The organism is Micromonospora sp. CNZ303 (assembly GCF_004345505.1).
The window spans coordinates 57,672-115,342 of record NZ_SLVT01000017.1; the positions used below are offsets into that span (position 1 = coordinate 57,672).

The following is a 57,671-nucleotide window of genomic DNA, read 5'->3' on the forward strand; positions in this document are numbered from 1 at the left end:
GAGGTGCTCGACCGGATGCGCGCCGCAGAGCCCGAACTCGACCGGCTCAGCGAGGCCGTCGAGGCCGCCGAGGAGGTCACCAGGTTCTCGCCGCTGCGCTGGCGCCGCCGGCGGGCGCTGCGGGCGTACCGGCACGGCGTGGAGCACATGGAACGGGCCTTCCGCAACAGCCGCACCCTCGTGCGCCGCATCGGCACCGCCCTGCGCGACGACGAGCCGGTGCCGCCCGGCCTGCCCGCCGCCGTCGAGCGCTACGGCGAGGCCGTCCGGATGTTGCACCGCGAGTTCCTGGCCGCCCGGGAACCCGTCGGTGCGCGCGAGCGGGTGCTGGCGGCGGTGCGGGAGGCCGGCGAGGCGTGCCGTCAGGACATGGGGTTCTCGGGCACGATCGTCGTGTCCCAGCTGCGGACCATCGCCAACGACCTGCTGCGCGCCACGGGCGTCCCCCGCGACGAGGCGCGCCGGCTGGTGCGCCGGGCCGCCGCCGGACATCCGTGACGCTCAGCCCTGCTGTCGCAGGTAGGGGCCCAGCAGCTCCCGGGTGAGGGCGAGCACGGCGGCTTCCGAGGTGCCGTTCTCGATCATCTGTGAGGACGCGTAGACCACCGCCTGGATCAGCTCCGCCGCGGCGGCCGGGTCGCTCGCGCCGTGCTCGGCCAGGGCCGCCACCAGCGGCGTACGCAACTGGTCGTGCAGGACGCGGCTCTCCTCGGCGAGGACGGCGCCCGGCACGCTGGCGGCGAGCCCACGCATGACCGCGTGCTCCCCCTGGGCGACGAGGCGCAGGTTGGCCTCGACGTAGGCCATCACCCGCCCGCCGGGGTCGGTGGCCCGGTCCATCTGCTGCGTGACGTATGCCGACCACTCCGGGAACATGTCGGCGATGACGGCGTTGAGCAGGTCCTCCCGCGACTTGAAGTACTGGTAGACGCTGGGGCGCGCCAGGCCTGTCCGCTTGCCCACCTCGGCCAGGCTCGGCGCCTGCGCCCCGCTCTCCGCGAGGATCTCCCGGGCCGCCGCCAGGATCGCCCGCCGCTGCCGGGCCCGGTGCTCGGCCACCGTCGGCGCCTGGATCTTCGGCACGGGAACCCCCATCGTCACGGCACGGGCATCAGTCGCCCGTCGATCATCTCGTACACCGTCGTGCAGTGGCGCAGCACGTCGTGGTCGTGAGTGACCATGACGGTGGCGACGTCGTTCTCCTTGGTCTCGCGGGCGAGCAGCTCCACCACCTCGTGACTGCGGGCACGGTCGAGGGCGGCGGTCGGCTCGTCCACCAAGAGTAGTCGCGGCCGGTTGACCAGGGCACGGGCGATGCCGACACGTTGCCGTTCGCCACCCGAGAGCTGGTGCGGTCGGCGGTTCGCCCTGTGGGCCATCCCGACCTCGTCGAGCAGGGCCGTCGCCTCGCGCGCCCGGGAGCCGTGACCGCCGAAGCGGGCCGGCAACCGCAGCTGGTCCACGGCGGTCAACGCGGGAATGAGGTTGCCGGACTGGAACACGAAGCCGACGAACTCCCGGCGCAGTGCGGCCCGCGCCCGTGCGCTCGGCACGGTCATGTCCCGCCCGCCGAGGGTGACCGAACCCGACGTCGGGACGGTCAGCCCGCCGGCCACCGCGAGCAGGCTGGACTTGCCGGCGCCCGAGGGGCCGACGACCGCGACGAACTGCCCGGGGGCGACGGTCAGGTCGACGCCGTCCAAGGCCGGTACGGTGTCGTCGCCATCGCCGAAGCGCAGGCTCACACCGCGCATGACCAGGCCGGTGTCGGTCATCGGTTCGCTCCCAGTGCGGTCAGCGGATCCACTGCGGCGATCCGGACGATGGCCACGGCCGCTCCGAGCAGGCCGAGGACGAGCAGGAGGAGGGCGGCCACCGCGATCGCCGGCGCGCTGAGCGCGAACGGGATGCCGCTGCCGACCAGGCTGCCGGCCGCCGTGCCGACCGCGACGCCCGCGCCGACGGCGAGCAGCAACAACACGAGGGCCTGGGCCAGCCCGTCGCGCAGCAGGTACGCCGTCGGAGCGCCCATGGCCCGCAGCACGGCGATCTCCGCACGGCGCTGGATGGTCGACACCGTGAAGAAGGCGCCGACCACCAGTGCCGAGATGGCGTAGAGGAACCACTCGATCAGCCGCAGGGTCGACGTCTCGGCGGTGTAGCCGGGCGAGGCGCCGTACGACTCGGTGCGGGACAGGCTCTCGGTGCCGGCGGCCCGGTCACCGGCCGCCAGGTCGACTTCGGCACCGTCGGCGGCCCGCACCGCCACGGCGGTGATCTCCTCGTAGGTGCCGCCCGGCACGGGTTCGCCGGGGCGGACGCCGGCCTTGATCTCCTGCCAGATCCGCAGCGGCAGGTAGGCCACGTCGACGTGACCGAACGTGTGCTGCTCGGCCATGGCACCCACCACCGTGAGCCGGGTGCCGATCCGGTCGACGGTGACCGTGTTGCCGACGCGCAGCCCGGCCTCGATCGCGGTCCGGCTCACCACGATGCCGTTCGCGGCGTCCAGCCGGGCGCCCTCGGCTACGGGCGGGGCGAGGAACGAGTCGGTGGGCACGCCGAACAACGCGAGGTCGATCTCCACGCCCGAGTCGCTGCGGGCGTTGATCAGCGCGTTGCCGAAGGGCGCCGCGTCGGCGACCCGGGGCTGCGCCCGCCACGAGTCGACCGCGGAGACGTCGACGACGCTGCGGGAGAACGCCGAATCGTGCTGCACCCCGTCGGCGAAGGCGAAGGAGGTCGCCGGGATGCGCTGGAGCCCCGACACGCCGTCATTCACCAGGCCCGTGGAGAGCCCGGACAGCAGCACCACCAGCACCGCGATGAGCGCGACGACCGCCCCCATCAGGCCGAACCGGGCCTTGGCGAACCGCAGTTCGCGTACCGCTAGGAACATGCCCACCACCGGGAGCGCAGATTTACCGACTGCATGTTGGCATCGTACCAACACGCTGTCGGTATCCTTCCCGGCGCCGTCGGCCGGCGGGGGCGGCGTCTGGCTACGCCGATCCGACGAACTGGCTGACGTGGTAGGCGGTGCTGCGGTTGTCGGGCGTCCTGGTCCACTTCGAGACCATCAGGTGCAGGTCGTTGGCCCGCCGGCTGGACCACGGGTGGATGAAGCCGCCGTAGAGGCCCGGTTCCTGCCAGGAGGTGACCTGGATCCGTTCGGCCGTCCAGACCCGGTCCGGCCCGTCCGCCGTGCGCGTGACGATGCACCCGGTGGCGCAGTTCAGGTACGACATCACCCAGGTGCCGTCGGCCAGCCGCCGCACCGAGGGCTCGCCGAAGCGGCCGGTGAGGATGGGCGTGCACGGGCGGCCCCAGCCCCAGTTGCTGCCGTTCCAACCCCAGCCCTCGTACGACTCGGGGGAGAACAGCCGGTCCCAGCGGACCCGGCGCAGCATCATCGGCCCGTGCTGGCGCCCGGCGCGCACCGAGAAGACGTACACCCAGTCCCCGTCGCGCTGCATCGTCCACATCTGGAACGGGTCGGTGTTGGTGCCGTTGTTCCACCACTTGAGCGGCGTACGGATGAAGTCGTTGCCGTTGTCGCTGTAGGCCAGCCCGGCGTAGCGCGAGCGCCAGTGCGGCCCGGCCGGGCCGGCGGAGTTCCAGTTCTCGATGCTCATGTACGACACGAGCTGCCGGCCGGTCTCCGGGAAGGCGATGCCGTCGTTCGGAATGACGGTCACCTCCCACAGCCCGTCGATGCCGATGCCGTGGTGGCCGTTGTGCATCAGCTCCGGGGCCCGGCCGTTGCCCGCCACCCGGGCGGCGCTGTCGAAGACGATCCCGCCGGCGGCGCCCGGGTGCACGGCGGAGCGCAGCAGCACCGGCGAGCGCCAGTCGTTCGGCACCGGCGGGCCCTCGGGCCACGGGGTGTCGAACGTGTCGCCGAACAGGTAGCCGATCGAGCCGTTCTCCAGCACGTACGGTATGCCCAGGTCCGTGCCCGCGACGCGCCACCGGTGGTTGGTGTCCAGGTCGGCGCCGGTCAGGCGCTTCTTCCAGGCGGCGGCCCGGGCCGTGCCGGGGGCGAGGACCGGCGCGACGGCCGTGGCCAGGCCAGCCGCGGCGACCGTGCCGAGCAGCGAGCGGCGGGTGATCGTCATGACCGTCCTTGTCGTGTTGGGGGTTGCGGACGTGGGGAACGGACCGGGCGCGCCGGCCGCATCGAACTATCGGTGTCGATGTAGGGCTGGAACCTACGGCCAACCGGCCGGCGTGGTCAAGGATCGTCGGTGCGGGCCCGGAGGCCATCCCGCTGGCCAGCGGCGGGCCCCGGTACCGGACCCGTCGGCGGCGCAGCGGCACGTGGCGGATTGGACGGGTGGGCGCGGGCATGACAGGGTGCTGCTGGTGGGCACGGGTGAGGGTGGGCGTCGGTGACCGCTCCGCATGCACGCTGGTCCTCCGGTGACCCGCAGGCGGTGCTCGACGGGTTCGAGCAGCTGCCCGGATTCGTGTGGATCTTCGAGGGGCCCGAGCTGCGGGTGGTGGCCGCGAACCCGGCGGTGCGCGCCGCCGTCGGCAACCGCAGCGGCCTGATCGGGGAGCCCTTCCGTCGGGCGGTGCCGGAACTCGCCGGCCAGCACATCTTCGAACTGCTCGACCAGGCCCTGCACGGCATCCGCTCGCACGGCTACGAGCAGCGCGTCCTGACCGACCGCAACGGCGACGGCACACTGACGGAGGCCTTCTACACGTTCGACATGACGCCGTGGCGCAACCCGGACGGCTCGGTGCGCGGGGTGATCGTGCAGGCCGTCGACGCCACCCCCGTGGTGACCGCCCGGCAGGCCGCCGAGACCGCCGCCGCCACCGCCGAACGGCGCTACCGGCAGGCCGCCGGTCTGGTTCTGGAACTGCAACGCAGCCTCCTGCCCGACGTGCTGCCCGTCCTGCCGCACGTGCAGGTCGCCGCCCACTACCTGGTCGCGAGCAGCGACCTCGTCGCCGGCGGGGACTGGTTCGACGTGGTTCCCCTGCCCGACGGGCGGCTCGCGCTGACCGTCGGCGACGTCGTCGGGCACGGCGCCACGGCCGCGGCGGCCATGGGTCAGCTCCGCACGGTCGCCCGGCAGGCGTTGCAGTTGGGCGGCGGCCTGCCACAGGTGCTGGCGGTCCTGGACGACTTCGCGGCCCGCGCCCTCGCGACCCGGGCGGCCACCACCTGCCTCGCGGTGCTCGACCCCCGCGACGGGGCCCTCGAAGCGGCCAGCCACGGGCACCCGGCGCCGCTGGTGGTCGGCGTCACCGGCGACAGCCGGTACCTGCCGCTGACGCCGGCGGGACCACTGGGCACCGGAGCGGGCCCCGCCCCGGTGCACACCTGCCGGCTGCGGGCCGACGACGTCCTGCTGCTCTACACCGACGGCCTGATCGAGCGACCCCGGCAGAGCCTGCACGACGGCGCCCGCGCCCTGGCTGACGCCGCCGAGGCAGCCCGGCGGGCGATACTGGACGCGACCACGACCGTCCCGCAGCGGCTGCCCGACCGGATCTGCACCCTGGTCACGGAACGTCTCGCCCTGGCCGGCGGTGGCTTCGGCGACGACACCACGCTCCTCGCCGCCCACCTCCTGCCGGAGCCAGTCGCGCCCCTGCACCTGACGCTGACCGCCGACACGACGGCGCTGCGGCCGATGCGTCAGGTCATGGGCGACTGGCTCACCCGGATCGGGGCCAGCGGCCCGGACGCGAGCGACCTCGTCCACGCCGCGGGGGAGGCCGCCACCAACGCCATCGACCACGCCTACCCGGACGGCACGTCGGGGACGTTCACCGTGCACGGCACCCTGGACGACCAGGGCGTCGTGCACGTCACCTGCACCGACCAGGGACGGTGGCGGCCACCCGCGCGCGACCCGGGCGGTCGCGGCCGTGGGCTGACGATGATCCGCGGCCTCGTCGACCGGGCGGAGGTCAGCCACACCGACGCCGGCACCACCGTCAGCATGCACCACCACATCGGCCAGGCCGCCACCGTCACCACCACCGCCGCCGCCCAGGCGGCCGGCCCCCACAAGCAGGCCACCGTCGCCGAGGAGTTCGCGGCCGCCGTCATCGAGGCGCCGGCGGGCCGGGTACTGCGGGTGCGGGGGCCGGTCGATCTGGTCACCGGCCCCCGGCTGCGCGCCGCGATCATGCAGGCCAGCCGCGGCGGCAGTCTCCCGCTGACCATCGACCTCACCCCGGTCACCCACCTGAGCAGCACCGGCGTACGGGTGCTGCACGAGGTCGCCCGCATCGTCGCGCACCTGCGGGTCACCGCCACCCCGCAGAGCCCCGCCCACGCCGTGCTGGAACTGACCGGGCTGGGTCACCTCCTGCCGGAGGCCCCCGCGAACGGCAGCGACGACGGGTTGCACCGGTAGCCGGAGCCGAATCGGGAAAGAATCTTCGGGCGGGCTGTCCAAACGGCCGTCCCCCGTCCGTAGTGATGTCGTACGGCGTCGCCCGGTACGGCAGCGGCGACGCGACACTGAGGGGAGTCGGATCATGAAGTACATGCTGCTCATCAACGCGGGTGCGGTCGGCGAGGACGGCGGGGCCGCCGGCTGCGACGTCAGCGACTGGATGGCGTACGACAAGCAGGTGCGCGAGGCGGGGATCCTGGTCTCCGGCGAGTCGCTGGCGGACCTGGTCACGGCCACCACCGTGCGGGTCGGCGAGGACGGCAGGCGGACCGTCACGGACGGGCCGTTCGCCGAGACCCGCGAGATCCTCGGCGGCTTCTACGTGATCGACGTGCCGGACCTGGACGTCGCGCTCGACTGGGCGGCGCGCTGCCCCGGCGCGCGCGGGAACGGCGCCGTCGTCGTTCGGCCGGTCGCCGAGTTCGGGGGCTGAGCGCGGTGGGCGGAGCGCCCGCCGACACCGGGGGGACGGACGAGGCGCCGACGGCGGTCGTGGAGGCCGTGTTCCGTGAGGAACGCGGCCGGCTGCTGGCGGCCCTCGTCCGCCGCTTCGGCGACCTGGACCTGGCCGAGGAGGTCACCTCCGAGGCCGTCGAGGTGGCGCTGACCCGGTGGCCGGTCGACGGCGTTCCGCCCAGGCCCGGCGCCTGGCTGATGACCACCGCGCGCCGCCGGGCGGTCGACCGGCTGCGCCGGGACCAGGCCCTCGCCGCGCGGCTGGCCATCCTCCAGGCGGAGGCGGACCGGGCGGAGCCCGCCCCCGCTCCAATGCCGGGCGGTGAGCTGCCGGACGAGCGGTTGCAGCTCTTCTTCACCTGCGCGCACCCGGCGCTCGCGGCCGAGGACCATGGGGCGCTGACCCTGCGCTACCTGGCGGGCCTGACCACGCCCGAGGTGGCCCGCGCCTTCCTGGTGCCGACGGCGACGATGGCCAAGCGGATCACCCGGGCGAAGAAGAAGATCCACGAGGCCCGGATCCCGTTCCGCGTGCCCGGGGCGCAGGAGTTGCCGCAGCGGCTGCCGGGCGTGCTCCAGGCGGTGTATTCGATCTTCACGGAGGGGTACGCGGCCAGCGGGGGCCCGCACCTGCAGCGGCTCGACCTCGCGGAGGAGGCCATCCGGCTGGCCCGGATCCTGCGCCGGCTGCTGCCCGCCGGCCGGGAGGTCACCGGCCTGCTCGCGCTCATGCTGCTGATCCACGCCCGCCGCCACGCCCGCACCGGCCCAAACGACGAGCTGGTGCTGCTCGACGAGCAGGACCGTGGTCGCTGGGACCGACGCATGATCGCCGAGGGCCTCGACCTGGTGCCCGTCGCGCTGGCCGGCGGCCCGCCCGGCCCGTACGGCGTGCAGGCCGCGATCGCCGCCCTGCACGTCGAGGCGGCGGACCTCGCCACCACCGACTGGCCGCAGATCGTCGCGCTCTACGACGTGCTGCTCGCCCTCGCGCCGTCCCCGGTCGTCGCGCTGAACCGGGCCGCGGCGGTGGCGATGCGCGACGGCCCGGAGGCGGGCCTGGCGCTGCTGGACGAGCTGGCCGACGAGCCGCTGCTGCGGGGCCACCACCCCTACCCGGCTGCGCGGGCCGACCTGCTGCACCGCCTCGGCCGGCACGACGCCGCCGCCGGGGCGTACCGGGAGGCGCTCGGCCTGGCCGGCACCGAACCCGAACGGGCCCTGCTGCGCCGCAGGCTGGACGCGGTCGAGCGGCTCCGCGCGCCGGGCCCGTGACGGCGTGACCGTCGACCGCGGCCGGGCGGTCCCGTAGGACCGGCTCCGCTGTGGTCGGCGCGCCACCGGAGGGCGGACAGGCGGGTGGTCACCGGGCGGAGACCGCCAGCACGCCCCGGTCCAGGACGACCCGTCCGGTCCCGTCGGTGGCGCGGAAGACCACGCCGTACGGGCGGCGCCAGGCGTGCACCGCCAGGGTGTCGCCCGGGTGCAGCGGGGCGTCGAAGCGGACGCGGACGTGCCGGACGCGGGTCGGGTCGTCGCCGACGAGGGGCAGCAGGAGCCGGCCGGCGAAGCCGAAGGTGCACAGGCCGTGCAGGATCGGGCGGGGCAGCCCGGCCCGGCCGGCGACGGCCGGATCGGAGTGCAGCGGGTTGCGGTCCCCGCTGAGCCGGTAGAGCAGCGCCTGGTCCGGGCGGACGGTGGCGACGATCCGGTGCTCGGGCGGGTCGGCGGGCGGCTGCCAGCGGGCGGGCCGGGCGCGACGCCCGCCGAATCCGCCGGCGCCGATGACGAACATGGCCCGGCGTACGGTGCCCACGAGCCTGCCCGCCGCGTCGTGGAGCCGGGAAACGTGCTCGACCAGGGCGCCGCTGCCCTGGTCGTGCAGGGCGGTGACGGCGGCGGTGGTGTGCACCTGCCCGCCCGGTGACAGCGGGCGGAACAGGGTCAGCGCCTCCTCCGCGTGCCGGATCGCGGTGAGTTCGCCCAGGGGCGGTGGGTCGGCGGCGAGCACGCTGGCGAAGGTCGGCAGCACCCGCTGCGGGTGTCCGGTGGTGTTCTCGGTGGTGAAGCGGAGCTCCGCCGCCGGGTCGCGTTGCCCCGCGCCGACCCCGAGGGCGTAGAGGATCGTCTCGGTCGGGGTCCACGTCCGCTCCAGCGAGGTGCGCAGTCCGACGAGCGCCGGCGCGACGCCCCGACCGCCGCCAGCGGATCCGTGACTACGCAGAGTGGCCGAATCGGTCGCTTCGGCGGTGGGCGGCTGCTGTGTCCGGGCGGCATGGGCCCGTTTGTCCTGCGTGTTCATCGGGCTCCCGGTTTGTGGTCGCGGATTCGACCCGTCAGCTGGCGATGATCGACGGCTACTGTCTGTTGCAGGAAGGTGAGGCCGAATCTCTTGACTGCGCCCACCGTCCGGCAGTAGCGTCCCATATTAAGCAACGGTAACCATAATATGAGCCGCTAGGTATCTGGGGTAGCCATGAGAATGCGAGCATTGCGAGCTGCGGTAGCAGCCCTGCTGGTGACCGCCGCCGTTGCGGCATGCGCGGAGAACCAGACCCCGACCGAGTCCGGCGGCGGCGAGGCGGCCCCGTCGGCGGCGGTCAACTTCGGCGTCGGCGTCGACCCGGCGTACTCGCCGATCTACCTCGCCGACCAGGAGAAGCTGTTCCAGGCCAACGGCCTGAACGTCACCGTCACCCAGTTCCAGGAGGGCACCGGTGGCCTCGACGCGATCCTGGCCAAGCAGGGCCAGTTCACGGCGAGCACCGAGTCGAGCCTGCTGAACCGGGCCACCCGGGGCGACATCAAGGGCCTGGCCGTCTTCTCGCAGTCGCCCAGCTTCATCAAGCTCGTGGCGCGCTCCGGCGTCAGCGACGTGTCGGGCATCAAGAAGTACGGCGTCGTCCCCGGCACCGTCAACGAGTACGCCACCAACAAGGTCCTCGCGGCGCGCGGCATCAGCCGGGAGTCCGTCGAGTTCGTCAACGCCTCTCCCGCCGAGATGCCGGCCCTGCTGCAACGCGGCGACGTGGACGGCTACATCATGTGGGAGCCGTGGCCGTCGCGCGGCGTCGCCAACGGCGGCAAGGTCCTGCTGACCAGCGGCGACATCGGCTACGTCTACAACCTGGTGATCGGCGTCGACGGCGCCTGGTACGAGGCCAACAAGGAGACCGCCAAGAAGGTCGTCCAGACCATCGGCCAGGCGTGCGAGCAGCTCACGAAGGACCCGGCCAAGGCCGGCACGGTCACCGAGAAGGCCATCAAGGTGCCGGCGAAGGAGGCCCAGACGCTGCTGGAGGGCGTCCAGTGCCAGGTCCGCGACTTCACCGACGACGACCTCAAGCGCTACGGCGAGATCGCCCAGTTCCAGCAGGACAGCAAGATCGTCACCAAGAAGGCGGACCCGGCGACCGTCATGGTCAAGGGGGTGGCGTGACAGTCGACGGCACCGCACCCGCCACGACCGTCGCCGGCCGACCCGCCAGCCGCGCCGGCTCCCCGATCCGCATCAGCGACGTCGACATCCGCTTCGGCGAGTTCGTCGCCGTCAGCGGCGCGAGCCTCGACATCGCCGCCGGTGAACTCGTCTGCCTGCTCGGCCCGAGTGGCTGCGGCAAGTCCACCCTGCTCAACGCGGTCGCCGGCTTCGTCCGGCCGGCGGCCGGCGAGGTGACCTGCGGCGGCGAGCCGGTGACCGGTCCCGACGTGTCGCGCGGCGTGGTCTTCCAGAGCGCCGAGGCGCTGTTCCCCTGGCTGACCGTACGCCAGAACGTCGCCTTCGGGCCGCAGATGCGCGGCGTGCCGAAGGCCCAGCGTGAGGAGGTCGTCGAGCGGTACCTGGCGATGGTCGGCCTCGCGCACAGCGCCGAGCGGTTCCCCGAGCAGCTCTCCGGCGGCATGCGCCAGCGGGCCCAGCTCGCCCGGGTCCTGGCCAACGACCCCTCGGTCGTGCTGATGGACGAGCCGTTCGGGGCGCTGGACGCCCAGACCCGGCTCGTGATGCAGGTCGAACTCGACCGGATCTGGCGCGAGACCGGCGCCACCATCATCTTCGTCACCCACGACATCGGCGAGGCGATCCTGCTCGGCGACCGGATCGTCACGATGACCGCGGGACCGTCGGCGGCCATCAAGAAGGACTACCGCTGCGACCTGCCCCGCCCCCGCGACCTGACCGACCCGGCCTGCGCGGCGCTCTTCCGGGAGCTGCGTGAGGACATCGGCGCCGAGGTGGCCCGGACGCTGCGCGCCCAGGGGCTCGACGACGGCCACGACGGGCGGCCCGGCGCGGGCGACGACCGGACGGAGGGGCGATGACAGTCGAGGCACCCACCGTCCCCGACCGCACCAGGGCGGCGGCGACGACCGGCCCCCGCCGCAACCGCTGGCCCCGGCTGACCCGCATCGGGCTGTCGGTCCTGTCGGTGCTGCTCGGCGTGCTGATCTGGGACCTGGTCAGCCGCAACTACACGGCCTTCTTCCTGCCCTCGCCACGGCTCACCCTCGACGGCGCGGTCGAACTCGTCCGCGACGGGACCCTGTGGGACTCGGTCAGCGCGTCCTCGACCCGCATCCTCACCGGCTGGCTGCTCGGCGTGCTCGTCGGCGTGCCGATGGGTCTGCTGATGGGCTGCATCCCCTGGCTGCGGCTGATGCTCGACCCGTACATCCAGTTCTTCCGCTTCGTGCCGCCGATCGCCTTCGTCACCCTGGCCATCATCTGGCTCGGGCCGGGGGAGGCGTCGAAGGTGGCGCTGATCTTCTACACCACCGTCTTCATCGTCGCCCTCAACACCCTGGCCGGGGTGCTGTCGGTCAACGAGATCCGGATGCGGGCGGCCCGCGCGCTCGGCGCCGGCCCCGTACGCAGCCTCGTCTCGGTAGTGCTGCCGTCGACGGTGCCGCACGTGGTCACCGGGGCCCGGCTGGCGATGGGCAACTCGTTCCTGACGATCGTCTCCGCCGAGATCGTCGCCGCCCAGAGCGGCCTGGGATCGCTGATCTGGACGGCGCGGAACTACGCCAAGACGGAGTGGGTCTTCGTGGGCATCATCGCCCTGGGCCTGCTCGGCTACCTCTTCGACTGGATCCTGCGTCTGGTCACGGGACGGACCCTGCGCCGCTACGGCGTCAACTTCTAGCGGCCCGACCCGTCGCCGACGCCATCCACCCCCTATCCGAAAGGCTCGCCATGCTCTGCATCGGCGTCGACATCGGTGGCACCTTCACCGACGTCATCGTCTACGAGCCGGCCACCGCCCGGCTCGCCGAGGCCAAGACCCTCTCCACCCCGCACGATCCGGCGGCGGCGATCTTCGAGGGCCTCGCCAAGCTCGGTGTCAGCCTGGACACGGTCGACCGCTTCGTGCACGGCACCACCCGGGTGACCAACGCGCTGCTCGAAGGCTCCGGTGAGCCGGTGTCGGTGCTCGCCACCGAGGGCTTCCGGGACGTGCTGGAGATGGGCCTCGGGCACCGGCCCCGCCTCTACAGCGTCAAGGAGAGCGGCCGGCCGCCGCTCGTGGCGCGCCGGCACCGGCACGTGCTGCGCGAACGCATCGGTGCCGACGGCAGCGTGGTCCGGCCGCTGGACACCGACGAACTGGACGAGGCCCTCGACCGGGTGGCCGCCGCCGGTCCCCGGGCGGTGGCGGTCTGCCTGCTGCACTCGTACCGCAATCCCGCCCACGAGCGGGCCGCGGCGCGGCGGCTGGCGGAGCGGTACCCCGACCTGGTCTGCACCGTCTCCTCCGACGTGGTGCCGGAGCAGGGCGAGTACGAGCGGTTCGCCACCACCGTGCTCAACGCCAGCGTGCGGGCGACCGTCGCCGACTACCTGCGCGGACTCGGCGGCGCCCTCGCCGACGGCGGCTACGCCCACCCGCTGTCGATCATGACGAGCAGCGGCGGTGTCGTCTCCACCGAGGAGGCCGGGCGGCTGCCGATCAACCTCGCCCTCTCGGGGCCCGCCGGCGGCATCGCGGCCACCGTGCACCTCGCCTCGCTCGCCGGCTATCCCAACGTCATCACCTGCGACATCGGCGGCACCAGCACGGACGTCTGCCTGATCAAGAACGGCGCGCCGTTGATGACCAACGACGGGAAGATCGCCGGCTACCCGAACCGCACCTTCCAGGTCGAGATCAACACGATCGGCGCCGGCGGCGGCTCGATCGCCTGGCGCGACCGGGGCGGGGAACTGCGCGTCGGGCCGCGCAGCGCCGGCTCGACCCCCGGCCCGGCCGCGTACGGCCGGGGCGGCACCGAGCCGACCACCACCGACGCGCACCTGCTCGTCGGCCACCTCGACCCGCAGGAGAGCCTGGGCGGGGAGGTGCCGCTCGACCCCGACGCGGCCCGCACCGCCCTGGCCGGGCTGGCCGGCACGTTCGGCCTCGACGAGCTGGACCTGGCGCACGGCATCCTCACCCTCGCCACGGTCAAGATGACCAGCGCGATCAAGGAGATCTCGGTCGCCTGCGGGCACGACCCGCGCGACTTCGTGCTGATGCCCTTCGGCGGCGCCGGCCCGATGCACGCCACCGACCTCGCCGACGAACTCGGCATCCGTCGGGTCCTGGTTCCGCCGGTGCCGGGCAACTTCTCCGCGCTCGGCTTCGTCACCGCCCAGGCCCGCCACGACTACGTCCGTACCGTGCTGGTGCCGGCCGACGACGACGGCCTGGCGGCCGTCCGGGCGGCCTTGGCCGACCTGCGCGACGCCGCCCTGGCCCAGCTCAAGGCCGAGGACGACGTGGAGCCCGACCAGGTCAGCTTCGGCCTGTCGGTCGGCATGCGGTTCCGGGGCCAGAGCTTCGACCTCGCCGTCGCCCTGCCCGAGCTGCCGGGCACCGCCGACGAGCTGGTGGCGGCCTTCCACGCCGCCTACGCCGAGCGGTACGCCTACACCCGCTCCGACCACCCCGCCGAGATCGTCAACTGCCGGCTCACCGCGTTCGGGCCCCGACCGGCCGTCCGCTTCGCCGCCCCGACCGGCGGCCCGGCGCAGCCCGGCAGGACCCGTCTCTACCGCCCGGGCGGCTGGGTCGACGCGACCGTGTGGCGGCGCGCCGACCTGGGGCCGGGCTGTGCCGTCGTCGGTCCCGCCGTCGTACGCGAGAACGGCAGCACCACCGTCGTCGGCGGCGGATGGGCCGCCACGGTCGACGACCACGGAAACCTGCTGCTGACCAAGGAGTGATCCGTGATCCCGCCAGCCCTCGACCTCACCGTGCTGGAGCGCGCCGCGCGGCAGCCGGACCGCCCCCTGTACGTCTTCGACGATCCGGCCCGGCCGGTGACCACGGGGGAGTTCGCCGACCTCGCCGGCCGGGCCGCCGCCGTCCTGGCGGCCCAGGGCGTCGGCCGCGGCGACCGGATCGCGGTCTGGGCCGAGAACGGGCTGGCCTGGCTGGTGCTGCTGGCCGCCGCGGCCTGGCGGGGCGCCGCCCTGACCACCCTGCACCCCGGCCTCACCGGGCCCGAGCTGACCTCGGCGCTGGCCCGCAGCCGCCCCCGGCGCCTCTACGCCGCCGAGCGGGTCCGTGACCGGCACGGCCCGTCCACCGTCACGCGGGTCCTGGCGGCGCTGCCGCCCGGCGAGCGCCCGGACGGCTGGCACGTCCTCGACGCGGACCTGGGATCCGGGGCCCTGTCGGGGCTGCCCGGCTGGGACGGCCCGGTTCCCGCACCCGTGGGTGATCCCGACGCCGCCTGCAACATCCAGTTCACCTCGGGCTCCACCGGCCCGGCCAAGATGGTGTCGCTGAGCGCCGGCAACCTGCTGGCCAACGCGGCCTGGACGGCCGAGGCGGCCGGGCTGCGCGCCGACGACCGGATCGCCTCGCCGCTGCCCCTGGCCCACGCGGCGGGGCTCGGCAGCGGGGCGATGCTGGCGCTCGTGACCGGCGCGCTGTGGGTCTCCACCCGCCGGTTCCGCACCGAGCCGGTCCTCGACCAGATCCAGCACCACGCGTGCACGGTGGTGCAGGCCGTGCCCACCATGGCGTCGATGCTCACCGACCGCGTCGAGCGGGAAACCGGCCGCTGGGACCTGTCGTCGCTGCGGGTCGGCTTCCTCGGCGGCGCCACGTGCACCCCGGCGCTGCTCAGCCGCACCCGACGGGTGCTCGGCCTGGACCGGGTGGCGGTCGTCTACGGCCAGACCGAGGCCGGCCCGACGATCAGCCTGGACCCCGGCGACGGGACCTGCGGTGCGCCCGGTGACACCGTCGGCCGCGTCCTGCCGGCCCTTCAGGCCACCGTGGTCGACCCCGCCACCCGCGCCCCGCTGCCCGCCGGACAGGTCGGGGAGCTGCTGGTACGCGGCAGCTCGGTCACCCGCGGCTACGCCGACGACCCGTTCACCACCGCCGCCACGATCACCAGCGACGGCTGGCTGCGCACCGGCGACCTGGGCGCGCTGACCGACGAACGGGTCCTCACCCTGGCCGGACGGATCAAGGAACTGATCATCCGCGGCGGCGAGAACGTCCACCCCGCCGAGGTCGAGGCGGTGCTCGCCGACGACCCGGCCGTGGCCCGGGTGTGCGTCCTCGGCGTGCCGTCAGCCCGCTGGGGGGAGGAGATCGCGGCCCTGGTCGTGACCGTCCCCGGCGGGCACTGCGACGTCGACCGGCTCACCCGCACCGCCACCGAACGGCTGGCCCGGCACAAGGTGCCGACCCTGATCCGTACCGTCGCCGACCTGCCGCTGCTGCCGTCCGGCAAGGTCGACCGGCGGGCCGCCCGGGAACTGCTCGTCGCGGAGGGGGAACGCTGATGCAGCTCGGATCGTGCTTCCTGGACTCGCTGACCGTCACCAGCTTCTTCGGCAACGCCGAGATGCGCGGGGTCTTCAACGACCGGCAGCTCATGCAGTCCTGGCTCGACGTGGAGGCCGCCCTCGCCCGGGGCCAGGCGAAGCTGGGCATCATCCCGTCCTCCGCCGCGCAGGCGATCACCGAGGCGGCCCGCGTCGAGCGGCTCGACACGGCGGTGCTCGCCGCCGACGCCGCCGACACCGTGCACCCCCTGGTGCCGCTGGTGCGGGCGCTCACCGCCGCCTGCCCCGGCGACGCCGGTCGCTACGTCCACCTCGGTGCCACCACCCAGGACGTGATGGACACCGGCTTCGTCCTGCGGGCCCGCGACGGCCTGGACATCGTGCAGCGGCAGGTCGACGAGCTGGTCCGCGCGCTGCGGCGGCTCGCGCTGCGCCACCGCGCCACCCCGATGGCCGCCCGCACCCACGGGCAGCAGGCGCTGCCGACGACGTTCGGCCTGCGCTGCGCGGTGTGGCAGGACGAGCTGCAACGCCACCGCGTCCGGCTTCGGCAACTGCGCCAGCGGCTGCTGGTGACCAGCATGGGCGGCGCGGCCGGCACGATGGCCGGCTACGGCGCGCAGGCGTTCGCGCTGGAGCAGGCGGTCGCCGCCGACCTGGGGCTCGGCGTCGCCGACACCCCCTGGCACGCCACCCAGGACCGCTTCGCCGAGTGTCTGATGGTCTTCGGCCTCGTCGCCGCCAGCGCCGAGAAGCTGGCCCGGGAGGTCTACTTCCTCGGCCGCACCGAGGTCGGCGAGGCGTACGAGTCGCAGCGCTCCACCCAGGTCGGCAGCAGCACGATGCCCCACAAGCGCAACCCGATCCGCTGCGAGGCGGTGATCGCCGCCGCCGGCACCCTGCGGGCCCAGGTGTCCCTGGCGTTGCAGACCATGGTCGCCCAGGACGACCGGGACATGGGCGTCGGGATGACGCTGTGGAAGCTGCTGCCGGAGTGCTTCATCCTGCTGGGCGGCGCGATGCAGCGGCTGGTCGACGTCTTCGGTGACCTCGGCGTCAACCCCGACCGGATGCGCGCCAACCTCGACCTCACCGGCGGGCTCGTGCTCTCCGAGGCGGTGATGCTGCGCCTGGCCGGCCCGCTCGGCCGGGAGCAGGCCCACCACCTGGTCATGCGGATCGTCCGCGACAGCCTCGATGCGGGCCGCCCGTTCGCGGAGACGCTGCGCGCCGACCCACAGGTGACCGCCGCCCTGCCCGCAGCGGAACTCGCCGGCCTGCTGGACCCGCTGTCGTACGTCGGCCACGCCGCCGCGCTTGTCGACCGCGCCCTACTGAACTCGGAGTCGCCATGACCGCCGCACACCATGCCGAGGAATCCGTGCTGCTGCACCGCGACGGCCGGCTGGCCCGGGTGACGCTGAACCGGCCCGCCCGGCGCAACAGCTTCGACCTGGCGATGCTCGCCCGCTTCGAGGACGTGCTGCACGAGTTGTCCCGCGACGAGGAGACCGAGGTCGTCGTGCTCACCGGCGCCGGCACCGCCTTCTGCGCCGGCACCGACCTGCACGAGCTGGCCACCCTCGACGCCCGCGCCACGATGTCGGTGCAGCGCCGCACCGCCGAGCTGGTCGAACGGTGGTACCGGCTGGAACAGAGCACCGTCGCGGCGTTCAACGGCCCGGCCATCGGCTCCGGCGCGGTGCTCGGCCTCGCCAGCGACCTGCGGGTAGCCGCCGACACCTGCTTCGCGACCTTCCCGGAGGTGGGCTTCGGCATCCCGCTGACCTGGAGCGGCATGGCGATCCTCGCCGACCTCGTCGGCGCCGACCTGGCCAAGCGCTGGCTGCTGCTCGGCGACCGGATCCCCGCCGACGAGCTGCGCGACCTGCGCCTGGTGACCGAGGTGGTGCAGCCGGAGCGGCTCGCCGACGCCGCGACCGGGATCGCCGAGCGGCTGCTCGCCACCTCCGCGGTCGGCCGGTCGATGACCAAGCGGGCCGCCCGCCTGGCCGGACCCCGCTTCGAGGCGGCCGCCAACGACTCCTACCTCGGCGCGCTGAGCGTGGCGCTGCGCCCCGCCGGCGACTACCTCGCCCGGGACCCCCGGTGAGGGCCGGCGAGGCGATCGCCGACGCCATCGTGGCGCACGGGGTCGACACGATCTTCGGGCTGCTCGGCGACGCCAACATGTTCCTGGTCGCGGACCTGGTGCAGCGCCACGGCGTCCGGTTCGTGGCCGCCCGCAACGAGAACGCCGCGGTGATGATGGCCGACGGCTGGGCCCGCGCCACCGGCCGGTGCGGGGTCGTCACCGTGACCCAGGGCCCCGGCCTGGCGGTCGCCGGCGCCGCGCTGACCATCGCCCGGCAGGCCGGCACGCCGCTGGTCCTGATTGCCGGCGACACCCCGCCCGGCGACCCGCTGCACGTGCAGAGCTTCCCGCAGCAGCCGTTCGCGCTGGCCACCGCCGGGGCGTTCGTGCCCGTGACGGCGCCGGCCACCGCCGCCCGCGACGTCGGCCTGGCGTTCCGGGCCGCCGCCGAACGGCCCGGCCCCGTCGTCCTCGACGTTCCCATCGACCTCCAGGACGAGCCGGTGCCGGCCGGCGCCGCGCCCGCGCCGGCGCGCGCGGTGACGCACCGGCCCGCCGCGCCGGCACCGACCGACGAGGCCGTCGCCGACCTGGTCGGCCTGCTGGCCGCCGCCCACCGCCCGGTGCTGCTGGCCGGGCGGGGCGCCGAGGCGGCGGCCGACGACGTACGCCGGCTCGCCGACCGCTGCGGCGCGGTGCTCGCCACCACCGTGCTGGCTGCCGGGCTCTTCGCCGGCCACCCGTACCACCTGGGGGTGGCCGGGGGACTGGCCCGCCCGCTGACCCGGCGGGTGCTGGCCGACGCGGACCTGGTGGTCACCTTCGGCGCCGGACTCAACCGGTGGACGGCCGACCACGGGGCGCTCTTCCCCGCGGCGCGGGTGGTCGCCGTCGACGCCGACGCGCGGGCGCTGGGAGCGCGCTGGCCCGTCGACCTGGGGATCGTCGGGGAGGCGGCGGCCACCGCGCGGGCCGTGACGGCGCGGCTCGACCCGCGCGAGCGCCCGGGCTGGCGCAGCCCCGCCCTGGCCGCGCAGATCGCCGCGGCCGACCCGTTCGACGGCATCGAGTTCGTCGAGGGGGCGGCGGGCATCGACCCCCGCGCGTTCATCCGGATCTGCGCCCGCCGACTCCCGGCCCGGCGCACCACGGTGGTCGGGGTGGGGCAGTTCGGCGGCTGGCCCAACCTGCTGCTCGACTCGTCCGCCGTGGACCGCGCGTTCATCGCGCCCTGGGAGTTCGGCAGCATCGGCGTCGGCCTGCCGTACGCCGTCGGGGCCGGGGTGGGCCGCCCGGACCGGCCGGTGGTCGCCTTCGAGGGCGACGGCAGCCTGCTCACCGGCCTCGGCGAGCTGGACACCCTGGCCCGGGTCGGTGCGCCCGTGCTGCTGGTGGTCCTCGACGACGGCGGCTACGGCGCGGAGGTGCGCAAGTTCGGCCCGCGCGGGGTCGACCCGGCGCTGGCCCGGTTCCCGGCCCGGGACCTGGCCGCCGTGGCGCGGTCCCTGGGCGTACCGGCCTGGACGGTCACCGACCAGGCCGGCGCGGAGGCGGCGTTCGACGAGGTGCTGCCGGTGACCGGGCCGGGGGTGCTGCACGTGCGGGTCCTGCCCGAGGTCACCCAGGAGCGTTTCTGACGGTGCGGTCAGTCGCCCCACCGGTCGCCGAAGCCGTGGCCGAGCTGCCGGGACAGCTCGGCGGCGGTGCGGCAGGCGGCGTCGGCCAACTCCCGGGTGCGGGTGTCGTCCAGGCGGAAGATCGGCCCGGAGATGCTGATCGCGGCGGTGACCCGGTCGTGCCGGTCGCGTACGGGGGCGGCCACCACCCGCAGCCCGTGCTCGCTCTCCTGGTCGTTGAGGGCCCAGCCCTGCTGCCGCACGGTGGCCATGTGCGCCACGAAGGTGTCCAGGTCGGTGATGGTGTTGCTGGTCAGCGCCCTGAGCGGCACGGTGGCGAGCAGGGCGCGCAGGGCGTCGTCGTCGTGGTCGACGAGCAGCGCCTTGCCGGCCGCGCTGCACCACAGCGGGATGCGCCGGCCGAGGCGGGAGACGAGCTGCACGTTGCGGGTGCCCTGCACGACGTAGAGGGAGATGGCGTCGGAGCCCTCCAGGACGGCGAGGTTGACGCTCTCGCCCTCGTGCTCGGCGAGCTGGTGCAGCAGGGGCCGGGCCAGCGCGTGCAGGTCGATGCCGGCGAGGAAGCGGGCGCCCAGCTCGAAGACGGCGACGCCGAGGCGGTAGGTGCCGTTCTCCTCGTTGCGTTGCAGGAAGCCGGCGTCGGCCAGCGCGCGGAACAGCCGGCTGGCCGTGGACTTGTGCAGGCCCAGTTCGCGGCTGACGTCGCTGACCTTGCGCTCGACGGCGTCACCCCGGAAGGCCAGCAGGACGCCCAGGGCGCGGTCCAGCGCCTGGGTGCCCGACTCGCGGGGGGCGACGCCCTCGTCGGGCGTCGGGTCAGTGGCGTACGACATCTTGCTTCCCTGCCTTTCCGGCTGCTAGGTTTCATAATATAACTCTAGGACCACATGATGGTCCACTCTACGGTGGTTCAACCCACGGTGGTCCACTCGCCCTGACCAGTCCAGGTCCACGCCGGCGGCAGATACGGACCGACACCGGAATCAGTGAGGCATCCGCATGACTGTGAATCCGATCGACCTGGAAGTCGTCACCGAAAGTCTCATCTCGATCGTCCGCGAGATGCGACAGACGATCTTCCGTACCGCGCACTCGCCGGTGATCGCCGACGCCCAGGACTTCTCCTGCGCGCTCTTCGACCCCTCGGGGCAGATGGTCGCCCAGGGCCGGGACATGCCGGGACACGTCATCGCCATGCCCGCCTCGGTGGCCGAGATCTTCGCCGACTTCGCCACCGAGATGCGCCCCGGGGACCTCTACATCGTCAACGACCCGTACCGCGGCGGCAGCCACCTCAACGACGTCACGCTGATCAGCCCGGTCTTCGTCGACGGGGAGCTGTTCCTCTTCCCCTGCGTCCGGATGCACTGGGCCGACATCGGCGGCATGACCCCCGGCAGCGTCTCCGGCCAGGCCACCGAGATCCTCCAGGAGGGGCTGCGGATCCCGCCGATCAAACTGATCGAGGCGGGCCGTCCCAACCGGGCCGCCTTCGACATCCTCTTCGCCAACGTCCGGATGGCCGAGGAACGCCGCGGCGACCTCGAATCCAGCATCGCCGCCTGCCACACCGCGCAACGACGGCTGACGGAACTCGTCGACCGCTGGGGCACCGGGCTGATCCTCGACTGCGTCGCGGCCAACATGGACCGCACCGAGCAGCGGCTGCGCGACATGATCCGGTCGCTGCCCGACGGCACCTACCTGTACGAGGACTACCTCGACCTCTATACCGACGGCGACTACGACGCCGCGATCGTGCGCTGCCGGCTGACCGTCGATGGCGATGAGATCGAAGCCGACTTCCGGGGCTCCTCCACCCAGGTCGCCGCCGTGGTCAACTCGTCGCGGGCGATGACCGTCGCCGGGGTGTTCATCGCCGTCAAGTCCGCCCTCGACCCCGGCGGGCTGGTCAACCACGGCGCGTTCCGGCCCCTGCGGGTGCGCACCGAGCCCGGCACCGTGGTGCACGTCAGCTACCCCGCCCCGGCCAACGCCCACAGCGAGGTCCGCAAGCGGGTCATCTCCGCCGTGATGGCCGCGTTGAGCCAGGTGGCACCCGACCTCATCGCCGCCGACCAGTTCGGCACCACCTTCCAGAACCTCATCGGCGGCGTGGACGAGCACACCGGCCAGCCCTACCTCTACTACGACTACCCGGCCGGCGGCAACGGCGGATTCCTCGAATCCGACGGCCCCAGCGCGATGAACCCGGTCGACCTCGGCGACATCTCCACCATCCAGTCCGTCGAGCGGCTGGAGACCGAGATCCCGATCCGGGTCGAGGCCTGCGAGCTGCGCGCCGGCTCCTGCGGAGACGGTACGCACCGGGGCGGCCTGGGCAGCCGGCGGGAGACCCGGCTGCTCGCCAGCGGCGGGTCGTACTCGGTGCAGACCGACCGCACCACCGTCCCCCCGTACGGGCTGCGCCACGGCGGCCCGGGCGCCCCGACGGTCACCCACCTGCGCCGCGCCGACGGCCGACGGGTCGACTTCGACACCCCCGGCAAGATCGCGGGCTTCCCCATGCGGGCCGGGGACGTGCTGGTCATGGAGTCCGCCGGCGGCGGCGGCTGGGGCGACCCGCTGGACCGCGAGCCCGACGCCGTCGCCGAGGACGTCCGGCAGGACTACCTGACCGGCGAGGAGGCCCGCCAGCGCTACGGCGTCGTCCTCGACGGCGACGGCGAGGCCGACCGCGCCGCCACCGCCGAGGAGCGGCAGCGGCTGCGCGCCGAGCGGAGCTGGCTGCGCCTCACCACCACCGACCGGCCCGCCTACACCGGCCGGCGCGGCCAGCGCCGGCTGGCCTACGTCGCGCCCGGCAGCGGCCTGGCCGAGGAGAGCCTCGTCGAGCTGCATGGCGTGCACCCGGCGCCACTGCGGGCCTGGCTGCGGCACGACGCCGCGCTGGCCGCCGACGAGATAGCCCTCGACGACGACGGGATGCAGATCCTCGGCGGCACCGCCGAGCACCGCGCGTACGTGCGCGTCCTCACCGGGGAGGGGCGGTCATGAGCAGGGTCTTCCGGGTGCCGGTGGCGACCACCAGGCCCCGCACCGGCGGCGGCGCCGGCAACGCCCCGGCCCCGCAGGCCGCGCCGGCCCGCGCCGGCATCGTCGCCGGCTGCCTCAGCCCACATCCGCCCCACCTGATCTACGCGGAGAACCCGCCGCAGAACGAGCCCCGCTCCACCGGCGGCTGGGAGACGCTGCGCTGGGCGTACGAGCGGCTGCGCAAGCGCATCCAGGAGGTGCACCGGCCCGACGTGCTGATCGTGCACGCCCCGCACTGGATCACGATGGTCGGCCACCACGTCAACTGTGCGCCCAACCCGCGCGGCATCTCCGTCGAGCCGATCTTCCCGCACCTCTTCCGCTACCGGTACGACTTCCGCACCGACGTGGAACTCGGCGAGGCCATCGTCGAGGAGGCCAGCGGCCTCGGCCTGGTCACCCGCGCGATGCGTGACCCCCGGGTACGCGTCGACTACGCCACCATCGGCGCCCTGCACCTGGCCAACCCCGCCTGGGACATCCCCGTGGTCTCCCTGTCGGCGAACAACAACCCGTACTTCTACTCCGACGCGGCGCTGGAGGAGATGGAGGTGCTCGGTGAAGCCACCCGCCGCGCCGTCGAGGCCACCGGCCGTCGCGCCGTGCTGCTCGCCTCCAACTCCCTGTCGCACCTGCACTGGCACGAGGAGCCGGCACTGCCGGAGGACATGGAACGCGAACACCCGTACAACAACCACCAGTACCGGTGGGACATGAAGCTGCTCGAAGCGATCCGCCGGGGACCGACCGCCCCGCTGCGGGAACTCATCACCGAACACATCGAGGCGACCGCGTCGGAGACGAAGGCCGGCAGCCTCACCTGGCTGCTCGCCGCGATGGGCTGGCCCAAGGTCGCCGGTGACGTGCTCGGCTACGGCACGATCATCGGCACCGGAAACGCCGTCGTCGAGTGGCTGCCCGAGGGGAGCCCCCATGGCTGACCGGACCGGAATCGTCGCCGGAGCGCTCCTGCCCGGCATGCCCCACCTGCTCGCGAAGGAACCCGCACCGAGCTGGGCGGCACTGGCCTCGGCCGCCCGCGACGTGGGCGAGCGCCTGCGCCGGCTCGAGCCCGACGTCGTCCTGCTGCTGTCCACCCAGTGGTTCACCGTCCTCGGCCACCAGTTCCAGTGCGACCCCAACCCGCGCGGCGAGCACGTCGACGAGAACTGGTACGCCTACGACTACGGCCTGCTCCGCTACGACCTGCGCTTCGACGTGGAGTTCAGCGAGCGGTGGGCCGACCGGGTGCAGGCCGACGGCAAGCAGGCGCGCCGCACCCGCTACGAGGGCTTCCCCATCGACACCGGCACCATCGTCACCTCCGCGCTGCTCGACCCGGAGCGCAAGCTGCGCTGGGCGCAGGTCTCCTGCAACCTGTACGCCGACGCCGACACCCTCGCCGACGTCGGCCGGGCCGGTGCCGCCGCCGCCCGCGACGCCGGCGTACGCGCCGCCGTCGTGGTGGTGAGTGGCCTGTCCTCCGGACTCATCCAGCAGTGGATCGAACCGGGCCAGGACCACATCGGCGCACCCGCGCACGAGCAGTGGAACACCCGCGTACTCGACCTGCTCACCGCCGGCAAGGTCGACGAGGCGCTCGCGATCCGCGAGGACTACGCCCGGCAGGCCCAGGCGGACAGCCAGTTCCGGGCCCTCGCGTTCGCCGCCGGCACCGGCGCCGCCAGCGGCCCGGCACAGCTGCACTCGTACGGCCCGATCTGGGGCACCGGCGCCGCCGTCCTGTCCTGGAACCTGCCCGAGCGTCCCTGACCGAAGCCGACCCGCAACCAGAGCAAGGAGCAGACATGCGAAACGTGGCCGTGGGCTTCGTCGAAGCCGAGGGTTTCACCCCCATCTTCGACGCCGTCGACGCGATGGTGAAGGCCACCGAGGTCGAGGTGACGAAGGTCGTACGCCTCGGCGGCGGCATCGTCGCGGTCGCCGTGCGCGGCGACCTCGCCACCGTCGAGGAGGCGGTGGACATCGGCGAGGAGACCGCCCGGGCGCGCAGCCGCTCGGTGCGCTCGATCGTCTTCGCCAGCCCCTGCGACGCGGTGAGCGCGTTGGCCGCCGAGCCTGACCTCGTCGGCAACTGACAACCGGGTAAGGAGAATCAGCCATGTCCTCCGACATCGCGATCGGAATCGTCGAGACACGCGGCCTGGTGGCCCTCTCGGCGGGAATCGAAGCCATGATCAAGACCGCCGACGTCCGGTGCGTGGCCGTGGAACGGGTCACCAGCGGCTACCTCGCGGTCGCCGTCCGGGGCACCCTCGCCGCCGTACGCCAGGCAGTCTCCGCCGGCGAGGCCGCCATCCGCGCCCACGGCGAGCTGCGCAGCTCCCAGGTCTACCCGAAGCCCCACCCGACCACGGCGGCCCTGCTGGACGCGCCCGAACCGGCCCGCATCCGCGAGGTCATCGCCGGCCTGCGGGGAGAAACCGATGGTGCTCGGTGACGTCGTCGGCAAGGTGTGGGCCGACCGCATCCTGCCGGCGTTGCAGGGCAGGCGGCTCGTCCTGGTCCGCCCGCACGGCGACGGACCCGACCTGGTCGCCGTCGACCCCCTGAACGTCGGCGTCGGCACCACCGTCCTGGTCGTCACCGACGAGGCAGCCGCGGCCGTGACCGGCCAACCCACCGTGGACGCCGCCGTGGTCGCGCTCGTCGCCGACCTCGGCAGCGAGCGGACCGAACCCCGCACCTGAACCGGAAGGGACACCTGACGATGGCCGAGTCATCCTGGCCGGTGAGTCTGCGCGACGGCCACCCGGGCGCCGACCCGCCGACCCTGCGCAACTTCGTGGGCGGTGAGTTCGTCGAGGGTGGGCGGCGGTTCGTCAAGCGCAGTCCGGTCACGGGTGAGCCGGTGTTCGAGGTGGTGGAGGCCGACCAGGGGTGTGTGGACGACGCGGTCGCCGCCGCGCGGGCGGCGTTGCGGGGGCCGTGGGGTCGGATGGGGGAGCGCGAACGCGCCGAGGTGTTGCGTCGGGTCGCCGACGAGCTGGAGCGTCGTTTCGACGACCTGGTGACCGCTGAGGTGGCGGATACGGGTAAGTCGATTTCGCAGGCGCGGACGTTGGACATTCCGCGTGGTGCGGCGAACTTCCGTGCGTTCGCGGAGATCGTGGCGACGGCGCCGACGGAGTCCTTCACGACGGTGACGCCGTCGGGTGGGCGGGCACTGAATTATGCGGTGCGTAAGCCGGTGGGTGTGGTGGCGGTGATCGTGCCGTGGAACCTGCCGCTGTTGCTGCTCACGTGGAAGGTCGCTCCCGCGCTGGCGTGCGGTAATGCCGTGATCGTGAAGCCCAGTGAGGAGACGCCCGCCTCGGCGACGCTGCTCGCCGAGGTGATGGCCGCCGCCGGGGTGCCCGACGGCGTGTTCAACCTGGTGCATGGGTTCGGTCCGGATTCGGCCGGCGAGTTCCTGACCCGGCATCCGGACGTCGACGCGATCACGTTCACCGGCGAGTCGTCGACCGGCAGCGCCATCATGCGGGCGGCTGCCGATGGGGTGCGGCCGGTGTCGTTCGAGTTGGGTGGGAAGAACGCGGGGCTGGTGTTCGCGGACGCGGATCTGGACGCGGCGGTGGCGGGTTCGGTGCGGTCGAGTTTCACCAATGGTGGTCAGGTGTGTCTGTGCACGGAGCGGATCTATGTGCAGCGGCCGGTGTTCGAGGAGTTCACTGCGCGGCTCGCGCAGCGGGCTGGTGAGCTGTCGTTCGGATGGCCTGCCGACGAGGCGACGGTGAACATGCCGCTGATCTCGCATCAGCATCGGGAGAAGGTGCTGGGCTATTACGACCTGGCTCGTGGCGAGGGTGCGCAGGTGCTGACCGGGGGCGGGGTGCCGGCTTTCGGTGATGCGCGTGATGGTGGTGCGTATGTGCAGCCGACGGTGTTGACGGGGTTGGGTGCGGATGCGCGGACCAATACCGAGGAGATTTTCGGCCCGGTGGTGCACGTCGCCCCCTTCGATGACGAGGACGAGGCGTTCGCGTTGGCCAATGGCACGGAGTACGGGTTGGCGGCGGCGGTGTGGACGCGGGATGTGGGTCGGGCGCACCGGGCCGGTATGGGGTTGGACGCGGGGATCGTGTGGGTGAACACGTGGTTCCTGCGGGATCTGCGGACGCCGTTCGGTGGGGTGAAGGCGTCGGGGATCGGGCGCGAGGGTGGCGTGCACTCCCTGGATTTCTATTCCGAGTTGACCAACGTCTGCGTGGACCTGACATGAGCGCGATGGAGTCGGCGGCCGACGAACTGTTCCAGGCGCGGGACAGCGGTAGACCGTGTGCGCCGCTGCGGGGGCGGTTGCTGCCGGAGGGCGACGTCGACACGGCGTACCAGGTGCAGCAGCTCCAGGTCCGGCAGTGGCTGGACGCCGGGCACCGGCGGGTGGGTGCGAAGGTCGGGTTGACGTCGCGGGCGGTGCAGGAGTCCTTCGGTGTGTTCCAGCCGGACTTTGGGGTGCTGCTCGATGACATGGCGGTGCCCGATGGGGCCGAGGTGCCGATGGGCCGGCTGTTGCAGCCGCGGGTGGAGGCGGAGGTCGCGTTCGTGCTGGGCGCGGATCTGTCGGACGAGCGGATCACGAGCGCGGACGTGATCCGGGCGGTGGACCATCTGTTGCCGGCGATTGAGATCGTGGATTCGCGGGTGGCGGGTTGGGACATCTCGATCGTGGACACGGTGGCGGACAACGCCTCCAGCGGCCTGTTCGTGCTCGGCACCATGCCGCGGCGGCTTGCCGATGTGGACCTGCGGTTGTGCGGGATGGTCCTCGAACAGGCCGGTGAGCCGGTGTCTGTCGGAGCGGGCGCGGCGTGCCTGGGTAATCCGCTGCACGCGGTGCAGTGGTTGGCGCAGACCCTCGCACGTTCAGGTGACCCGCTGCGCGCGGGTGACGTGGTGTTGTCCGGCGCGCTCGGTCCGATGGTGCCGGTGACGGCGGGCGCGGCGTACGAGGCGCGGATCTCCGGCCTGGGTTCCGTGCGTACCTGCTTCTCGGAGGTGGCGACGTGAGTGCGCAGGTTGCTCTGGCGACCGTCGCGGTTCCGGGCGAGGGGGAGGAGTCGTGATCGTGCGGGTTGAGTTGGCGACTGGTGCGGCCTTCGGTGACAGGGGTGCGTTATGAGCGTCGGGGTGGCGGTGATCGGGTCGGGCAACATCGGCACCGATCTGATGATCAAGGTGTTGCGGTTGTCGGAGTCGCTGCGGATGGTGGCGATGGTCGGCATCGACCCCGACTCCGACGGCCTGGCGCGGGCGCGGCGGTTGGGTGTGGCGACGACCGCTGAGGGTGTCGACGGTTTGGTGGCGATGCCGGAGTTCGCGGATGTGGGGTTGGTGTTCGATGCGACGTCGGCGGGCGCGCACCGTTACAACGACGCGGTGTTGGCGGCGCATGGTCGGTTGGTGGTGGATCTGACGCCGGCGGCGGTGGGTCCGTATGTGGTGCCGCCGGTGAACCTGGACGAGCACCTGGGCGAGCGCAACGTGAACATGGTGACCTGTGGTGGGCAGGCCACGGTCCCGATCGTCGCGGCCGTCGGTCGGGTGACTCCCGTCGTCTATGGGGAGATCGTGGCGTCGATCGCGTCGAGGTCGGCGGGGCCGGGGACGCGGGCGAACATCGACGAGTTCACGGAGACGACGGCGCGGGCGATCGAGGTGGTCGGTGGCGCGCAGCGTGGTAAGGCGATCATCGTGTTGAATCCGGCGGATCCGCCGTTGTTGATGCGTGACACGGTCTACTGCCTGTGTGAGGACGCTGACGCGGATCGGGCGGCGATCGCCGGGTCGGTGGAGCGGATGGTGGCGGCGGTGCAGGAGTACGTGCCGGGGTACCGGTTGAAGCAGGACGTGCAGTTCGACCGGGTGGATGCGTACGTGCCGTCGTTGGGTCGGCGTCTGCGCGGGTTGCAGGTGTCGGTGTTCCTGGAGGTCTCGGGCGCGGGGCATTATCTGCCGGCGTACGCGGGGAACCTGGACATCATGACGTCGGCGGCGCTGCGTACGGCGGAGCGGCTGGTCGGGCTGCGATCGGCAGCGACTGGCCACGACGGTGCGGGCCGTGACGGCGTTGATGGCGACAGCGCGGGCCATGGCGGCGCTGGTGGCGATGGCGTGGGTCGGGACGTCGTGGAGGTGACCCGGTGACTGATCTGTACATCCAGGACGTGACGTTGCGCGACGGCATGCACGCCGTCGCCCACCGCTACACGGTCGAGCAGGTCCGCACCATCGCCGCCGCGCTCGACGCCGCCGGGGTGGCCGCCATCGAGGTGGCGCACGGTGACGGGCTGGCGGGGTCGAGTGTGAACTACGGCCATGGTGCGGCCAGTGACGCCGACTGGATTTCGGCGGCGGCGGAGGTGATGACGAACGCGAAGCTCACCACGTTGCTGTTGCCGGGGATCGGCACGATCGCGGATTTGAAGGCGGCGAAGGCGCTCGGGGTGACGAGTGTGCGGATCGCGACGCACTGCACGGAGGCGGACATCTCGGCGCAGCACATCGCGTGGGCGCGGGAGAACGGCATGGACGTGTCCGGGTTCCTGATGATGTCGCACATGAACGACCCGGCGGGTCTGGCAGGGCAGGCGAAGTTGATGGAGTCGTACGGGGCGCACTGCGTCTACGTCACCGACTCCGGCGGCCGACTCCTCATGTCCGACGTCGCGCAGCGGGTGGACGCCTACCGGCAGGTGCTGGCACCGGAAACCCAGATTGGTATCCACGCCCACCACAACCTGTCCCTCGGTGTCGCCAACAGCGTCGTCGCCGTGGAGCACGGCCGCATCCTCGGCGACGCCGCCGCAAGCGCTCAGGCGAGCCATGGGCGCACGGTCCGGGTCGACGCGTCCCTGGCCGGGCAGGGCGCCGGGGCCGGCAACGCACCGTTGGAGGTGTTCGTGGCGGTCGCTGAGTTGCATGGGTGGGAGCACGGGTGTGACGTGTTCGCGCTGATGGACGCCGCTGACGACATCGTGCGTCCGTTGCAGGACCGGCCGGTGCAGGTCGACCGGGAGACCCTGTCGCTGGGCTATGCGGGGGTGTATTCGAGTTTCCTGCGGCATGCGGAGCGGGCGTCGGACAAGTATGGCGTCGACGTGCGCTCGATCCTGGTCGAGTTGGGCCGCCGCCGCATGGTGGGCGGGCAGGAAGACATGATCGTGGACGTGGCACTGGACCTCGCCGGCAAGGAGACATCATGATCGGGCCGGACACCGCGGGTATCGCCGAGCGGCTCGGCGTGGCGGCCGACACCGCCACCGCCATCCCGCAGCTTGCTGCGGAGACGGGTCTGGACGTGGATGGCGCGTACGGGGTGCAGACCGCGGTGATCCAGCGTCGTCTCGACCGGGGTGAGCGGCTGATCGGGTTGAAGATGGGCCTGACCAGCAAGGCGAAGATGGCGCAGGTCGGTGTGGACGAGGTCATCTGGGGTCGGCTCACCGACGCCATGCGCGTCCCCGACGGCGGCACCCTCGACCCGACCAGGTTCATCCACCCGCGTGTCGAGCCGGAGGTGGCGTTCCTGCTCGACCGGCTGCCCGAGCCGGGCGAGCCGGTCGGGGACTTCACCGATGCCGTGCGCGCGGTCGCCCCGGCGATCGAGGTCATCGACTCGCGGTACGCCAACTTCACGTTTTCCCTGCCGGATGTGGTCGCCGACAACACCTCCGCCGCCGCCTTCGTCATCGGCGCCTGGTCTCCGGTCCCCGACGGGCTGGACAACCTCGGGGTGCTGCTGGAGATCGACGGACGCGTGGCGCAGGTCGGCTCCACCGCCGCGATCCTCGGCGATCCCCGCCGCGCCCTGGATGAGGGCATCCGCCTCGCCGGCCGCCACGGCGTACGGCTACGCGAGGGCTGGGTGTTCCTCGCCGGCGCCGCCACCGCCGCCGTGCCCCTGAAACCCGGCGCCCACGTGCGCGCCGTCGTCGAACAGCTCGGCACCACCTCCCTGCGAGCAGCAGCATGAGCACGCAGGCGCACGTCATGGCCGGCAAGGCCGTACCCCGCGGCGCGTTTCCGCACGTGAAGGTCGCCGGCGGGTTCGTGTTCGTCTCCGGCACCTCCAGCCGCCGCCCCGACAACACCTTCGCCGGCGTGCAGGTCGACGAGCTGGGCACCACCAACCTCGACATCCGCGCCCAGACCAGGGCCGTCATCGACAACATCGCCGACCTGCTCAAGACAGTCGGCGCCGACCTGAGCGACCTCGTGCAGGTCACCACCTACCTCGTCAACATGAACGACTTCGGCGGCTACAACCAGGTCTGGGCCGAATACTTCGACGCCACCGGCCCCACCCGCACCACCGTCGCCGTGCACCAACTACCCCACCCGCACCTGCTCATCGAGATCCAGGCCGTGGCCGCACTACCCTGATCTGCCGGTGAGCAGGGACTCTGGCGGAACTGCGGGCACATCCTCGTCAAGTCGGGCGAGCAGAGCGCTGACCTCGGTGTGCAGGCGGCGCAGCTCAGCGGCCGTCGGCGCCAGCTCGTAGCAGTGGTGGTGGGCGGCGGACGACAGGGTCGCCCAGGCGAACGCGACGCGGCGGGCGACGACGACGCCGGGACCGAGCCGCCCGCGCAGCATCAGCTGCTTCGCCCGGCCCTGCCGGCACGCAGCCACCGCCGGCCGGGTCCGCCGCCAGTAGGCATCGATGCCACCCTCGAGGGCGAGCCGGATCAGGCAGGCGCACGCCCGGGGCCACCAGCCGCCGGCGACGGCAGCCCCGCCGAACGCCCCGGCACCGCGCAGCAACTCCTCGGCCGCCGCCAGGCAGCGCTGTGGCGTCGGCGCGGCCACCGCAGCAACTCCATCCGTGCGGCGCTGCGGCCTCGGCGCGGTCACCGCAGCGCCTCCGTCAGCAGACGGGCGTCCGAGACCAGGCCCGGCAGGTCCGCCAGGTACGACCCGTGCACGCCCTCCCGGCACGCCTTGTACGCGGCCACCGCCCGCGACCCGTACCGGCGACTGAGGCAGCCGAGCACGTCACCACCCCGGTCGGCGTCGTCGAACAGGGCCAACGCGAGCGTGGTGGTCAGCCGTCGCGAGGCGTCCACGATGGCCGCCTCGATGTCGTCGTGCCGAACCCCGCGCGCCACCCGCTGCCGCCACACCATGCGGTGGCAGGCCGCCTCCATTGCCGAGCGGCACAGCTCCGCCACCACCGGTCCGCGTACCTCGGCGGCGATCTCCTCGTTGCGCGCGAGCGCGTACGCATCGTCGAGGTAGCGCGTCACCGGATCGGAGGCGGGCCGCAACGTGACCACGGATCGCTCCGCGCGGGTCACCTCGACGATCCGGGCTCTGCCCAGGTCGAGCCGGCGCACCGCGTCCGGCAGCCGGGTGTCGTGGGTGAAGACCACCACCTGTCGCTGCTCGGCCAGCGCGGCGAGCACCCGGGCCAGGCCGTCCACCTTGGCCGGGTCCATGCTCTGCACCGGATCGTCGACGACGATGAACCGGAACGGGCTCTCCGGCGCGCACCCGCGCGGCAGGAACGTCGCCAACCCGAGGGCGTGCATCTCACCCTGGCTCATCACGCCGAGCGCGGTGCCGTTGTCGGCGCCGTCCACACTGACCGGGAACGCCACCCGCCGCCGCGTGTTCGTCCCCTCCAGGGTCATCGCGCCCAGCTCGACGTTGCTCTCCTGCCGCAGCTGCGCCCAGATCCGCTGCGAGTGCTCCGCGAACGGCGCCACCCGCTCGTTGCGCAGCCGCGCGGCGGTGGACTTCAGCCAGGCCCGTGCCGCCTTTACCCGGGCCAACGTCGCCTCCCGCTCGGGCAGCCGGGTCGCGGCGTCGACCCAGCCGCGCAGCTCGGCCGCCGCCCGCCGCCAACCGGTGTCACGCTGCCGCAGGACCCCTTCGGCGTACGCGCGGGCCGCCTCCGCCGCGGCCACGACGGCCGGATACCGCGCGTCCAGGTGCGCCGCCAGTTCCGCCGGCTCCGCGGGTACGCGCCGCAGCGCCGCCACCGCCTCGCGCAGTCCGTCCAACGGCACCTCCACCGCGTCATGCGGCTCGTCCAGCGGCACCTGCGTCGCACCGCGCGGCTCATCCCGTGGCGCCTTCGTCGCGTCATGTTCGTTACGAGGCGAATCCGTCGTGTCGCCCTCCGGCACGGTGAGGTTGTCGACGAGGTGGTGCGCCTGCCGCAGCAGAGCGGTCAGCCGCGCCGCCGCCGACTTGGCCGCGAGACTGCGGTCCCCCAGTTGCGCCAACGACGCGCCGGCGGCGCTACGCCAGTCTCCGTCGAGGCTGCCGGTGAGGCAGACCGGGCACGGGCCGTCGCCGACATCCTCGTGGTGCTCGATGGCGAGGCGGAGCAGCTCCGCGCTGCGCAGCGCCGCCAGGTTCCGCCCGCCGTCGTGCCGCTGCACCTCGGCGGACGCCTCACGAAGCTGTTCCGCCAGCCGCGTCACCTCCGCCGCCGCCGGCACGCGCAGCTCAACCAGTCGCCGGCACAGCAGCAGCGGCCCGTCTGGGGCGACCTCCTCCGGTTCGTCGAGGATCGCGCCCAGCGCCGCCAGGTCGACGGTGCCGCGCCCCTCTAGCAGTACGGCCGCCTGTCGGGCCCGGTCGTCGGCGAGGCCGGTCAGCTCCTCGGCGAGCGCGGCGCGTCGGGCGCGTACCTCCTTGATGGCGGCGTCGACGGGCCGGGCGGCGGCCATCAGCCGCTGGTCGGCGTCGGTGATCGCCTCCAGGCCGAGGATCGCGGAGATCGCGTCGAAGAGCTGGCTCTGCGTGCCGGCGGTGAGCCGGCCCAGCTCGGCGGCGGTGAGGAACGGCCGGTACAGCTCCAGCGGGCGGGCCAACCCCAGCTCCGCCAGGTCCGCGTGCCGCCCCTGCGCGCTGCTGACGGTGACCTCCGCGTCGGCCAGCGCCGCGCCGAGCGGCCACGACCGGGTCACCGTCACCGGCTTCGCCTCCCCGTCGACGTGCAGCTGCGCCACGATCCAGCACGGGTCGGGGGAGTGCAGGTTGCGCCAGCCCGTACGCCAGACGCTGTTGCGCTCCGCCCAGCGGGCGCTGTCGCCGGTGAGCGCCAGCTCGACGGCCTCGGCGAAGCTCGACTTGCCGGAGCCGTTGCGCCCGACCACCAGGGTGAGGCCGGGGCCGGGCTCGATCTGGAGGGTGCGTTCCGGGCCGACGCCGCGGAACCCGGCGACGGTGACCGAGGAGAGCCAGATCCGTCCCGGCGGCGCCTCGTCGGTCGGGACGGCCAGGTCCAGGCTGGTCGTCCCGCGGTCGAGCGCGGCGGCCAGATCGTCCTGGCCGCTCAGCGCGGCGAGCACCAGCTCGGCGGTGTCATCGGGCACGTCGTCGGCGGTGAGCCGCTCGAAGATCAGCTCGACCAGGGGCTCGGTACGGCGGGCGGGAAGGGCCGGCGCCGTGGGGGAGGGCTGGCGGGGGATCGGCATGGTCGTCTCCAGGCGCGTGCTCCCCACGGGCCGGCGGAGGTGCCGGTCCGCTGCGGGTGAGCGGGGAAGGTGGTTCCGGATGGTGTGGAGCGGATCCGATGAACGGATAGGAGCGTTGCGTGTCGCTGTCGAGCTGCCTGGCGTGGCTGCGTCAGTAGGCAGGGTGGGGCTGGTCCGGCAGGCGGTAGGTCGCTGGCGTGCTGGTGTGCCGGAGGATCAGGCCGGGGCCGACCCAGGCTGGGGCCGACGGGCCCGTGGACGGTACGGCGAGGTGCTGGGCAGCGAGAACCACGATCATCCTCCGGGGTGAAGAGTCAGCCGGTGTGGTCAGCTGGGCGACGGTGGTGTGCCAGTCGCGGAGGAACGCGTCGACCAGCGCGTGCGCGCGGGGGCGTACGTCGAAGGACTCGCCGATCCGGCGGCGGGCCATGTGGGACAGGCCGTCGGCGGCCTCGTTCAGCGCGTGGCCGCTGTGTCCCTTGACGTGCGCGAAGGACAGGTCCGGCCGCCGGCCCACCAGCTCGGCGAGCCGGACCAGGGTCGGCTGGGCCGACGACCTGCGCGGGCGGAGGCTGTAGCCGGCCGGCATGGCGTCGGCCTCACCGGCCTGCCAACGGTGCAGGTATCGCAGGGCGGCCAGGCTGTCCAGCAGCACGGTCATGCCGGCCGGCGCCCCGTCGTACGCGGAGAACAGGAAGTCGACCGCCCGCAGCTCGTTGATCAGCACGCGCGACGGGCCCGTCGGGTCGAGCCGGCCGGTGCCCCGGCTGCGCAGGCCGTAGTGGCCGTCGCTGACGACGTACCCGATGCCGCCGGCGTGCCCCTTCCAGCTCGCGTCGGTCGCGGCGACGAGCGGCGCGGACGTCCCCGCCCAGCGACCGACGCGGCCGCGTCCGCGTTCGGGGTTCGGCTGCGGGCGGTGGACCTCGTGCCGGGCTGCCTGCTGCTCCGCCGTGTCGAGCAGCTGCCGGGCCGAGGCGAGTTCGTCGTAGTGCGCGGCGGTGAGGGCCGGCCGCACGGCGTCGCCGATCCGCTGGCAGTCCTCGCAGCGGGTGACGCGGGCGTAGGCGCGTAGCGCGACGGCGCGCTCGTGCAGGGGAGTGGGGAGCAGGTCCAAGGCACGCAGGAACTCATCGGGACGCACGACGCCTCCCTAGAACTCGGAAACGTCGGTGACGACGGCGGTCAATTTGTCGCCGGAGCGCTTCGTGCTGGCCATCTCCTCCTGCTGCACCGATGCGGAGTCGCCCGATACCTCGAAGGTGTTGATGATCGGATCCTCGGTGCCCTTGACCTGGTACGTCACCTCGTACGTCTTGGACGGGTCCAGGCCGACATCGCCGGTGTACGTCACGTCGATCCGGTAGGTGATGTTGCAACCGGCGCTGCCGAAGCACTGCTTCCTCAGGACCTTGACCTTGAGCTTGAAGTCGTTCTTCGTCGGAGTGCCGTAGGTGGGAGCGGGCGGCGCGGTCGTGGCGGGCGCGGTGGTTGGGGCGACGGTGGTCGGGGCGGACGTGGCGGGGTGCGCCTGCGGTGCGGCGGAGGTGGCGGTCTCGTCGTCGACCGGTTCCTCACCGCCGGTCGTGGACAGCAGGGCACCGCAGCCAGCGAAGCACAGCAGCAGGACCAGCACGGCGACGCCGGCGACGATCCATCGGAGCTGGGGCCTCTTCCGTGGGGGCGTCTGCAGGTCTGCGGTGTCCGTCGTCTCGGAGTGGAACTGGGGCACGGGCTGCGGTTCCGGCTGAGCCTGGGGCTCGGTCATGGTTCTCTCCTCGTCGAGGCGGTGGTGGGCCGGTTGCGTCAGCGGACGCTGTGGAGCTGATGTCGTGGACGGATCAGGCGGACGGGATGCCGACGACCTCTACCTCGACGCCCTCGCTCCGCAGCGTCTTCATCGCCTGATAGAGCGCTACCTGGGCAAAGGTGAAGAGCGAGTCGACGGTGACCGCCTGGCCGGCATCGAGCGCGATGGCGTAGACGACCTTGGTGGGGCGGAAGTCCGGACTCAGCTCACGCCCGTTCGGCTGCCGCTGCACCACGTCGAGGAACCTGGCACGCGCGTCTTCCTGATAGCGCAGCGCCTCGTAGGAGACGATGCCCTGAGCGAAGAGATGGCTCAGCGGGGCACTGCTCTTCGCACGCTTGACGTGAATCAGTTCGCCGCGAGGGCCGAGCAGGTCGCACGCCTCGATGCCGCGCCGGTGCTGGGCCGTTCGCAGCAGCCTCTTGTCCAGCAGCACCAGCCTCGGGTCACGGTCAGCTGCGGCCCGGTTGTAGGCGTCCTCGTCCTTGAGGTCCCTGGTCCAGGGCGGCAACGCGACGTCGGAGGGTCGGGCCAGGATCTCGGCGATCTCCCGGCGCAGGAAGTCTCGGTGCCGGTCGCCGATCTCATACCAGTCGCCCTCGTGGAGCAGCAGGTGACTGTTGCCGACGGCCACCTCTGCGGTGATCCAGTCGTAGGCCCGGGTCCGCACCATCGCCTCGGTACCGCGAGCGTCGGCGTAGAGCGTGACGCTGCCGTTGCGCAGTCCGCTCCACCGGTCGCCGTCCAGCGCGCCGTTGGTGTGGGCGAGGACGGCAGGCAGGTTCAGCTCGTCGGTCAAGGTTGGCGCCAGGCCGGACTTCGGGACCTGGATCAGGTACGACGCGGCGTGCTCGATGTCGCCGATCAGGTTGCCGGGCACCGCCACGCCGAGGGCCGGCGGATCGACGAGCGCCAGCCGCTCGTCCAGGGCGCCGACGAGGTCCGGTATGCGCGCGTCCGATGGTGGCACCGGTCGGATCTGCGTGATGAACTCCTGGTCGGCCAAGGGCGACTCCTCCTGGCAGACTCGCTCGATCTCCCGCAGGTCGGCGAGGAGCCCGGCGGGCTCGATACAGACGTGGATGTGCAGGGCGTCGCCACCGTCGATCCGGGCGGGCTTGCCGGTTCGCCGGCAGACAGCCAGCCGCGGATTGTCCGTGTAGCCGCAAACCTGGCCGACGATTTCGCCCCACTTGTCGATGCCGTACTTCCAGATGGGCTGGCCGGCGGGGACGAAGCTCCGGTCCACCCGCCCGCTGGCACCTACGACCCGTCGGCGGACCTGCCGGATGTCGCTCGCCACCAGCGCCCGGACGGCGAAGGACACGCCGAACGTCCGGTCGAAAACCTCCTGCTCGACCATGTGACGACCAAGAGTCCCGTAGGTCAGCGCGTACGCACGGTCGTCGACGGCCAGCAGTAGTGCTCCGCCACCGCTGCTGTAGCCGAGGTCGACTTCCTCGCCGGTCAGCCCAGCGAGGATGTCGCACCACTCGGCGCGCAGGCGGGGCACCGTGCCGTGCACCAGCAGCGCGGGTGCACCGGCGACCTGTCGCGGCGACGGCTCGAAGCCGTTCTCCGTCAGATAGCGAACGTTGAGTGCCTCCTGGAGGCCCTCAGGGCTGGCGGCAACTCGAAGGCGATAGATGGTGGCGGGGTAGGTGCCGGGCGGGCGGGTGGGGCGGGTGGGGCGGGGGCGTCGAACAGGGTGGGCTGCTCCGCGCCGGGCCGGCGGCGGTCCTTCCGACCTGCGGGGCGGGTGGTGGAGCCGGACGAGGTCCGGCCCGTCGCACTGCGCATCTCAATCTCCTCGCGTAGAGACCTGTGCTGACAGTTGGCGGGATGAGTGGTGCGCCGAGGGCGGGCTTCGCGGGGCCTGCCCTCGGCGCGAGGAGTCAGCTCAGGGCGACAGTGACGCCGCCGGAGAACGGCGAGTCGTGCAGCTCGAGCTTGGTGAGCTTGACGTTCTTCGGGATGTCGAAGACGACGACGCCGGTGACCTGGTTGCCGGGGTTGATGTCGTTGAGGAACGTCTCGGCGTTCTTGTTGGCGTAGATGGCCGCGCCGGTGTCCGAGGAGTACTCGGTGCCGTCGGCCGCGTACGCCTTCTGGCTGCTGCCGTCGAACATCTGGGCTTCCTTGCCGATGTTCTTGACGTTGATCGTGACCAGGCAGAACTGGCCCTGCGCCTTCTCGCCGAGCACGCTGTCGCCGACCTTGGCGACGCCGCACTTCGACGACTTCACCGTGAACTCGAACTTCCCGTCCCGGGCGGGCTGGCCGATCTTCGCAGTCTTCGGCGTGTCGTCACCCTTGGCGCCCCCGGCGTCGGCCTTGCTGGTGGCGTCATCGGTGGTGCCGGCACCGCAGCCGAGCGCGATGAGGCCGGTGGAGAGCAGGGCGAGGGTAGCGATCTTGCGCATGCTGAAGCTCCTGTCTGTAGAAGAGGGATTGCTGGTCGACTCGCCGGATCGGCGCTCCGTCGACGCCCGCAAATAACAGCAGGAGCTACAACCTGCAGTCCAACTCTCTGGCCGCTAGATGCTGATAACCCCCGTTACCAAAAACGCGCTACGCAGCTATCGACTGGTTCTGCTGTGCGTGCACCTAGCAATAAATGGCTCGGAGGTAGGAGGTGTAAACGTTCTTGACGCGAGCGCTGACCTCATTGCGCTTCTCAAGATCGACAGCTTGGCTGGGAGCGGAGTCCTGTCGTCACCACGTGGCGCTGCCGGTATCTATGCTGCCCGCAGCCCTGTTAGGACGAGCGCAGTCGTCCACCGTTTACGCGAGGTCCTGGACTGGCTGGTGGTGACCGACGCGCCCAACGATCGGCGATCGAGGCGAATCCCCGCAGCCACCTCATCTCCTCGCCGGACTGATCGGTCAGGCTCGCTCGCGTCAGCCCGTGGGCAGCCGCCAACAGATCAGCGCGGAGAGAGGACCGTGGGGCGACGATCGCGGCAATCTGTCTGCATCACCTCGATGAGGAGCCGCTGCACGGCGACGGGTACATCAAGCGGCAGGTGGTCGACGAGTTCCGCGATCACGACGACGCCGTGCTGTTCCGGCTGAAGCGGCACCCTGCCCTCGTCCAGCACGCCCGGCGCCGGTGATCGTGCACCGCGTCTCCCTGAGCAGCTGGCGGCTTGAGGTCGCGCCAGACCTGTCGGAACCAGCTAGCGTCGTTGCGGCCGGACCTGGCGATCCTGCGGGCTGGCGCAGCTGCGCCCAACCTATTCGATCAAGCGGTCACTCCCAGAGCAGCCCCTGTTGACTGTCCTGCACCCCGGCTGCTGCTCGGCTCGGCTGGAAGGGCCTCCTGCTGGACGTGCGCCACGACGAAGGGCGTCGCCCGGATTCGTCACTGAAAACACCGATGCTCACGGACTTGCGCTGCTGCAGCGACAGCTCGATCTCCTGCGCGACGATTTCTGTGGCGGAGCCAGAGGTGCCGACGCAACCCAAAGCTACCAACTGAGCGAATAGGGTGCTGGTCAGGTAGTCCCTCACCGTGTGGAAGTCCAGGTACTTGGGGGCATCCGGGCACTCAAGATGCTTCTCGACCTGTTGTCGAGGCATGCACATACCGGAGATCATTGAGGTGCTGTCAACATCCAGAGTGTCGAGCTGACAGATCTTCACGAAGCTGGGCGTCGGAACCATACGGTAATCACCGCCTTGTTCTCCCTGTCCGCACTTGTCATCGAGGGCCCGCATTACATCGAGTTGTTGCCGGAAGTGGTCGTCGACACGGCAACGCAAGGACGCGCCGTGCGAGACCAACCGTTTGTACTGGACCAGTACAAAACTGCGCCGTTGCTGGTGATAGTAGATCAGGTCGGTGCCGAGCCGGGTTTCGATCGGCCAACGGTTGACGTTCATGATTTCCAGCGTTCGCCCATTACCGTCGGTGAATTTTCGCACCGCCAGCCGGTCGCTTTCCTGGCGGGTCCAGCCGAGGAATGTGTTCGCGTCGTGCTCGACCATCGGATCTTCTCGTGGCGTGACGCCAGGCATCGGGGGAAGAAAAGAGTCGCGGCTGGTGATGCCGCCAATTTCGTCTTCAGTGAGGAAGCCTCCGTCCGGTATTAGGTCGGGAGCGCCCGTGAACGCGCATAGAGAGGCGAAGCAATCCCGCTCCTCGGCCAGCGCTGCCTTGTGGGGTGCCGGTAGGTCGATGTCCCGGATACCGAACAGTGACCCGATCACCGGTTCAAGTCCAGGATCTTCGGTCAACAGAACGTCGAGCACAATCTCGCTAGCCTTGTCGGTCAGCTTGCCTTGGCCATCCAGGGGACGTTGCTGGTCCTTCCGAAGTACCGCCCGCAGACGGTTGACCTCGAGTGGACGTCCGAGTTCGGTGAGGGCTCGCAGCCGAAACGCCCACCGGATGTCGTCGGCTCGGCTATCGTCCTCCACGCCCGCCAGAAAGTGCACGGCTCCCCGATACGAGATCAGGACCACCGAAGCTCCGACCCGCGATCGCACGGGGAAGGAGACCCTGCACTCACCCTCTCCACTTCCGCGTGCTCGCCGATCAGCGACCTCCCGCAAGTAGGAGATGCAAGTCTCGTCGGCGAACAGGATCCCCAGCTGTCGACCCATGGCGCCTCCTTACGTCCGAGCCGATGTCGCTACTTGGCGGGCGCTCCGGGCGACCACTCGTTGGCGAAGGTCTCCATCTGACGGATGACCAGGTCGACCGCGGCGCGCTCGTGGTCCGGCGGGTAGTCGTAGCGGGCCAGCAGCCGGCGGATGTGACTGCGCAGCTTGGCGCGTACCGGCTCGCGGGAGAACCAGTCCACCGTGATCGACGACTGAATCGACTTCACCAGCTCTCGTGCGATCTCCGCGAGGGTGCCGACGCCCATGAGTTCCGTAGCCGCTCCGTTCTGAGCGACGGCGTCGTAGAAGGCGAGTTCGGCGTGGTTCAGCGGAGGGTCGAACTGCTGGCCGCGCCGGGCGTCCGCAGAGACCTGCCTGGCCAGCTCGACCAGCTCGACGATCAGCTGCGCGCTGGTCAGCTGCTGACGCATGTAGCGGTTCATCAGGCCTTCGAGCTGGGCAGAGAAGCGCTCCTGACGAACCACGTTGTGCTTGGTGACCTCACGCATCTTCCGCTCGATCAGCCGGCGCAGCGCTGCGGCGGCCAGATGGGGCGTCTCCGAGTCCTGCAGGCGCTGCAACGCCACCCCGTTGAGCTCGGTGATGTCGAGCTTGCCGAGGCCTGCCTCCTCGTAGATGTCGGTGATGTCGGCGGCGTCGACTACCTCGGCGGCGAGCTGGGACAGGTAGCGTTCCACCTCGGCCGTGTTGGGCAGGCCCTTGGCCTCCCGGTCGGCGGCCTCCTCCTTGACGATCCAGACCCGAACGTCGCGGAAGTAGTGGATGTCGCGGCGCATCCGCTGGATATCGCCGGCGCGTTCGGCGAAGTCGCGGCTGGTCGCACAGAGGGTGTAGAACCGTTCCAACCGGCCCGCCGAGTCACGGAAACGCCGGTGCAGCGGCTTCGTGCCGGGGTCGACGTCGTTGCCGGTGGTCCGCGGGTTACGCAGGAAGTTGGCGGCCTTCTTCACCGCCCGACGCCAGCGGGTCGGCTCCGTCTCGTCGTCCAGGATCTCCCGCCACTTGACCGGGGTCAGCATGGCATCGAGGACGGAGATCTCGTTGTACACCTCACTGATGGCACGCTCGATCTCCCGGCCGAGGGTCTGGTCCTCCTGGTCGCTGGGCGTGTACTCGGTGAGCGCCTTGCGCAGGTTCTCGGTCAGCGGGGCGTAGCCGACCAGCAGCCCGTCCTGCTTCTCCCGGAACCGGCGGTTGACCCGGGCGAGCGCCTGCATCAGGTTGGCGCCCTTCATGGGCCGGTCCATATAGATGGTGTGGATCGGCGGCGCGTCGTAGCCGGTGAGCAGCATCGAGTGCACGATGAGCAGCTCCAGCTCGTCGTCCGGGTCCTTGGCGCGGGCCTGGATGGTCTTCTGCTGGGACGGGCGCAGGTGGTGCGGGCGTAGCAGCTCCTTGTCGCTGGTCACCCCATGGAAGACGATCTTCATCTTGCCCTTGTCGGCGGCAGGGTTCGCCCACTCGGGCCGCAGCTCCTTGAGGGCGTCGAAGACGCGGACGCAGATCTCCCGGGTTGCGCAGACGAGCATGGCCTTGCCCGGCCCGCCGAGCTGCGGACGCAGGAGTTCGCGTCGCTTTTCCCAGTGCTCGACGAGGTCCTTGGCGAGGGTCTCGACCCGGTCGGGGGCGCCGTAGACGGTGTTCATGGTAGCCGCGTACGCCTCGGCCTTGCGCCGCTCCGCGTCGTCCAGGCTGGCGGTGAGCGTCTCCACCTGCTCGTCGATGCTCTCCGGGTCGATGTCCGGCGGCAGCGACACCGGGATGATCCGCGGCTCGTGGTAGACCCGCACGGTCGCCTCGTCGTCGACGGCGCGCTTGAGGTCGTACACGTCAATGTAGTCGCCGAAGACGGCGCGGGTGTTCACCTCGGCAGTGGCGATCGGGGTGCCGGTGAAGGCGATGAACGTGGCGTGCGGCAGCGCGTCACGCAGGTGCCGGGCGTAGCCATCCAGGCTGTCGTAGTGGCTGCGGTGCGCCTCGTCGACGATCACCAGGATGTTGCGCCGATCGGAAAGGAGCGGATGCGGCCGGCCAGCGTCGCGTTCTTCCTTCGTACGCCCGAACTTCTGCAAGGTGCTGAAGATGATGCCGCCGGCGTTGCGGTTCGACAGCATGTCCCGCAGTTCGGCGCGGGTGTCGGCCTGCTCCGGCTCCTGGCCCAGCAACGTCTGGCTGTCGAGGAACGTGTCGAAGAGTTGGTCATCGAGGTCGTTGCGGTCGGTAAGCACCACAATGGTCGGATTCTTCAGGGCGGGGTGACGGGCGGTCAACGCCGCTGTGCACACCATCTCCTCGGACTTGCCGGAGCCCTGGGTGTGCCAGACGACGCCCGCCTTCCCGTCGCTCCGCGACGCCCGAACGATGCACTCAACGGCACGGACGACCGCGAAGTGCTGGTGTGCCTTCGCAATCCGCTTCGTCTTCGACGTGAAATTGACGAAGCCGCCGGTGAGTTCCAGGAAGCGCCGCTGGTTGAACAGCCCGTAGAGGGCCACGATGAGCGCTTCCGGGCCGTCGTAGTCCGGCGAGGTGGTGTCGACGCGTTCCCCCTCGTCGTCGATGTTCCATGGCGCGAAGTGCTCGTAGGGGGTGAACGGGGTGCCGTACTTCGCGGTGACCCCGTCGGAGATCAAGCACAGGACGGTGTGCCGGAAGGCGAGCGGGAACTCCGCGAGGTACGCCTGAAGTTGGGCGTGCGCGCCCGTCAGGGTGGCGTTCTCGTCGGCGGCGTTCTTCAGCTCGACGATCGCGACCGGCAGACCGTTGAGGTACAGCACGATGTCGAACCGGCGCCGGAAGTCGCCATCGACGATCGTGACCTGGTTGATCGCGCGGTAGACGTTGCGGCCGGGATCGTCCAGGTCGGCCAGACGCACGGTGGGGTTGCGCTCGGCACCGTACGCGTCGGTGTAGGTGATCGAGCGCATGCCGTGGACCAGCCGCTCGTGCGCCGCCCGGTTCTCGGCGAACGCCTCCCGGGAGGCCACGTCGGTGGAGGCCCCCGCCGCGTCGGCGACCGCCGCAGGCGGCAGGTCGGGGTTGAGCCGCTCGATCGCTGCCCGCAGGTCCTCGACGAGCACCAGATCGGCCCAAGTCTGCCGCTGCCCCGACCCCGGCGCGAAATCTTTCCCGGCACCCGGCTCCCACCCGAGCTCACCGAGGTGATCCAGCGCGAGCGCCTCCCAGTCCGCCTCGTTCATCCACCCGCCCGCACTCATCCCAACCCCTCCCCGTGAACCGTTTGCTTACCTAAACTGTTTCTTCGACGATCTTTTCGACGTCCCTCATCCGCAACCGCCCTGACATCAGCTCGGGGAGCAGGGTGTCTCGCAGGTTCCTGAGCGTCATTGACTCTAGTAAGCGATGTTCGATGCCGCGATGAAGCGGTGCAAGCTTTCCTTCAAGTGCTGGCAGTTGGGCATCTGAAATGGACGGAACGGCGACGTGGCTAAACGTCTTCATATTCACCGTGGAGAAGACGGTGCCGTGGGCAATGTTTAGCATTCGGTCGGACGCCGCTCGAATGAGATGGAAGAGTACGCCCGGCGGTATTTGCCCGGGGGTGAAGGCGTAGCATGACTGGTTGAATGAGGATAGGTTGATAACTCTAGCCACCGCGCCCACGGTTCCGCGAGCGGTTAGTACAACCGATCCGGGGGGGACGGGCTTGGCCCGCGTCGTTTGCGCCGCGTCCTCAGTTATCCGCTCCTCCGTCGTTGCTATTACGCCAAAGGAGCTGTTGGCTACATCCTTTGCAGAGGCCCATGGAACAGTGCCGCCCCAGTAGTGGCTGACCGTGCGGTCGGGCGTCGCGCCTAGTACCGGGTTTGCGGTGTCGGCCAGCGATACCCGTGGGCACAGAATGGTCGCTTCCTCAAAAAGGGCGTTGGATAGATCATCTATCGTCCTGGCGATGCGGTCGTTGACCGCAATCTTGTCGTCCAAGACACCCAGGATCGATGCGATCTTTCGCTGCTCCGCGATCGGGGGTACTGACAACTGGAGCCGTCGTTGTTGCGTCAAGGGGACATACGCAGCCATGTCGGTTTCGTTCTCGATCGTGCGCAATTGTGAGATGAAGCCAGGTGACCTGATGGCAAAGAAAAGATACCTGGGGTCGATCACTTCATGATCGAGGCTCCGCCAGAAAGTCGTCTGTGGCGAACAAACGAACGGTTCGCAATCCGCGTCCGCAAATGCGACCTTTCCTACCGTTCCCTTGTGTGAGAGGATCACGTCCTGCGGCTTGCCGATGCCCTTCCTGATCCTCTGCAAGGCAGTTTCGTTGATTCTCTCCGCCTTGTCGAACAGAAGGCGTCCGTTCGCCATATCAGCCGCGCGTATAAAGGAGGTTCCCACATCGCTAAACTCACTCGGACGCGGTCGGTATTCACCGTGGTTGCCGTCTTGAACCAGGAGCTTCCCGGCGGCTTCAAGTTCGGCAGCCACTACAGCCTTGAAACCGGTCACCGCAGCTGCTCCAAGCGCTCTCGGACAATGGCCTGCAGGCGGGCCGATTCGTCGAAGTGGTCGTACAACTCCTTGGTGAGGCGTTCGATGCGCTCCGCGAGCGGCTCGGCGTCCGGGTCCTCTTCGGCTTCGGCAGCGCCGACGTAGCGGCCAGGAGTCAGCACGTAGCCGTGGGCGGCTACCTCGTCGAGCTTTGCCGAGTAGCAGAAGCCGGGCACGTGCTCGTACGTCTGGCCCTTGATCTTGGCGGACTTTGTGCCGCGCCAGGCGTGGTAGGTGTCGGCGATTTTGGCGATGTCGTCGTCGGTGAGGATGCGTTCGGTGCGGTCGACCATGGTGCCGAGGGCGCGGGCGTCGATGAAGAGGATCTCGCCGCGCCGGTCGGTCAGCGCCTTCGCGCCTTGCGGGGTCTTGTCCTTGGTCAGGAACCACAGGCAGGCGGGGATCGCGGTGGTGCGAAACAGGTTCGGCGGGAGGGCGACCATGCAGGCCACCACGTCCGCCTCCACCATCGCGCGACGGATGTCGCCCTCGCCGGACTGCTTGGAGGACATCGAGCCGTTGGCGAGGACGACGCCCGCGCTGCCGCGGTCACCCAGCTTGAAGAGGATCTGCTGGAGCCAGGCGTAGTTGGCGTTGCTCTGCGGCGGCGCCCCGTAGCGCCAGCGCGGGTCGGCCTCGCGGCGAGCCCAGTCGCTCATGTTGAACGGCGGGTTGGCCATGATGAAGTCAGCCCGCCGGTCCGGGTGCTTGTCGTCGGCGAACGTGTCGGCCCAGCGGTCGGCGATGCCCGCAGGGTCCATGCCGTGGATGGCGAGGTTCATCTTCGCCAGCCGCCAAGTGCGCTCGTTGGCTTCCTGCCCGTAGACGGCGATGTCGTGGGTGTGGTCGCGGCCGGCGCGGGCCTCGACGAACTTCTTGGACTGTACGAACATGCCGCCGGATCCGCAGCACGGGTCGTAGACCCGGCCCTCGTAGGGCTCCAGCACCTCGACAAGAACCCGCACCACGCTGGACGGGGTATAGAACTCGCCAGCCCGCTTGCCCTCGGCGCGGGCGAAGCGCTCCAGGAAGTACTCGTACACCTCACCGAGGACGTCCTGTGCCTTCCGGTCGCCGTGGCCGGTGAAGCGGGCGTCACTGATCAGGTCGACGAGTTCCTTCAACCGCTTCTGGTCGACGTTGTCCCGGTTGAAGATCTTCGGGAGGACGCCGGTGAGCGCCAGGTTCTCGCGCATGATCGCGTCCATGGCGTTGTCGAGCAGCTCGCCGACGCCGCTGGGTGCGTTTTCCACCAGGTAGTCCCAGCGGGCGTTCTCCGGAACCCAGAAGACATTGGCGCTGGTGTACTCGTCACGTTCGTCGAGGAACTCGGCGCGGCGGTTCTCCGGGATGTCGGAGAGACTGTCGGCGATCTGGTCGCGGCGCTCGGCGAACGCGTCGGAGACGTACTTGAGGAAGACCAGGCCGAGGACGAACTCCTTGTACTGCGCGGCGTCCATGGAGCCGCGCAACTTGTCGGCGGCCTTCCACAGGATGTCCTGGATCTGCTTGGTGCTCGACATGCCGGGCAGCTCGCCTTGTCCGTTGGCACGTTTGCGTGGGGGCACTGTGTGTTCCGTTCTCTCGTTCAGGAGTTCGTACCGTACAGAGTCGTGAGGGTGCCGTCGACGAAGCCGGTTACGGCGAGGTCCCGAAGCTCGGCGAGTAGGCCGGCTTGCCGCTGCAGTAGGCGCTCGCGCTCGCCGAGGCGGCGCAGCACCTCGTCCAGGCGGACCGCCTCGTCCCGGCTCAGGTCAGGGATAGTCACGTCCCGTAACCGTGGACCGCGAACCGCACCAGGGCTGCGCGTGGTGTTGCGTGCGGTGTCGAGCAGCGCCTTCAGTACTCGCGGAGTGAGGGCGTCGTCGGGGGAGACGCGCAGGCCGCGAGCCGGGAACTCGATCACCGCAAAGCCGTCCTCGTCGAGAAAGACACCGAACTGGGGGACCGTGGTGACTACGAGATCACCCGGTTCGGTGAGACCGACGTGGGGGTACTCAGCGGCGAGCGTGAGCCGGTCCATCCAGCGCTTGGACGACTGCGCGATGACCTCCGTGGCACCGATGACTCGGTGGTGACCCCGCGCTCCGACATGCTCGGGGGACAGGCGGTGGCCGGGAAGGGGGCGGACCCGGCGAGCGGTGCGCAGCGCGCCGATGGGGAGTTCCTTCGGGCGGCTTCCGTCGCGTTGTGCCGCCCCGGTGCTAAGGGGACCGTGTTCCTTCGCGTACCGGATGGCCTCGTGCTCCGCGTCGGTGAGGCGACCCTCGATCTCGCCGATCAGCGCGGGGCGGTCGGCAGCCAAGTGGGCGCGCATGGTGACCGAGGCCGGGCCCGGCGGTCGCAGCGCCTCCCCGCGGCGCAGGTCGAGGGCATCGAGCGGGACTACCCAGCCGGTTCGCGGGTCGTGACCGTCGCGCCGGTAGCCCTCGGCCCGCCACAACAGGATGTCCTCGGCCGCGGCCTCCGCGACGCGCTGATCGAGCGCAGCGCCACTGAGATCGGCGAGTAACAGACGGCCCTGGGCGGCTGGAACCGGGTCGCGGGTGAGCAGCCACAGGGCCGCGGAGTGGCCGGGGCGAGCCGGAAAGATGCCGCCGGGCAGTCGTACCACCGCCTCGACGAGACCGCTGGTCAGCAGGTCGGCCCGCTTGGCGATCGCGTTGGTGTCGCGCAGGGCGTCGACCAGGCTGGCGGCGGGGCCGACCACGACGGCGGTGCAGCCGGGGCCGAGCCGGTCGGCGATGTCGCTGATCTTGTCGAGGTCTTCGGCCGGGTCGCGCTGCTCGGTCGGCTGGTAGGGCAGCCGGGTCACAATTACGTCTACGTCGGCGAACTCGTCGTTCAGCTCGTCCGGAACCACCTCGATGTTGAACTCGAGGACACCGGCCAGTAGCAGCCGGCGGCGGATCAGGCGGGCCAGCGCCGGATCCGGCTGAGCGGCGTTGAAACTAAGCGCCTCAGGCTCCTGGTCGTTCAATACCGCGGCGAGCAGGTCGCCCGAGCCTGCGAATGGGTCACCGACCGTGATTCGACTTCGGGCGCGTAACCGGCCCGGCACGTCGGCGGCCAGGCGGATCAGAGTGACCAGGTGCGGGGTAAGTGCGTCGGCATTCAGCTCCGGCCAGCCGAGGCGGGCGGCGCTGGCCAGCAGGAACCGGTATGCCCGGCCGACCTCATAGGCACCCTCGATCAGATGCTCGACCATTCCTGGAAGATCGGCCAGGGCGGGCGCGTCCTGCAGGTCTGAGAGGAGGAATTCGTCCTCCGGGTCGAACCGGCGGGCCACCTTCACCGGATCGGCCGGCAGGACCTGGCCGGACATCTCGCGCAGGCAGAGAGCGGCGCCCAAGGAGAGCACCAGGCGGCGGCCGCCGTGCTCACGGGCGTACGCGGTGAGGGTGTGCAAAGCGCGCTCGGCGCGCAAGGTCTCCGGATCCGTGTTGCCCAGTTTGCGGTCCAGCAGCCAGTTCAGGGCCGCGTCGGCGGGGAAGAGCAACTGACCGCCGGCGCCGGGCACCGGGGCGGGGAAGTCGGGGTACCGGCGCCGCCAAGTCGTCACCACCGGGCGCTCGACCTGCGCCAACTGGGCGATTTCGCCCGACGACATGAGCTCGGACATCATGCTCTTCACCTCCTCCTGATCGAGGAGCTCCACTGTAGTCGTGCGTCCCTTGATGTCAGCCTGCGAAGCTTGATAACTGGGCTTATCAAAAAGCCTTTTGCCTAGCGGGCCGTTGTAGCAGTTCCCTGAGTCAGCCGTAGCGCGAGGTCTGGCTGAGCAACAGGACAGAAGATCAAGATCGGCATCAAGATCACCGAGATCGAACGGCAGGGCTGAGACTGTGCAGTACTTCGTGGGCACCTACGGGCGGACCGACCACTCGTGGCTCGGAGAGCACCCCGAGATCAAACGACACTTCAAGGAAGATCCACAGGACTGGCTGGCCGTCTTTCCCTATGAAGTGGCGTTGCGCGACGTGGAGCTGATCAAGGCGGTCGTCGAGCCGAAGACGTTGGGGGAGGTGCGCCGGTCGCCGCTTCCCCTTCCGCTCGTCAAGGCCGTGTTCGACGAGCGAGCGGCCATGGACGGCGAGCCGCCGTTCGATGACCTAGGCGACGACGTCCCGTTCGACTGGTATGACGAACTCGACGTCTACTGGCAGCCGGATCCGCAGCTGCGTACGGCGAATCTGGCGCCGCCTGGCCTGCTCGCCGCCTTCGGCCAGGAGGACCGCGGGTACGGCATGGACTACGAGCCGGCGACGTGGTTGCCGCTCGGAGACCAGACGCCATCGAGGCGGCGCTGCGTAAGCTGGGACACGAGATCGTCTACGACGACACCATCCTGAACCGCTACCTGGCCTGAGTCGGCCAGCGTCCACGGCCGGCCTGCCATCCAGGCCCAACTCTGGACGGGCAGCGCCTTAAGACCGTCCGGATGGCCGAGCGTGGAGGCAGCCGTGTCGCCTCTAGGTTCGACTGATCTTTACGGACGATGACATCACTCTGCTTCGGCACCGTACGCACCGCGACCGCTGCCAGAAGCCGCCGTGGCGGTGATGGGGCGAGGGACAGCTGGCGGACATCGCCCGCGAGCTGGTGAAGTCCGTCCGTCGGTCCATCAACGTCGACTGGACCTCCTGCGACGACGTATGCGCCAAGCTCCGCTTGACCGTCAAGCGTCTGCTGGCCGTGCATCGCCTTCCGCCGGACGCAGCCGCTGATGCGACCCAGCGCGTTCCGATGTGGACAGATACGTTTGCTGAGGACTGGTCTGCCGGGCCAGACCGGGGATATCCGCAGGAGGACTAGTGATGGACGATGACGAGCAGAAAGCCCGGGACAGGAGGATCCGCCAGGCTCTGCTGCGGGGGAACTGGGCGTCCTCGCACGCAGGCCGGCTGAAGATCAACGAGGAGGTGCTGGGAGTGATGAAGGCCATTGAGAGATGGGTCGCCCCTCGAGAGCCTGACTTCGTTGATATCCGGTACGGCACGTCGCTCTCGCACCGACACCCGCTCGTCACCGCAGTGCGGGACGCAGGCGAAGAGCTGCGAAAGCACTGCCAGGACGTGGGTGACCACATTTTGGCGGTGGACGATGGTCTCGTGGAGCTCGACCCCGATTTCGATCTCATGTGGTTGGAAGTCGAACACGCCGTGGCGGATCTTCAGCAGGCCACTCGTGCTCGCGATCGCCTGCACGACCAGCTTCGCGAGCCCTGCATGGAGTTGCTTTCCCAGGCGGACCACCAGCAGCTCATGTCGGAGATGCTGGGCAGGGCGGCCGCAAGCTTGGCTGGCGAACAGTACGTACCCGAAACCGAATAGGCTACGGCCGGACCGCCATCAGGGTCCGGCCGTGGACAGGCAGCGCTTCAAGACCATACGGATGGCCGAGTGTCAGGTGCCGGTGTCGCCTCTAAGTTTGAGTTGATCTCCATGAACGATGACATCACTCTGCTCCGGCACGCACCGTGACAGCTGCCCGGAGTCGCGGCTGAGAACGCCCCGTGGCCTTTCGGTCGTCCGGCGGTCGACGTGCCCGGGTGCACATGGAGCGTTGACTTCTCGACGAGCGCCTGCTCAGCGGCGCGGTAACAAGACCTGAGACGTGTAGTACGGATGGAGAAATTTGAAATGGGTGGCGGCGCCGGCATGACCGAGAACCTTCCGGCGCAGGATCGGCTGCTGCAGGCGACCATCCGTCAATGGCGTGACAGTCTCATCAACCTTTCCGGCACGAACCGGCTCCTCAACTTCCGACTGAGCAAGTCGGGGGCGGTCCGGGTGCTCGAACCGGCCGCCACGAATGTCCTGGCCACTCTGAACGCAGGACGCTACTTCCGGTTCCGTCCCGCAGAGGAGGGCAACGACGAGTCCGAGACAATACCGACCGAACCGCGCCACGCCCTCCCCACAGCTGACCTCGGCAGGCCGGGCAAGGCTTTCCGGGTCGACGTCCTCCGCACGGACAAGCCGGTCAGTGATCTGAGCTCGGCACTTCGCAACCTCATGCGTCGATCGAACCAGGAGTTTCTGGACCGAGGACTATGGATCCTCTATCTCGCCTTCGGCTCGCTCACCTGGACCGACGGTGACAAGGCGCGATACACCAGCCCGCTGCTGCTCGTCCCGGTCCGGCTCGTTCCGACCGGGCCACGACAGCTGCCCTTGCTGCAGCGTGCGGACGAAGATCCAGTCGTCAACCCAGCGCTCACGCTGAGGCTCAACCAACTCATGGTCACGCTGCCATCCGTCGACGACCTCGAGGACGTCACCTACGCCGACTTCCTGGCGGAGGCGCGCGCCGCCGTGGCCGGGCACGCCGGTTGGCGAGTCAACGACGAGGTCACCCTCTCCTACTTTTCATTCGCCAAGGAGGCGATGTACCGAGACCTACTCGACAACGAGGCATCTGTCGCCGGACATCCGGTGATCCAAGGGCTGGCAACGGGTGGGCGAGGCTCGGGCGATGGCGGATTCCTCTTCGACGAGCTGACCGAAGACCGGATAGACCAGGACATGCCGGCGGAGCAGATCCCGCTGGTGCTTGACGCTGACTCCTCGCAGCGCGCCAGCGTCGCTGCCGCGCTGGCGGGCCGCTCGTTCGTCATGGATGGCCCGCCCGGGACCGGGAAGTCGCAGACCATCGCCAACATGATCGGAGCGCTGCTGCACGCCGGTAAGCGGGTGCTGTTCGTTTCCGAGAAGGCTGCGGCGCTCGAAGTGGTCCGGAACCGGCTCCACGACGTCGGGCTCAGCGCCTACCTGCTCGAGCTGCACTCGCACAAGGCGACGAGAAAGGAGGTCGCTTCGGCCCTGGGGCAGGCGTTGGAGACCGTTCCGGTCGCCCCGAGCGGGATGAACGACATCGATCTGGACAATGCTCGACGCCGGCGGGAGGAGCTGAACGCGTACGCCGAGGCTATGAACGTGCCGCGGGCGCCGCTCAACTACTCGCTGCACGAAGTCCTCGGCATGATCGCCAACTTGCACGACGTGCCCGCCGCGCCGATGAGTGGCATCGCGCCGGTCGACTTGACGGTCGAGATGTTCGGCACTGTGCGGGCCACCGCTGCCGCACTGGCCCGGGCCTGGCGACCTGCTAGCCAGGGACATTCGTTCGCCTGGCGCGGCGTCACGCATCGCGGCTCCCTAGACGCCCGTCTCTACGCAGCCGCGTCGGCGCTCGACGCGTTGGCCGGTGTCACCGCGGCTCATGCGTCACTGGCCGCCGCGTTCGACGTCAGCCGGTTGTGCCAGGCGCCCGACCTCACGCGCATCGTCGCTCACTGCGCGGTACGGCCATCTGGCGTGCTGCAGCAGTGGCTGACCGCTGCTCAGCTCGACTCGGCCAAGGCATCCGCGGATCGTCTCGCTACGGAACTCCGGGAGCTTGCCGACCGGCAGGAAGCGGCCAACCGTGCCGCAGGTGCTTCCTGGTCCGAGCTCCCCACCGCGGACAGAACGCCGGATCTCGACACTTCCTCGCTGGAAAGTCTTACGGTCGCGCCGCTGCACCTGGCATCCCTCACCTCGCAGCAGGCGACGGTGCTTGCCGAGACGTTCGAGCGCGACGCCGAGACACTACGGACCGCCGCGCGCGCGCTCGGTGGGCTGGCCGTCATGCTCGGCCTGCCGCCCGTCGTGTCGTTCGACGATGCCGAGGCGACCCTGGCGGTGGCCGGTCTCGGTCGCAGCGACAGCCGTCCTGAACGTGCGTGGCTCTCGGCCGAGGGCCACGCTGCCGCCATCCGGGCCGCGCAGGCGCTTCAGAAGGCTATCGCCGCACTGCTTGAGGCGCATAAGGCGGCGGCAGGACACTACACCGATGCCGCACTCGTGGCCGACGTCGAAGGCTTGGCGCACCGCTTCACGCATGAGCACCGGGGTCTGAAGAAGCTCAGCGGCGCCTACCGCGCCGACAAGCGTGCTCTAGCGGCGTTCACCCGTGCGGGGGTGGAATGGCAGACGGCGCGTGATCAGCTGACGTTGGCGATTGCCTGGAAGCAGGCTGCGGCCGCCTTCAACGAGGCGGAGAGTCGGTATGCGTCGGCTCTCGGCACCTACTACGACGGCCGCTCCACTGACTTCGACCTGATCGCCCGGGCGTTGGCCACCGCGGACAGTGCGATTCGCCAGGCCCGCACCGCGGATCTGGCGAAGCTTGCCGATCACATCGCCCGTGACGCGATCCCCAACACCAGCGTGCTTTCCGTCGCCGACGAAACACGCGCGCGGCTGCAGGACTGGCGGTCGCGTCTGGCGCCGGAGCCGCTGCCTGCTGCACGGCCCGAGCTCGTGCTGCTTCCGATCATGCAGGCAGCCGAATGGTTGCACACCCACCTGGCCCCGCTGTGGTCGGCGGCTGCGCTGGCAGGGGCGGTCAGCAAGGCGACGAACCGGCAGCTGACTCTCGCCGAGTCTCGCCACCTGCTCGAGCTGCGCGCGTCTGTTGACGCCGCCTACACCGTGCTTGCGGCACACGACCAGGGCTACTCGGCGATCCTCGGTTCTCTGTACGCCGGTGAGCGGACTGATTTGACGGCGGTGTACACGGCCTTGGACTGGACGGCGCAGATGCGCGCCTGCAGGAAGGGCATCGACACGCCCTTGACTGCCAGCCAGGTTGAGGCGCTGGAGAGCGTCGTCCATACGCCACAGTTGGGCGACATCGAACGACGATGGGCCGGGGCGCGCGCCGAGCTGCTGGCGGCCTTCGAACCCGGCAGGCACGCGGAACTGGGTTCTGAACTCGACGACTACACGGAGGCGGACGACCTCATCGCGGCACTGCGCGAAGACAGCGCCGGACAGGACGAGTGGTTCGCGTATCAAGGCGCCCGCGCTGAGCTCGTCGCCGTAGGACTCGAGACCGCCATCGATTTCTGCATTACGGAGGGCTTGAGCGCCGAGCAGGTGCCGCTGGTGCTCGAGCGCGCCCTGCTGCAGGAGTGGGCCGACCATCACCTGCATCAGGATGCGGCCCTACGCGTCGTGCGGGCCGAGGATCGCGACTCACTCGTGACCGAATACCGTAGCCTGGACCGCGCGCTCATCGCGGCGGCGACCTCGCGGATCATCACAGCCTGCAATGCGCGCCGGCCCCGCAACAATCTGGGCGAGTCCGGTGTCATCCGCCGCGAAGCCGGCAAGAAGAAGAAGCACATGCCGGTGCGGCTGCTGTTGGAGCGTACGCGCCATGTCACCCAGGCAATCAAGCCGTGCTTCATGATGTCGCCGCTGGCGGTCAGCCAGTATCTCCCGTCGGACATGCGATTTGACGTCGTCATCTTCGACGAGGCCAGTCAGGTCGCACCCGCCGACGCCGTCAACTGCATCTATCGAGGTGCCGCCCTGATCACGGCGGGTGACCAGAAGCAGCTCCCGCCGACCAGCTTCTTCACCGCCGGCGTCGCCGACGACAGCGATGAGTGGGATGAGGAAGCCGAGGACGGCGTTGACTTCGAGTCCGTCCTCGACCTCATGAAGGGTTCTGCTGAGTTCCGCGCGCTCACGCTGCGCTGGCACTACCGGTCGCGGCATGAGGCGCTCATTGCCTTCTCGAACTCGTCGTTCTACAAGGGCCGGCTCATCACGTTCCCCGGCGCCGAGGACGTCGGGCCTGACGTGGGCGTGGAGCTGTTCCATGTCGCCGGCACCTACCGGCGTGGTTCGTCCCGCGACAATCCCACCGAGGCCGCCAAGGTTGCGGAGAGGGTCATTCACCACTTCGTCACCCGCCCGCACCTCACGCTCGGTGTGGTCAGCTTCTCCGAGGCGCAGGCTGCGGCGATCGAACACGCCGTGGATCAGGCACGCCAGGACCGGCCGGAGCTCGACAAGTTCTTCACCGACGATCGGCTTGATGGCTTCTTCGTCAAGAACCTGGAGTCGGTGCAGGGCGACGAGCGCGACGTGATGATCTTCTCGATCGGGTATGGGCCGGACGAGGCCGGCAAGACGACGATGAACTTCGGCCCGCTGAACCGGGCCGGCGGGTGGCGGCGATTGAATGTCGCCATCACACGGGCGCGCTTCCGCAACGAAGTCGTCACCAGCGTGCGGGCTTCGGACATCGTTGCTGCTGCTGGTAGCGAAGGGCTGCGGCATCTGCGCCGCTATTTGGACTATGCCGAACGTGGCATTGCGGCCCTGGCGCTGGACACCAGCACCGGCGGTGATGCCGAATCACCGTTCGAGGAGTCGGTCATCAACGTGATCCGCTCCTGGGGCTACGAGGTGACGCCGCAGGTCGGCGCCGCCGGCTACCGGATCGACATTGGGGTGCGTCATCCGGACCGGCCCGGCGTCTACGTGTTGGGCGTCGAGTGCGACGGGTTCCAGTACCACTCATCCAAGGTCGCCCGGGACAGGGACCGGCTGCGTGACCAAGTGCTGCGCGGCCTCGGGTGGCGGTTGCACCGGATCTGGGGCACCGCGTGGTATCGCAATCGGCTTGGCGAGGAAGTGCGCCTGCGTGCCGCGATTGAGAAGGCCGTCGCCGCCCCAGTGCGTGGGCTCCTGTCCAGTCTGGAAGAGGCGATCGAGCGGTCCGCCGTCACCATCGAGGCCGCGACCCTCGACGTGCAACCGACTTGGGTGAAGCCGTACCGGACGGCGATGGTTGATCGTCTGCCGTACTGGGCGGATCCGGGCGAACGCGGGAGCGTGCACGCCATGCGGGTCGGCGTCGCCGAGGTCGCCACCGTCGAAGGGCCGGTGCACATCACGGTCATGCACCAGAGGTTGCGCGAGTGCTGGGGCATCGGTCGGATCGGGTCGCGGATCCGAGACAACATCGATGCCGCGATCAGCCAAGCCGGTCTCGATCGTGACGGGGATTTCGTGCGTGTCCGCGGCGCCGTGGTGCGCGAAGTTCGTAGCCCCGTGTATGCCTGCAGCCGCAGCGTGGAGCAGGTCCACGACGACGAGCTGGCGCTCGCCTTGGCCAATCTCGTCCGGGACACAGGTGGTGTGGCCCGTGACGAGTTGAGCACACACGTGGCCAAGCTGTACGGGTGGAACCGGCGTGGACCGGACATTTCCCGACGGCTTGAACAACTCATCGAGCGCATGGTCGCGGACGGCGTGCTCATCACCAGCGGTCACAGCTTGTCAGTCGATCCCTATCAACCGGATAAGCCGTGAGGACGTAGCATCATGCTCGCCGAGCGGCATACATTTGATAACCGGTCTATCGCAATCGCAGATGAGTAGCGGCCACTTGTCGTTTTCACAAGCGCCGACGACATGAGGGGGCTTGATGGGCGACGGCAGGTGGTCCGTCAAGATGGGTTGCTGAGATTCGCTGTCGACGGCATGTATCGAGTGCGGGAGCATTCGCGGAGGCAAAGGTGGTGGGAGTCGTTGAGGGCTGTCGGGCCGACGCCAACGCCGCTGAGCGATCCTTAACACGACTCGCACTGTGGTCGTCTCGCGTCCGCCCTTACGGCGTCGAGATCTCAAACGGCGGTTGATGTATTAGGACACTTTGTAGCGACGGTACCTCTGGGCGGGGAGGCTCCAGACGGGCAGTGTGACGCTGGGCTCAGCCGCTGGCTGTCGGAGCCCCCCGTTAGGATTTTGGAAGACAAGACAGATCTGAGGACGGAAACCAGAGCATGGGCTACAAGAACGAACTGAAATCAAACAGGCGCTTGGGATCGAGTCCTGGAGGAACATCTCCAAAGACAAGATGATCAGGTTTGCGGCCATGATGCCTGACATGGACACAGAGGTGGCTCTAAAGATCGTTGAGCAGTTCCCGGTGTTCAAGGATTTTGCCGTGGATGCTGTGGATGCGATGGAGAAGGCGCATGAGTCCACGCTCTCGGCCAACAAGCAAAGCCAGGAGCATGTCCATCGGGCCTTCCAGGAGATCAGGGATATCCTCAAGGGTGAACTCGGCAAGGGTGACCTGAGTTGGGAAGAGAAAAAGTTTCTCATCGAGCAAATCCAGGAAACCGGAAAGCTGGAGTTCCAGAAAGACAGCGAGAACAAGCAGTTCTTGGATGGAATGCTGAAGAAGGTGCTAGTTGGCGCTGGTGCCGCAGTTGCCCTGGGCGTGGTCTTTGTCGGCGGCAAGCTAATGGCCGAAAGCAAGGACAGTCCCGAAGGCTCCTTGTAGGCATGACCCAGATTGATTTAGCAGGGTCGCTGGCCGTCTGGCCGGTGACTTCGCCCCCTCGTTCCGCTGGTTGCCCCGCGGTCCGACGTGGCTCCGCCCGCACAAACTGGTCAGCGACACGCGTCACCGCCTCGTCTAGGGTGACCCCCACCCGGCGGGGTCTACGCTGTGGCCCGCGGCCACCGCGCGATCTTCGGTTGCTTTCGCAAACCATCGATGATCAACGCGGTGGCCGTCTTCATGTCTGCGCCATGCCCAACGCCGAAGCCAAGTGACGTGGGAGTATTAGGTGCTGATTAGCTGGCGGAATAGCTCCATTTGGTCGCGGTGACGAAGGCGGACCAGTTTTCCGACCTAAAAGCAAGGACGGGGCCAGTGTGGTCTTTGGAGTCGCGGACGGCAACTATGCCGGGCATGTTGGTGGCCACCTCGACACAGTTGCCGCCGTTGCCGCCGCTGCGAGTGCTCTTGCGCCAGACGGCGCCGGTCAGGTCAGTCATGCCGCAGCTCCCCGATGATCCCCTTGATCATGTCGGTTGATTGTGCCTTATCGAGGGCAAGCGCATCGAGACTCTTCCAGGCGGCCCGGTAGGCAGCCAGCTCGTCGGGCTTGTCGAGATACAGCGCTCCGGTCAGGGACTCGCTGTAGGCAACTGAGGGCTCCAGTGCAGCCC

General features: G+C 70.4%; 48 protein-coding genes and 1 pseudogene (2 of these 49 cut by a window edge). 29 read left to right on the plus strand and 20 right to left on the minus strand.

Annotation, left to right across the window (positions count from 1 at the left end; all coding sequences use genetic code 11):
• Nucleotides 1-498, plus strand: the 3' portion of a protein-coding gene (locus EV374_RS24010; protein ID WP_132239051.1) for an FUSC family protein. The gene continues 630 nt to the left of window position 1, outside the view; only the last 498 of its 1,128 coding nucleotides appear in the window; the start codon falls outside the window, past its left edge; its stop codon occupies nucleotides 496-498.
• A 3-nt stretch (nucleotides 499-501) separates the two neighbouring features.
• On the opposite strand, the gene EV374_RS24015 is transcribed toward EV374_RS24010, so the two are convergent.
• The 4 genes from EV374_RS24015 to EV374_RS24030 form a co-directional block, all read right to left on the minus strand.
• Entirely contained in the window at nucleotides 502-1,083 is a 582-nt protein-coding gene (locus EV374_RS24015) for a TetR/AcrR family transcriptional regulator (RefSeq protein WP_132239053.1), read from the minus strand.
• Between the two features lie 14 nt (nucleotides 1,084-1,097).
• Complete coding sequence (locus tag EV374_RS24020) at nucleotides 1,098-1,775, minus strand: ABC transporter ATP-binding protein (protein WP_132239055.1); 678 nt, start codon at nucleotides 1,773-1,775, stop codon at nucleotides 1,098-1,100.
• Nucleotides 1,772-2,899 carry an FtsX-like permease family protein gene (locus EV374_RS24025; RefSeq protein WP_132239211.1) on the minus strand — a complete coding sequence of 376 codons (1,128 nt, stop codon included), beginning with the start codon at nucleotides 2,897-2,899 and terminating at the stop codon, nucleotides 1,772-1,774. The genes EV374_RS24020 and EV374_RS24025 overlap by 4 nt, the downstream gene beginning before the upstream one ends.
• Nucleotides 2,900-3,002: 103 nt before the next feature.
• The gene (locus EV374_RS24030) at nucleotides 3,003-4,118 is read right to left on the minus strand and encodes a glycoside hydrolase family 183 protein (protein ID WP_132239057.1); all 1,116 of its coding nucleotides are present in this window, start codon (nucleotides 4,116-4,118) and stop codon (nucleotides 3,003-3,005) included.
• A gap of 273 nt (nucleotides 4,119-4,391) precedes the next feature.
• Here EV374_RS24030 and EV374_RS24035 point away from each other — a divergent pair, with 273 nt between their 5' ends.
• The 3 genes from EV374_RS24035 to EV374_RS24045 all read left to right on the plus strand — a co-directional run bounded on the left by EV374_RS24035 (nucleotide 4,392) and on the right by EV374_RS24045 (nucleotide 8,156).
• The gene (locus EV374_RS24035) at nucleotides 4,392-6,383 is read left to right on the plus strand and encodes a SpoIIE family protein phosphatase (RefSeq protein ID WP_132239059.1); all 1,992 of its coding nucleotides are present in this window, start codon (nucleotides 4,392-4,394) and stop codon (nucleotides 6,381-6,383) included.
• Nucleotides 6,384-6,507: 124 nt separating this feature from the next.
• A complete protein-coding gene (locus tag EV374_RS24040) occupies nucleotides 6,508-6,858 on the plus strand; it encodes a YciI family protein (protein ID WP_132239061.1) in 351 nt (116 codons plus the stop codon).
• Nucleotides 6,859-6,863: 5 nt separating this feature from the next.
• Nucleotides 6,864-8,156 (plus strand): DUF6596 domain-containing protein, encoded by a 1,293-nt coding sequence (locus EV374_RS24045; RefSeq protein ID WP_132239063.1) that lies wholly within the window; start codon nucleotides 6,864-6,866, stop codon nucleotides 8,154-8,156.
• Between the two features lie 88 nt (nucleotides 8,157-8,244).
• Here the strand turns inward: EV374_RS24045 and EV374_RS24050 are convergent, their stop codons facing one another.
• Complete coding sequence (locus EV374_RS24050; RefSeq protein ID WP_132239065.1) at nucleotides 8,245-9,183, minus strand: MaoC/PaaZ C-terminal domain-containing protein; 939 nt, start codon at nucleotides 9,181-9,183, stop codon at nucleotides 8,245-8,247.
• Nucleotides 9,184-9,363: 180 nt separating this feature from the next.
• Here EV374_RS24050 and EV374_RS24055 point away from each other — a divergent pair, with 180 nt between their 5' ends.
• From EV374_RS24055 to EV374_RS24090, 8 genes are read left to right on the plus strand one after another with little or no spacing between them, the layout of a single operon-like run.
• The gene (locus EV374_RS24055; protein ID WP_486485928.1) at nucleotides 9,364-10,320 is read left to right on the plus strand and encodes an ABC transporter substrate-binding protein; all 957 of its coding nucleotides are present in this window, start codon (nucleotides 9,364-9,366) and stop codon (nucleotides 10,318-10,320) included.
• Nucleotides 10,317-11,201, plus strand: a complete 885-nt coding sequence (locus tag EV374_RS24060) for an ABC transporter ATP-binding protein (protein WP_207914499.1) — start codon at nucleotides 10,317-10,319, stop codon at nucleotides 11,199-11,201. The genes EV374_RS24055 and EV374_RS24060 overlap by 4 nt, the downstream gene beginning before the upstream one ends.
• Complete coding sequence (locus EV374_RS24065) at nucleotides 11,198-12,025, plus strand: ABC transporter permease (RefSeq protein ID WP_132239069.1); 828 nt, start codon at nucleotides 11,198-11,200, stop codon at nucleotides 12,023-12,025. The genes EV374_RS24060 and EV374_RS24065 overlap by 4 nt, the downstream gene beginning before the upstream one ends.
• Nucleotides 12,026-12,075: 50 nt before the next feature.
• Complete coding sequence (locus tag EV374_RS24070) at nucleotides 12,076-14,085, plus strand: hydantoinase/oxoprolinase family protein (RefSeq protein WP_132239071.1); 2,010 nt, start codon at nucleotides 12,076-12,078, stop codon at nucleotides 14,083-14,085.
• Nucleotides 14,086-14,088: 3 nt separating this feature from the next.
• Nucleotides 14,089-15,666, plus strand: coding sequence for a class I adenylate-forming enzyme family protein (locus EV374_RS24075; RefSeq protein ID WP_132239073.1), 1,578 nt, complete (start codon nucleotides 14,089-14,091; stop codon nucleotides 15,664-15,666).
• Nucleotides 15,666-17,024 (plus strand): adenylosuccinate lyase, encoded by a 1,359-nt coding sequence (gene purB / locus EV374_RS24080; protein ID WP_132239075.1) that lies wholly within the window; start codon nucleotides 15,666-15,668, stop codon nucleotides 17,022-17,024. The genes EV374_RS24075 and purB overlap by 1 nt, the downstream gene beginning before the upstream one ends.
• Entirely contained in the window at nucleotides 17,021-17,782 is a 762-nt protein-coding gene (locus EV374_RS24085; RefSeq protein WP_486485929.1) for an enoyl-CoA hydratase/isomerase family protein, read from the plus strand. Before purB ends, EV374_RS24085 begins: the two co-directional genes overlap by 4 nt.
• Entirely contained in the window at nucleotides 17,779-19,401 is a 1,623-nt protein-coding gene (locus EV374_RS24090; protein ID WP_132239077.1) for a thiamine pyrophosphate-binding protein, read from the plus strand. The genes EV374_RS24085 and EV374_RS24090 overlap by 4 nt, the downstream gene beginning before the upstream one ends.
• Nucleotides 19,402-19,409: 8 nt before the next feature.
• Here the strand turns inward: EV374_RS24090 and EV374_RS24095 are convergent, their stop codons facing one another.
• Nucleotides 19,410-20,234 (minus strand): IclR family transcriptional regulator, encoded by an 825-nt coding sequence (locus tag EV374_RS24095; RefSeq protein WP_132239079.1) that lies wholly within the window; start codon nucleotides 20,232-20,234, stop codon nucleotides 19,410-19,412.
• Between the two features lie 166 nt (nucleotides 20,235-20,400).
• Between EV374_RS24095 and EV374_RS24100 the strand changes: the two genes are divergently transcribed.
• The 12 genes and pseudogenes from EV374_RS24100 to EV374_RS24155 all read left to right on the plus strand — a co-directional run bounded on the left by EV374_RS24100 (nucleotide 20,401) and on the right by EV374_RS24155 (nucleotide 30,864).
• Nucleotides 20,401-22,419: a hydantoinase B/oxoprolinase family protein gene (locus tag EV374_RS24100; RefSeq protein ID WP_132239081.1), complete on the plus strand. Its 2,019-nt coding sequence runs from the start codon at nucleotides 20,401-20,403 to the stop codon at nucleotides 22,417-22,419.
• The gene (locus tag EV374_RS24105; protein WP_132239083.1) at nucleotides 22,416-23,399 is read left to right on the plus strand and encodes a DODA-type extradiol aromatic ring-opening family dioxygenase; all 984 of its coding nucleotides are present in this window, start codon (nucleotides 22,416-22,418) and stop codon (nucleotides 23,397-23,399) included. Before EV374_RS24100 ends, EV374_RS24105 begins: the two co-directional genes overlap by 4 nt.
• A complete protein-coding gene (locus tag EV374_RS24110; protein WP_132239085.1) occupies nucleotides 23,392-24,231 on the plus strand; it encodes a DODA-type extradiol aromatic ring-opening family dioxygenase in 840 nt (279 codons plus the stop codon). Before EV374_RS24105 ends, EV374_RS24110 begins: the two co-directional genes overlap by 8 nt.
• A 35-nt stretch (nucleotides 24,232-24,266) precedes the next feature.
• Nucleotides 24,267-24,557 (plus strand): BMC domain-containing protein, encoded by a 291-nt coding sequence (locus EV374_RS24115; RefSeq protein WP_121398123.1) that lies wholly within the window; start codon nucleotides 24,267-24,269, stop codon nucleotides 24,555-24,557.
• A 23-nt stretch (nucleotides 24,558-24,580) separates the two neighbouring features.
• On the plus strand, nucleotides 24,581-24,919 hold the full coding sequence (locus EV374_RS24120) for a BMC domain-containing protein (RefSeq protein ID WP_089000517.1): 339 nt from the start codon (nucleotides 24,581-24,583) through the stop codon (nucleotides 24,917-24,919).
• A complete protein-coding gene (locus tag EV374_RS24125; protein ID WP_132239087.1) occupies nucleotides 24,906-25,169 on the plus strand; it encodes a EutN/CcmL family microcompartment protein in 264 nt (87 codons plus the stop codon). The genes EV374_RS24120 and EV374_RS24125 overlap by 14 nt, the downstream gene beginning before the upstream one ends.
• Before the next feature lie 20 nt (nucleotides 25,170-25,189).
• Nucleotides 25,190-26,701, plus strand: a complete 1,512-nt coding sequence (locus tag EV374_RS24130) for an aldehyde dehydrogenase family protein (protein ID WP_486485930.1) — start codon at nucleotides 25,190-25,192, stop codon at nucleotides 26,699-26,701.
• Nucleotides 26,698-27,489: a fumarylacetoacetate hydrolase family protein gene (locus EV374_RS24135; protein ID WP_132239089.1), complete on the plus strand. Its 792-nt coding sequence runs from the start codon at nucleotides 26,698-26,700 to the stop codon at nucleotides 27,487-27,489. The genes EV374_RS24130 and EV374_RS24135 overlap by 4 nt, the downstream gene beginning before the upstream one ends.
• A 108-nt stretch (nucleotides 27,490-27,597) precedes the next feature.
• Nucleotides 27,598-28,512 (plus strand): annotated as a pseudogene (locus EV374_RS24140) (acetaldehyde dehydrogenase (acetylating)); the annotation flags it as partial.
• A gap of 110 nt (nucleotides 28,513-28,622) precedes the next feature.
• Nucleotides 28,623-29,684, plus strand: a complete 1,062-nt coding sequence (gene dmpG, locus EV374_RS24145) for a 4-hydroxy-2-oxovalerate aldolase (RefSeq protein ID WP_132239091.1) — start codon at nucleotides 28,623-28,625, stop codon at nucleotides 29,682-29,684.
• Nucleotides 29,681-30,454 carry a fumarylacetoacetate hydrolase family protein gene (locus tag EV374_RS24150; protein WP_132239093.1) on the plus strand — a complete coding sequence of 258 codons (774 nt, stop codon included), beginning with the start codon at nucleotides 29,681-29,683 and terminating at the stop codon, nucleotides 30,452-30,454. Before dmpG ends, EV374_RS24150 begins: the two co-directional genes overlap by 4 nt.
• Complete coding sequence (locus EV374_RS24155) at nucleotides 30,451-30,864, plus strand: RidA family protein (RefSeq protein WP_132239095.1); 414 nt, start codon at nucleotides 30,451-30,453, stop codon at nucleotides 30,862-30,864. Before EV374_RS24150 ends, EV374_RS24155 begins: the two co-directional genes overlap by 4 nt.
• Here EV374_RS24155 and EV374_RS24160 read toward each other — a convergent pair.
• From EV374_RS24160 to EV374_RS24210, 12 genes are all read right to left on the minus strand, one after another.
• Nucleotides 30,856-31,335 carry a hypothetical protein gene (locus tag EV374_RS24160; RefSeq protein ID WP_207914500.1) on the minus strand — a complete coding sequence of 160 codons (480 nt, stop codon included), beginning with the start codon at nucleotides 31,333-31,335 and terminating at the stop codon, nucleotides 30,856-30,858. The genes EV374_RS24155 and EV374_RS24160 overlap by 9 nt on opposite strands.
• Nucleotides 31,332-33,911, minus strand: a complete 2,580-nt coding sequence (locus tag EV374_RS24165) for an AAA family ATPase (protein ID WP_132239097.1) — start codon at nucleotides 33,909-33,911, stop codon at nucleotides 31,332-31,334. Before EV374_RS24165 ends, EV374_RS24160 begins: the two co-directional genes overlap by 4 nt.
• A 151-nt stretch (nucleotides 33,912-34,062) precedes the next feature.
• Nucleotides 34,063-35,055, minus strand: a complete 993-nt coding sequence (locus EV374_RS24170; protein ID WP_132239099.1) for a ribonuclease H family protein — start codon at nucleotides 35,053-35,055, stop codon at nucleotides 34,063-34,065.
• Nucleotides 35,056-35,064: 9 nt separating this feature from the next.
• A complete protein-coding gene (locus tag EV374_RS32750) occupies nucleotides 35,065-35,679 on the minus strand; it encodes a hypothetical protein (protein ID WP_486485931.1) in 615 nt (204 codons plus the stop codon).
• A 73-nt stretch (nucleotides 35,680-35,752) separates the two neighbouring features.
• The gene (locus tag EV374_RS24180) at nucleotides 35,753-37,369 is read right to left on the minus strand and encodes a DUF6119 family protein (protein ID WP_132239103.1); all 1,617 of its coding nucleotides are present in this window, start codon (nucleotides 37,367-37,369) and stop codon (nucleotides 35,753-35,755) included.
• A 247-nt stretch (nucleotides 37,370-37,616) separates the two neighbouring features.
• Nucleotides 37,617-38,144, minus strand: a complete 528-nt coding sequence (locus EV374_RS24185; RefSeq protein ID WP_132239105.1) for a DUF4352 domain-containing protein — start codon at nucleotides 38,142-38,144, stop codon at nucleotides 37,617-37,619.
• Nucleotides 38,145-38,648: 504 nt separating this feature from the next.
• A complete protein-coding gene (locus tag EV374_RS32755) occupies nucleotides 38,649-38,822 on the minus strand; it encodes a hypothetical protein (protein WP_165947893.1) in 174 nt (57 codons plus the stop codon).
• Between the two features lie 151 nt (nucleotides 38,823-38,973).
• Nucleotides 38,974-40,188, minus strand: a complete 1,215-nt coding sequence (locus tag EV374_RS24190) for a hypothetical protein (protein ID WP_132239107.1) — start codon at nucleotides 40,186-40,188, stop codon at nucleotides 38,974-38,976.
• A gap of 170 nt (nucleotides 40,189-40,358) precedes the next feature.
• Nucleotides 40,359-43,568 carry a type I restriction endonuclease subunit R gene (locus EV374_RS24195; RefSeq protein ID WP_132239109.1) on the minus strand — a complete coding sequence of 1,070 codons (3,210 nt, stop codon included), beginning with the start codon at nucleotides 43,566-43,568 and terminating at the stop codon, nucleotides 40,359-40,361.
• Between the two features lie 31 nt (nucleotides 43,569-43,599).
• Complete coding sequence (locus EV374_RS32760) at nucleotides 43,600-44,820, minus strand: restriction endonuclease subunit S (RefSeq protein WP_165947894.1); 1,221 nt, start codon at nucleotides 44,818-44,820, stop codon at nucleotides 43,600-43,602.
• A complete protein-coding gene (locus EV374_RS24205; protein WP_486485932.1) occupies nucleotides 44,817-46,385 on the minus strand; it encodes an HsdM family class I SAM-dependent methyltransferase in 1,569 nt (522 codons plus the stop codon). The genes EV374_RS32760 and EV374_RS24205 overlap by 4 nt, the downstream gene beginning before the upstream one ends.
• A 65-nt stretch (nucleotides 46,386-46,450) precedes the next feature.
• A complete protein-coding gene (locus EV374_RS24210; RefSeq protein ID WP_486485933.1) occupies nucleotides 46,451-48,520 on the minus strand; it encodes an SAM-dependent DNA methyltransferase in 2,070 nt (689 codons plus the stop codon).
• Nucleotides 48,521-48,707: 187 nt separating this feature from the next.
• On the opposite strand from EV374_RS24210, the gene EV374_RS24215 reads away from it, so the two are divergent.
• The 5 genes from EV374_RS24215 (at nucleotide 48,708) to EV374_RS24235 (ending at nucleotide 56,997) form a co-directional block, all read left to right on the plus strand.
• On the plus strand, nucleotides 48,708-49,214 hold the full coding sequence (locus tag EV374_RS24215) for a hypothetical protein (protein WP_132239113.1): 507 nt from the start codon (nucleotides 48,708-48,710) through the stop codon (nucleotides 49,212-49,214).
• Between the two features lie 226 nt (nucleotides 49,215-49,440).
• Entirely contained in the window at nucleotides 49,441-49,677 is a 237-nt protein-coding gene (locus EV374_RS24220) for a type I restriction enzyme endonuclease domain-containing protein (RefSeq protein WP_486485937.1), read from the plus strand.
• 2 nt (nucleotides 49,678-49,679) lie between these two features.
• Nucleotides 49,680-50,195, plus strand: a complete 516-nt coding sequence (locus tag EV374_RS24225; RefSeq protein WP_132239115.1) for a hypothetical protein — start codon at nucleotides 49,680-49,682, stop codon at nucleotides 50,193-50,195.
• Nucleotides 50,196-50,489: 294 nt separating this feature from the next.
• The gene (locus EV374_RS24230; protein WP_132239117.1) at nucleotides 50,490-56,018 is read left to right on the plus strand and encodes a DUF3320 domain-containing protein; all 5,529 of its coding nucleotides are present in this window, start codon (nucleotides 50,490-50,492) and stop codon (nucleotides 56,016-56,018) included.
• 577 nt (nucleotides 56,019-56,595) lie between these two features.
• Nucleotides 56,596-56,997, plus strand: coding sequence for a hypothetical protein (locus EV374_RS24235; protein WP_207914504.1), 402 nt, complete (start codon nucleotides 56,596-56,598; stop codon nucleotides 56,995-56,997).
• A 296-nt stretch (nucleotides 56,998-57,293) separates the two neighbouring features.
• Here EV374_RS24235 and EV374_RS24240 read toward each other — a convergent pair whose 3' ends face one another.
• Together EV374_RS24240 and EV374_RS24245 are read right to left on the minus strand one after the other, a co-directional pair.
• Nucleotides 57,294-57,497 (minus strand): DUF397 domain-containing protein, encoded by a 204-nt coding sequence (locus EV374_RS24240; protein ID WP_132239119.1) that lies wholly within the window; start codon nucleotides 57,495-57,497, stop codon nucleotides 57,294-57,296.
• On the minus strand, nucleotides 57,490-57,671 hold the 3' end of the coding sequence (locus tag EV374_RS24245) for a Scr1 family TA system antitoxin-like transcriptional regulator (RefSeq protein WP_132239121.1). 709 nt of this gene lie beyond the right edge of the window; only the last 182 of its 891 coding nucleotides appear in the window; the start codon falls outside the window, past its right edge; it ends in the stop codon at nucleotides 57,490-57,492. The genes EV374_RS24240 and EV374_RS24245 overlap by 8 nt, the downstream gene beginning before the upstream one ends.

Bases quoted from the DNA above. Each gene is read 5' to 3' on its own strand.
- EV374_RS24055 (WP_486485928.1), top strand. From the start codon at position 9,364: ATGCGAGCATTGCGAGCTGCGGTAGCAGCCCTGCTGGTGACCGCCGCC.
- EV374_RS24105 (WP_132239083.1), top strand. From the start codon at position 22,416: ATGAGCAGGGTCTTCCGGGTGCCGGTGGCGACCACCAGGCCCCGCACC.
- EV374_RS24025 (WP_132239211.1), bottom strand. From the start codon at position 2,899: ATGTTCCTAGCGGTACGCGAACTGCGGTTCGCCAAGGCCCGGTTCGGC.
- EV374_RS24135 (WP_132239089.1), top strand. From the start codon at position 26,698: ATGAGCGCGATGGAGTCGGCGGCCGACGAACTGTTCCAGGCGCGGGAC.
- EV374_RS24195 (WP_132239109.1), bottom strand. From the start codon at position 43,568: ATGAGTGCGGGCGGGTGGATGAACGAGGCGGACTGGGAGGCGCTCGCG.
- EV374_RS24230 (WP_132239117.1), top strand. From the start codon at position 50,490: ATGGAGAAATTTGAAATGGGTGGCGGCGCCGGCATGACCGAGAACCTT.
- EV374_RS24130 (WP_486485930.1), top strand. From the start codon at position 25,190: ATGGCCGAGTCATCCTGGCCGGTGAGTCTGCGCGACGGCCACCCGGGC.
- EV374_RS24155 (WP_132239095.1), top strand. From the start codon at position 30,451: ATGAGCACGCAGGCGCACGTCATGGCCGGCAAGGCCGTACCCCGCGGC.
- EV374_RS24150 (WP_132239093.1), top strand. From the start codon at position 29,681: ATGATCGGGCCGGACACCGCGGGTATCGCCGAGCGGCTCGGCGTGGCG.
- purB (WP_132239075.1), top strand. From the start codon at position 15,666: ATGCAGCTCGGATCGTGCTTCCTGGACTCGCTGACCGTCACCAGCTTC.
- EV374_RS24185 (WP_132239105.1), bottom strand. From the start codon at position 38,144: ATGCGCAAGATCGCTACCCTCGCCCTGCTCTCCACCGGCCTCATCGCG.
- EV374_RS24095 (WP_132239079.1), bottom strand. From the start codon at position 20,234: ATGTCGTACGCCACTGACCCGACGCCCGACGAGGGCGTCGCCCCCCGC.
- EV374_RS24240 (WP_132239119.1), bottom strand. From the start codon at position 57,497: ATGACTGACCTGACCGGCGCCGTCTGGCGCAAGAGCACTCGCAGCGGC.
- EV374_RS24085 (WP_486485929.1), top strand. From the start codon at position 17,021: ATGACCGCCGCACACCATGCCGAGGAATCCGTGCTGCTGCACCGCGAC.
- EV374_RS24235 (WP_207914504.1), top strand. From the start codon at position 56,596: ATGGACACAGAGGTGGCTCTAAAGATCGTTGAGCAGTTCCCGGTGTTC.
- EV374_RS24110 (WP_132239085.1), top strand. From the start codon at position 23,392: ATGGCTGACCGGACCGGAATCGTCGCCGGAGCGCTCCTGCCCGGCATG.
- EV374_RS24120 (WP_089000517.1), top strand. From the start codon at position 24,581: ATGTCCTCCGACATCGCGATCGGAATCGTCGAGACACGCGGCCTGGTG.
- EV374_RS24115 (WP_121398123.1), top strand. From the start codon at position 24,267: ATGCGAAACGTGGCCGTGGGCTTCGTCGAAGCCGAGGGTTTCACCCCC.
- EV374_RS24225 (WP_132239115.1), top strand. From the start codon at position 49,680: ATGGACGATGACGAGCAGAAAGCCCGGGACAGGAGGATCCGCCAGGCT.
- EV374_RS24040 (WP_132239061.1), top strand. From the start codon at position 6,508: ATGAAGTACATGCTGCTCATCAACGCGGGTGCGGTCGGCGAGGACGGC.
- EV374_RS32750 (WP_486485931.1), bottom strand. From the start codon at position 35,679: ATGACCGAGCCCCAGGCTCAGCCGGAACCGCAGCCCGTGCCCCAGTTC.
- EV374_RS24165 (WP_132239097.1), bottom strand. From the start codon at position 33,911: ATGCCGATCCCCCGCCAGCCCTCCCCCACGGCGCCGGCCCTTCCCGCC.
- EV374_RS24100 (WP_132239081.1), top strand. From the start codon at position 20,401: ATGACTGTGAATCCGATCGACCTGGAAGTCGTCACCGAAAGTCTCATC.
- EV374_RS24030 (WP_132239057.1), bottom strand. From the start codon at position 4,118: ATGACGATCACCCGCCGCTCGCTGCTCGGCACGGTCGCCGCGGCTGGC.
- EV374_RS24070 (WP_132239071.1), top strand. From the start codon at position 12,076: ATGCTCTGCATCGGCGTCGACATCGGTGGCACCTTCACCGACGTCATC.
- EV374_RS24205 (WP_486485932.1), bottom strand. From the start codon at position 46,385: ATGTCGAGCACCAAGCAGATCCAGGACATCCTGTGGAAGGCCGCCGAC.
- EV374_RS24050 (WP_132239065.1), bottom strand. From the start codon at position 9,183: ATGAACACGCAGGACAAACGGGCCCATGCCGCCCGGACACAGCAGCCG.
- EV374_RS24125 (WP_132239087.1), top strand. From the start codon at position 24,906: ATGGTGCTCGGTGACGTCGTCGGCAAGGTGTGGGCCGACCGCATCCTG.
- EV374_RS24065 (WP_132239069.1), top strand. From the start codon at position 11,198: ATGACAGTCGAGGCACCCACCGTCCCCGACCGCACCAGGGCGGCGGCG.
- EV374_RS24020 (WP_132239055.1), bottom strand. From the start codon at position 1,775: ATGACCGACACCGGCCTGGTCATGCGCGGTGTGAGCCTGCGCTTCGGC.